We start from the raw sequence: 42,115 nt of genomic DNA on the forward strand, positions 1-42,115 counted from the left end.
CCCCAGCGGCCTGCTTGAGCCGTGCTGCGGGGAAATCTCGCATGGCCGGTTCTGAGGGGGCGGGAACGCAGTAATGCGTTCCCGCTACCCGACCAACCAGCCTACGACCGGCCCATACCCCGCCGTACCGGTTCGCACGGCCCCGGGCTCAAGCCTCGTCGGCCGGGCATCGCGGGAGTCGTCCGAGCCCTACATCGACCCCGCGACGCCCTGTACTGCGGCCGTGCAAAACGGCGTGGTGTTGGTGTCACGAGCAGGGACGTGGAGCGGATAGTGTGCCTACCAGCCAAAAGTTCCTAAGCGTTGCCGTCGCGATAGGAGGAGACCCGTAGTGGGAGTTCATGGTCGTGCACTAGGTGGGATGTTGGTAACAGTGATGGTGTGCGCGGGGCTGTGGTGTGGCGGGGGGACAGCTGCCGCGCAAGATATTGACTGGCAGAGCGACAGCACGCTGCAGTGCGCCAAGACGCACTGGGCGGAGATCAAGAACGACGTAGACCCTCTGCTGCCGACCGCGCCGCTGATTCTGTCGTCTGATCAACAAACCAAACTGAATTCGCTGTTGAACGGTGCCAAGGTCATGCCGTCACAACCGAGCGATGACTGGCTCCGAGCGCTGCCCGACGCTGTTCCCACGGAGCTTCTCGACCAGATCGCCGGAAAGATCATTCGATCCTGTCTCGCAGAGTCCTAGCCCCATCAACGCACAACACAGCTGAATGGACTACTCGGTCCCGCCCCTGAGTGGGCGGGACCACTGCTGTCGGTACCCGAAGAAGCCCGCCGGGCACGCAGCCTGAAGAGACCTCGGGGCGAGATCACAGCGTCAGACGTCCGATGTCAGTGAGGTTGGCGCACCGCTGAGTCGGTGATCTGCGGTGGGCCATCTTCGATGGCAGGCGCTTCGCGGGATATGCCACCGAGGTTGGCCTATTTTGTCGTGGTCCGATCAGTGTCGGCAGCGACGAGTTTGGCGACATCGCGCGGTTGCAGGTCGGTGGCCGCGCTCCACACTTGGGTTGCTCAGCTTGCTGAGTTGTCCAGGAGCGCAGCACGTTACGAAAACCGACGACCCCTTTCGCAATGAGATCGGCCCTGTTCACCTGTGGTTTTACACCGGTTAGACCTCAATGACCGGTTGCCGACGGTCGCGGGTGATCGTGAACCGATATCACTGCTGGCACAGTGTTCGATAGGCTCCGGCGGTGCCGGGGTACTCGCCTCGTGGTCGACCTCCACGGCCTCGCTTGTAAAATTGGTTAAAATTAGTCGAGACTATGCTTGATCTGCGTTTGTACGCAGCCAGTGGATAAATCCGCTCGAAAACATCTGATGAATCGCTCACCCTCTCTGTGAGAGGACCGTCCGATGGGTTTTGCAGAGATGCGCCGGTTCCGGCGTGATCCGTTGGGTTTCCTCGAGAATCTGCGCCGGACCAGCCCGGTAGAGGTGTTCGGGCTGCCGTGGGGCGGGTGGTGTGTCGGCGATACGGGTCTGGCGCTGACGGTGTTGAGTGACCGCGCTTTCAATGCGGGGAAGTCCGGGTTCTTCGGTTCTATGCTGCCTTCGCGGTCTGCTCAGGTCGATTTCGGCCGCGCGGTGCGCGCGTTTCTGCGGACGCATACGCCCGAGTATCGCGAGTCCCTGGCTGCGGCGGTGATCGAAATGCCCTCCGTCACCCGCTGGCCCGCAGCGGGGGTCGAGCTGGTGTATCGGTGCATCGCGGACATGCTGCTGCACCCCGATGGTTCTCCCGAGTTGCGGCAGTTACTGGAGCGAAATGCACGCGTGGGCGCGCTTCGCCCGGCCCGAATGGCGCAGCGGGCGCGGGCGCAGCTGCTGCGCGCCAAGCTGTCCACCGCGCTGAACGAGCAGATCCGGGACCGGCGCAGCGCCACCGGCCGCACTGCGGAAGCCGAACCACGGGATCTGCTCGATGCCGTGATCGGTGCCTGTCCCGACGGCGTCGCCGATACAACGGTGGCGCAGCTGTATGTGCTGATGTTCCGGTCCATTGTGGGACCGGTGGGCTACTCGCTCGCGTGGTCGGTGCTGCTGGGCAGTCTCCACTCTCCCGGCTCACCATGGCCTTGGCCCGTCGACTGGGTGGTACGTGAGGCTCTGCGGCACCGGCCGGTCTCCTGGATGGTCAGCCGTCCCGTCCCCTATCCTGCCGAGTTCGGGGGGATCGCCTTCCAGACCGGCGACCTGCTGTCCGTCAGCCCCTATCTGCTCCATCACGACAACGAACACTGGACCAGACCAGGGGCATTCCAACCCGACCGCTGGATTCGGCCGAGCGAACACGGCCCATTTGTGCCCTTTAGTTCCGGCCCCTTCACCTGCGCCGGCGCCGCGGTCGCCCACGATCTGGTCATCGATGCAGCCACCACCCTCATCGAGAACACCTCTCTGCGCGTCATCGGCGGCGGTGATACCCGCCCGATCGTGACCAATGCCGCGACCCCCAGGCCGTTCACCCTGCGGCGTACCCCACAAGCCCTGTCCGCGCCCGACCGAGCTCCAGGAAGGAGGTGACATCATGATCAAGGCATTGCGGTTCATCATCACCAACAAGCCGACCCGTACCTGGGACCCCGCTCAATACGGATGATTCTGCTATCGGCTGGATGGCTCGACCAACGCCAACCAGCTCTCGGTCATCGGTGGCGCCCCGATGACATCGCGTTTCCACCCGGGTCTTTGGGTGGATGAAACGTCCCGAGATCCCCAACCTGTATGGCGGGGATTCGGGGACACCATCGTGGTGGGACAAGATCGTCGACTACGTCGAGGGCGAGGTGTGCCCGACGCCAAGACCGACGCCGCGTATCGAGCGGTTTTCAGCTGCTCGCAGCCGTGAAGGCTGAGCTGGGTACCGGGTCGTCGATGGCCTGGTGTGGCATGATCATTTCGTCGCGTAGTCGATGACCGCGCAGATCCACCAGACGCCGCTGGTTTCGAATTCGCTGAAATCGGTTTGCCAGACTCGATTGCGTTGTGTCGGTGGATCGTGGAACACCTGCGCCGCAGCATCGCCCACGACTTACGGTCCGCCGGATAGCCCTGCGGCAGCGACAGTCCGCGCCGCCGTCCTCGTGGAGGATCGGAAACGATGCGTCCGGCCGCAGGCCGCGCAAGGAGGGGCGTCGAAGCCGGCCCTCCGCGGTCCATTCCATAGCCGCGATATGGGCCGTTGTCGGGTACAAGAGCAGCGACGAACGCGGGATCTCGAGGCAGTCCGGTTTCAGCGTTCGAGAGGACGGAGCCCGATCATTGTCCGGGCACTGGCGTAGGTGTAGCGCCCCTTCCCGTGTGCGGCGAGTTGACCGGGTTCGGTGAGGGCATCGAGATCGGCGTTCACGGCGAGGAACGGAATGTCCCACGCAATGGCGCCGGTTCGCGGGTCGACCGCCCAGAGTCCAGTGTGGTCGGAAAGGATAACGGTGTGTCCGTCCCATCCCTGGATCGTGCCGAAGCGGGTGGTCTCGGTCCGCCACAGCCGATGTCCGGTGCGTAAGTCCAGGCCGGTTGTGGTGTGCGCGTAGATGTCTCGCAGTAGTGCGGTGTCGCCGAGAATTGCCGCAGCGGTGCCGGTCGTGGCATTGATGTTGTATTCGTTGGTCTCCCGGGGTGCGGAAATCAGGTCGGGGCTGCGCCATATCGGGCTGCCGGTGCGGCGGTCATGGGCGCTGTCGCCGAGCAGGACGGGGATGGTTTCGTCGGTGGGGAGGTCGATCGAAAGAGTTTGGGCGACTTCGCGATCGGTGGCGGCAATGGTGCGGCCCGTGCGGTCGAGGATGGTGCTGCCGGTGATCCTGTGGCCGCGGCATTCGGTTCGGGTGTGCACGACCAATGCGCCGCTGGTTGCGCCGGCGTCGGAGCATCCGTCCTGGGTCGCGCTCCAGGTCGGCTTCCCGCTAGTGAGGTCGAACCCGGCGAGATCGATGCCGAGGGTGAATACACCCTGGCCGTGGGACACGTCCAAGGCGTCGGCGGGCAGATCTTCCCACGCGGTACCCATGCTGAACGCCTGGGACCAGTACGCATCCGGATCGGCGAGCGTTCCGGCATGGACGCGCACGTCATCGGATTCGACGTCACCCTCGGCGACATACACGCGATCGTCGAGGGTCGCGATGGCGAAGGGAAGCCAATCCGTCGGCGTGCGCGTGACCTCGCCGGTGGCAACGTCGTATCCGATCATTGCTTGGTCGGAAGTGAAGCATACGACCTGGTCGTCGACGGGGGTCGGCCCGCAACCGCGCAGGTCCGCGGCGGGGGTCCGCCAGCGCTGTGCACCGGTGCCGGCGTCGATGCCGACCAGCACAGGATCCCGTAGGTACATGCCATCGTCCGGCACACCGACCACCGTCACCAGCGTGTCCCCCGCGTCAACAAATCCTGGTCCGCCGGTATCGAATTCGGTGCCCGCCCTAGGGTCGCGGAACTCCGCGCCTGCTCGCCCGTAGGCGGCGGCGCTTGTCGACCACGCGAGGCCCGGAGCGGAGTCCGTGGTGCCGGTGATCTTGCGCGTGCTGTCCTCGGGTTGTGAGAGGACCACCACCGCACCGGCGCTGGTGATCACGGCCGCCGTGGCGGCGAGCATGAGGTTGCGAAGTCCGGGGATCGTTCTCATCGCGACACCTCGAGGCCCGGATTCAGGGCGATCTCCTCGAGTAGCGCGAACGGCAGAGGCTCGGCGGGGGCGTCGGCGGAGGTGACCTGGATCCGTGTCCCGGACTGGCGGGTGACGCTGACAGTGACGCTGATGGAGCCGTCGCCCTCGCCGCGAACGACCCGCTTCGCCATTCGCCGGTCTCGACCACCGCCCCGTCCGGCAGCCGCCGAACCGCCGAGTCCCTCATCCTCTGTGGGATCGCCGAGGATCGGCTGGAACACCAGCGAGCGATCCACCGATGCGAAGGCGATCTCGACATCACCGGGGAGCGCATCCTGCAGCGCCTGCGTCATCGCGACTGCCTTGGGGCCGGAGAACCACGGATAAGACGGATTGTCGTATCCGTACGTGTCGAAGTAAGCCATCCCGATCGATTGCCCTCGCTGTGGGGGCTCGACGACATCACAACCCGGGATCTGCACCGGAAACGTGACCGGCGGAGTGACATAGGAGTATTCGGCCGGATCCGGCGGCTCTGACGTGATGGGGGTGACCGGTGCGGTCGTCAACTCCGGCTCCGGCTCGTGCAGCAGCCCGGCGATGAGAAAACCGGTCGCCACGATCGCTACGCAGGTCAGACCCACCGTCCATCGGGTGACAGCGGGGGAAGGCGCGGTCGAGTCCTTGTCATCACCGGTTTCCATGTCCTGCATTGTGTCTGCCCTTACCGACATGTCCCGCTCGCAGAGGGGTATCGGATGACAGCGATCCCAACCGACGACCGCGCGCTCGCGGGTGATGGTGCATTCGGCCGGTACTCGGCCGGGCCCAGATGACCACAGCCCGTTGACCTTCGGGCGCGGCGCGTGGCCGGTTCTCTCAGCGCTCAACGTGGACCCGATCGACATCGGGATCGGGAGCACGGTCTCTGCAGCTGCGCGAATGCCGCAATCACGGTGCACTACTCCCCCTCCGGACACAACTCGACACGAAAGCCGTTGCAATGCAACGGCTTTCGTGTCTTTCTGGACTATCATCGAATCGATCAGCACATTTGCCAGATCTGGTGCTTGCGAACAGACCGTCCCGGCGTGTCATGGTGCGGTCACGACCCACACGGGAAGCGCGCTCGGTGCTGCACTCACCGACTTTCGCCGATGCCGCGCCCTGGCCGAGACGTGCACTCTGATGGACCGGGCGGCGTTCACCATCCTCACTGCGCAGTTTCAGACGTGCCGGCGTCGATCCACCGGTCATGTCGGGGTTTTGGGTGCTTCTCAGCGGCCGTGATTCTGGTGATGAGCCGGGCGCACGCGTTCGCGATCCAGTGGTCCCCGCTCGACCCGACTACCGGTAGCAGTAGGAGTCGGAGGAGGCGTCGCCGCCCTGGAGGCGCACCTGGTGCACACGCAGGCCTCGAAAGTCCTCGTCGTGCGGGAAGAACGACTCGTCGATGGTCATTCCGCCGTTGGGATCGGCGTGCATCACGGCCATCCAGGCGCCAACTCCATCCGGGTAGAACTGGTCGTCCCACGCGCCATAGAGCGAGTTGGTGAGGTAGACCCGCCGACCGTTACGGCTGATCTCGACCATCTGGGGGCCGCCGGCAAGCGGCTGGTTCGGGGCGGCCGGGTGGGCGGTGCGGCCCACGATCCCGCCGAGCCGGACCGACCCGGTCTGTTTCGGGTCAGCCGGATCGCGCACGTCGAACTGCTTGAGCTCTCCGGTGCCCCAGCACGAGACGTAGAGGTATGCGTCGTCGACCGACAGGTCGATGTCGCTGACCAGCGGAGGCACCGCGCCGAACGGTTTCAGTGCCGGCGGGAGTAGGTCGGGATCAGCTGGCTCGGCCGGGATGGTGATCACCTTGTCGACCGCCCACACGCCACCATCGCGGTGCCAACGCCACACGGAGGCCGACAAATCCTCGGTCGAGATCACCACGCCGACGAACCCCCACGCGGCGTCCGGATCGTGCGAAGGGCGGAGCTCGAGTGGCATCTGGTGTTGCTCGCCGAGATCGATCCGCTGCTGGTGCCGACCGGTGGTGAGGTCCCAGAAGTGGATCGCGTGGCCGTACTTGTTGGCCAGCAGCAATTCCGGCTTCAGCCCGTCCTCGATCATGGATGGGGTGCCCCACTCGCTGCTGATCAGCGTGTTCTGGTTGAGATGCCACCAAGCGTCGTACGCGAGGTATTGCGGCCCACGGTCGGTTTCCCATTGCCGCAGCACATCGAACGTACCGTGATCGAGCAGCGCGATACCGCCCGGCCCGTCCGATCCGTCTGCCCCGCCAAGGCAGGTCATGAACACACCGTCCGGCCCGCAGTGCAGCGTGTGTGGACGGGAGTAGCCGGCCTTGGTCGCGAGCTCGGAGCTGTCCACGATCTTGGACAGGGTGGGCTGGCGTGGATCGGGCTGGGTATCGAACACGTACAGGCGCGACGAGCGTAGACCCGGCACGATCAGGTACCGCCGAGCCAGCCCGTCAATGTGGTGGCCCTCATGCTTCAGCGCGCTGCTGCAGGCGTTCCAGCCGAAATGGTGCAGCTCGTTGCCCAGGTGGGGTACCTCGGTCCAGCCCACGACCCGGCCGTAGGTGGCCGAGCCCGGATCCACATCGACTACTGACAGCGCGTCTGGCTTCTGTGCCGCGCGGTCGAACGCAACAACGTATGCGAGCCGCTCCGGTGGCGCGGCGGCCGCCTCCGTTGCGCTCCGATAGAAGGTCGGGTCCATGTCTGAGTGATCCATTTCCAGCCTCCTTCATGTCGATAGGCGGAGACAAACGCACCTTGCCCGATCTGGCGGTTCCGTGGTGGGCGCGACCCGTGTGGTCGCGTGCCGTAATGGCGCGGGCAGGCAGTAACCAGTCTCGGCCTTTCGACGTAGATCCACCAGCTACCGCTGGCGCGGAGGCAGAGTGCGCGGTAGGGCGCAGTCGTTTTCTGGGAAGGCTGGAGGGCGAGTACGTGACGTGAGTCGAACAGCAAGAGAACTACACACACACACCTCCACATCACAGTTCGCACGAGCCGCGCGCATCGACGATTCCCGCCGTCTCGTGCGCTGAGTGGTCTGCGTCGATATCGAGTGCCGAGTTGGTCAGTATTGGGCTCGGACGGCTCTTCGCCATGAACAGCGGTCGAAAGCGCCCAATCAGTGCGGGCGGTTCCGAGGGCACGGGCAGTTCGAAGACATCACTGGCGATACGCCTGCTTCTCGACCGCAATGCGGTGCCCTCGTGGCGTTTCCGACCTTCTCCTACATCTGCGCGGATAAGGTCTTCCCTTCTGCCAGTGCTTCTTCGAGCTGGCCGAGCCGTTGGTCAACCTCGGCCGAAGGTTCGGCCGCCGGGAGCCCGGGAAGCTCAACGGTGTGGATAGATTCGACTACGGCCGGATCGATGGCCAGTGAGATCGCCCGCCTGTCACATTGCCCGCCCTCCCTTTGCGATACCGGGCTCTGGGGCGGGCGCTGACTTCACGAACTTCAGACCGATCACGCTGGCGACGATGCCGCCGAGGAACAGGACCTTCAGTGCGGAAACCGATTCCGCGCTGGTGAGCATCGCGTAGGTGACGGTGAGCGCGGCGCCGACGCCGATCCAGACCGCATAGGCGACGCTGATCGGAAGCTTGCGCAGCGCGATCGCGAGTCCGATCATGCTGAGCGCCAATCCGATCAGGAACACCACTGTCGGGACCGGTTCGGAAAGACCGTGAGAGCTACCGAGTGCGGTCGCCCATACGGCCTCGAACACCGCACTGATCAGCAGAATGATCCACGGCATGTCAGCTCACCACCTTCAGGCCGGCGACACAGCCGATCAGTACGAGTAACAAGAGGGTTCGCGCGGCGGTCGCTTTCTCTCTACCGCTGAAAATCGCCCAGACCGCGGTCAGCACAGCGCCGATACCCACCCAGACCGCGTATGCGGTACCAGTCGGCAGCGAATTCATTGCAATGGCGAGCCCGATCATGCTGACCACCAACGCAACCGCGAAAACAACGGTGGCGCCGACGCGCCGGAAACCGTGGGACGCGGCTAGCGCGGTGGCCCACACCGCCTCCAGTACACCCGACGCAATCAGAATTACCCAAGCCATGACGTGCTGACCTCCATGGTCAGTCTTGTCGCTGTCCGGGTACTGAGCCCTCGTCCGGAGGCCCGATCAGGGCCTTGGCAACCAACGTAGCACACGGCTCATTTCAGATTTCGAAGGTGCGAAAACTTGCTGTGAGCAGGGCGTATGGCAGATTATTCGGGGGACATTCGGCGTTGTCTGCATGCATCGTTACCTGGATTACGTCGACGCCATGGATGTCGGAACGTTCTTGCAGACACTGCTGCCGCCCCTAGGCCCCCGCCACCTGTTCAGGTCTCGATCGCCGGATACCCCAAACCGGACGTAGCCAACTGGGCATTCCCGACGAGATCCGGATTTCTCTCTGGACTTGATATCCGTTACACCGACCACGAGTTCCCGTATTCCCCGGTATCCCACATACCGAGATACCGCACCCGATCACACCGATTCCGCACACCAACACATAACGGTTCCATAAATCACAACCACGGAATTCACCAACGACCGCTTGCCGGCAGCACCGCGAAAGGCCGACATTTCCTCGGGCCGAGTCCCGCTGCCGCATATCGGTCACGAATCAGCATCGCCAACGCGTTCGATTATCCACAATGCAATCGGGGTTTCCTCCAAGCGCGACATCTGAGAAGCTTTCCGCAACTGGAGTTATCTATAACGATCGCTAACGGTTGTGATGCCCGCCCGGACGCCCCGAACGCCTACATCACAACACGAACTCACGCCGACCACGGCCACACGTGAACAACGATGCCCGCAGATCCACCCCCGGCCCACCGGAGCGGCCCGCTTGGAGAACATCATGGTCACCAGAGCTTCCAGCCATTCACTCGATGCCTTCACCGTCATCGGCGGACCGAACCGGCCCAACACCCGCCCGCACCGACCGCCCCCGCAGCGCAGAATCGATGACGACCTCGCACCACTCGGAATACCAGCCCTGACACTGGGAACGATACTGATCCTCACCGGGCTGGCGGCCCTGCCACTGATGAACGGGTGGGCCGGCGACTACGGCCCGCTGATGGTCTACACCGCCTACCTGCTGTATCTGAGCCTCACCGTAGCGCTGAGCGTATGGGGTGTCCGCCGGATCCGCGACCACCGCAGATCCGTGTACTACACAAGCGCAGCCCACAGCGCCCACCACCGGAGATGACAAAGCCCTACCATCACCGGCACCCACCCCCACAGCGCCACAGCAGCGACGGGCAGCCTCCTCGATCGACACTGCCACGCCGCAACAGCATCCGCTGAAAACCACGGGGAACTGCCGTAAGCCGCTGACAGCAGCCAGCTTTCGCATTCAAACTACGGAGCTGCGCGCTCAGTGACCGGCACGAGGTGCACGCTGGGGTCGTTCTGTTCTAGCCCAAAATGACTGCGGTTCACCGTGTTCGACCCTATCTCTCCACCGCTCTGCAATGGCGGCGTTGACCGCGGTTCGACGCGGAACGCAGCCTGCGTGAGGTCACCCCCACCGCCATCGCCGCCGTCGGCATGCACAAATCCGCGATGCTGTGCTTCTTCATCAATGCCATGCTGCTGGCCAGGTCCAGCCACTGCACGTCGTCGACGATCAACAGCAGGCCACCGCTCTCCGCGGCGGCAGCCGTAACACAATTCTCGACGCGAACCGGTGCAGCGAACAGCGGATTGCGCAACCGGCATGCGCTGCAAAACTATTCAGTGGCCTCTCGCTCCGACCAACTGTTGTCCGAATGGCTGTCAGTGTGGCCGACCGGCTTGGGGAGGTGCGTGTGACTGTCCTGCGCTTCGGGCGACGTCGGCACTGTCCTCCGGCTCGACCAGTGTTCATGAATCAGCCCCATCGGTGGGCTCGCCACCTTTAGTGAGCACATGGTTGCCCGACTTCGCATCAGTGACGACAGCAAGCCGCACGGGCGGGCTCATCGCTCACGCACCGAAGATCTCTCGGTCCTGAACCCAGATTAAGCAATCCGGCTGAACATACAGCAGAAGTACGGCGCAACATCAGAATTATCCGCAGCAGTATAGGTATATCGGTGATGAATACTCATACTTGGAAAATCGGTTAACTGGTGATACGCCCAATATTGGCCATCAACCGCGGCGCTGTTGATCGAACCTCGATACGCACGTTCAGGAGCTTTTGCCTGTGAAAATCGGAATCCCTTGTGAAATCAAGAACCTGGAGTACCGCCTAGCGATGGCCCCAGCCGGGGCCCACGAACTGATCTCCCCCGGACACGAGGTGTTCGTCGAATCCGGCACCTGCCGCGAGTCATCGTGCGATGAGGCGGACTACCTGCGGGCGGGCGCGACGATCATGTATTCCGCCGACAACGTGTGGGGCACCGCCGAACTGCTACCCGAGGTCAAGAAACCGATCGCCCAGGATGGCCACGCAGATTTCTGCCCGGTACCCAAGGAGGCTCGAGCCTGACATGGATAGCCAGATGTCTCCGCATCCGAAGGAACCAGACGTGCACCTTGCAGTGCAACTCGGTAATGTGCGCCTCGATTTCACAGCGTGCGTCACTGCGGCTTTATTGTTCATACAAGATTGCCGTAACCGCTGCTCTCCGAAACCTCTCGCAGTGATGCCTGATGACAGCCGTAGGTATCCACGCTTGCCCAATGAACGCCTGTACCTGGAGCCCTGAACCCACCCATGAGCCGACGGTCCAGGTCGGAGGGGGGTTTGCTGTCGCGGCGGCATGTGACGCCTCGTGGTCTCGAGGATCTTCGACTGGCTGGACGAAACCCTCTGAACCGGCATTGCAGATACTCACAATCTCGTGGCTTATGGTCGGACCGAAGTCGCCGCGGGCGGCTGCGTCCGTGTCCGAAGTCCACTCGGTCGTATGATCGAGTTCGTAACAAGCTCGACCCATCGACAGCAGCATATTTGCCACGCTGACAAGAGGGCTCCCCTTACCTTGCTCGAGCGCAACCCCGGATTCCGACTTGTCAGCCATCGCATTCAGAACACTTCTGAGGAAAGCATTATGCGTACTGAAGGCGACACCTGGGACATTGTGAGCAGCGTCGGCATGACCGCCCTCGGCGTCGCGGCCGCGCGCGCGATCGAGACCAAACAACCCGATGCTCTTGTCCATGACGAGTACGCCGCCTTGTTCGTTGTGGCATCCGGCGATTCGGATATGAACCGACTGATCACCGATCCGACGTTGTGGGCGCAGACCCCGCTCACCGCTGGGTTCATCGGATATCGCAGTAAATTCTTCGACGATTTCTTCCTGTCCGCGGCGACGGCCGGGGTAACCCAGGCAGTGATCCTGGCCGCCGGGCTCGATGTCAGGGCCTACCGGCTGGATTGGCCGGCGCACGAGATTGTGTTCGAGATCGACCAGCCCAAAGTGCTCGAGTTCAAACATCAGGTGCTCACCGAATCCGGCACCACGCCGAAGTCGGACCGGCACGAGGTGGCTGTTGATCTGCGCGACGACTGGCCCGCGGCGCTTGTCGAGGCAGGCTTCGATCCGACCTCGCCCACCGCATGGTCGGCAGAAGGGTTGCTGCCATACCTGCCAGGCGCCGCACAGGATGCCCTGTTCGCGCGAATCGGTCAGCTTTCGGCACCCGGTAGCAGGGTGGCGGTGGAGACCATCGGCAATAGCGTCGATATGGGCCGCATCGCCGAGCAGCAGTCGGAATACCTGCAGGGCACCCCGTTCGGCAAGGTCGACCTCGCGTCGCTGTTCTACACCGACGAACGCACTGATCCGGCTGAATGGCTCACCGCCCACGGCTGGACCACCTCGAGCCTGCACCTGCAGGAACTGGCCGCACGCTACGACCGTCCTATGCCAGCGGTCCCCGAGTCGCTGGCGCAAATGTTCGACAGCACGCGATATCTGACAGCTATCAAGCCGTCCTGATTCAGCGCTGTTCAGCGAAACGTGAGCAGCCTCCTGCTGTTCGCTCACCTCGGCACCACGGCGAGACGGATCGCGCACACTCTGCGTTCGACTCGACGGCGATACTACGTGTGCTGCTCGGCATCCTGCCTGGCCATACCGGTGTACGGCCCACCGCAAGTACTTGTAGCTGGACCCTTCGTGCTGGAATACCGAGACCGTCTCGCGCAGCCATACGTCGCGACGAAGATTCGCCACCTCCAATGGTGGTTACCTCCCGGTGACTGCGGCGGCGCATTGCGAGGTCGGGATTGTCCTCCGGCGACAATGCCCGCGGTTAATTTCATTCATGCACGACGGTGCCGAGCTGTGGCGTGATTTCTACCGTTGTCGTCATCCGCTGCACCCCTCTCGAGGACCGCTCATGAATCTTTCGACTCTCCCGGACCGTCGCGCCGCCGCCGCACCGGACGCAGCCGCTGTCTCCGACGACAGCACCGATCTGAACAACACAGGATTCCTGGACGCTGTGCGCCGCGCCGCCGCTACCCTGCGCGCCGCGGGAGTGTCGAGCGGCGACGTGGTTGCGATCATGTTGCCGAACTCTGCCGCCTTTGTCGTATCCCTGTTCGCTACCTGGCGTGTGGGTGCCACGGTCACCCCTATCGACCCAGCGCTGACCGGCGCAGAAGCCAACTGTCAGCTGACCGGCACGGGCGCCAAGGTCCTGATCACCGCACAGCCGCCCGCCTCCGACGCTCCGGTTCACGCCGTCATACTCGCCGACGATCTCACCACAGCAGACCCCGACGCCGCCGAACCCGCACGGCCCCGCGACGACGCACTGGCGCTGCGCATCTGTACCAACGGCACCGCAGGCAAAACCAACAGCGTGACGGTCGACCACGCCAACCTCAACGCCATGTGCGCGATGGTGATCGAGGCATTCGAACTCACCGGAGCCGACCACAGCCTGCTGAACCTGCCGGTGTCCCACGTCAACAGCATCGTGGTCGGCACCTTGTCGCCGCTGCTGGCCGGTGGCCGCGCCACCATGGCCTTCAGCCCGAAGACGTTCTTCGAACGGATAGAGCGCAATCGCGCCACATACATCTCCGCCGTCCCGACCCTGTACGCACTACTGTCGGATCTGCCCGACGAAATCCGGCCGAATACCTCATCGGTACGATTCGCCATCTGCGGCGCGTCCCCGGCGGGCGTCGAACTGCTGACCAAATTCGAACACCGCTACGGAATTCCGATCATCGACGGCTACGTCACCGAAGTTCCCGCGCGAGCGCGCTCGTACTGCTCACCGGCACCCGCACGACGGACATCGTCGGAATATTCTGGCCGGGCGAGCTGATTCGGACCGATCCAGAGGGTCCGGTCACGCGCCGTTGTCGCGGGCTTCGACAGCCTTGACAGTCTTTCCGAGCGCCTGGCTCAAGACGCGCTTACCGACGGTTCCGACCACGACGCCGAGCACCCGTCCCCTGAGGTTCTTGCCCTCCCGCACCACGACAACATCCACATCGGTCATCCCGTCGGGCCGGCGTGTCAGGGTGTACGTGTGGCCCGAGTGGCCGCCCCACACGTTGGAGTCGGTGGTCGTCATGACGACGCGGCCGGGATCCGACCAGTCGTAGTGCAGGCGTTCCCAGATGCCGCGCGAGCCTTCCGTGACATCGGCCTCGCGGGGCCCCCGCGCGTGCACCTCGAGGTATTCGTCGGTGCTGTTGCCGAACAACTCTGAGCGGCCGGGCCCGAAGTCGGTGAGTGCCGCGACGAACTGCTCGGGCGTCGAGTTCGTCGTCTCTTTGAAGTGGATGGTGGACATGTTTGCTCCTTTGCTTCGGCAGGGACGGGGTAGTGTTCCTTCGTCAACGGCATTCCCGCCGCGGAGCGACGGCAGCCGCTGCGATCAGACAGGGAACGTGACTCCGGTCAATTTCTCCGAGATCGTCCACAAGCGTTGCTGAATCGCCGTGTCATGCGATTGTGAACTCGATTCGACGATTTTCGGGTAGCCGCGCGTCTCCAGGAATCCACCCGGTCCGTAGTACTGACCGCCGAGCACGCCGGGGTCGGTGGCCGCGCGGAGAATCGACAAGGCACCCATCGCTGGGCTCTGTGTGGCGATGGGTGCGACAACAGGCACGAGCGCACGCAGTGCGGCCGGCATATTGCGCATCAAGTCGGTGTTCGCGGCACCGGGGTGAGCCGCGACCGCGATCGTCTTGCCAGTGCCGGACAAGCGACGTTGCAGCTCGTAGGTGAACATCAGATTCGCCAGCTTGGACTGGCCGTACGCCGCCACCCGGTTGTAGGACCGTTCCCCCTGCAGATCGTCGAAGTTGATCCGCGCCCGGATGCGATGGCCGACGCTGCTTACCGTGACCACTCGCGAGCCCGGTACCGGCAGCATTCTGTCGAGCAACAACCCGGTGAGCGCGAAGTGTCCCAAATGATTCGTGCCGAATTGCAGCTCGAACCCGTCGCTGGTGATCCGCCTCGGCGTGTACATCACCCCTGCGTTGTTGACCAGCAGATCGATCGACGAATACGCGGACCTCAGCTGTTCCGCAGCATTGCGTACGGATTCCAGCGAGGTCAGATCGAGCTGTTGGACAGTGGTGTCCGCGCCTGGGACCACATCGGCAATACGGTCCACGGCATATTTACCCTTGTCCACATCCCGCACCGCCAACACCACCGACGCGCCGTGCGCCGCGAGTGCCCGAGCAGCCTCGAACCCGAGTCCGCTATTGGCCCCGGTGACGATCGCCAGTCGGCCCTGCTGAACTGGTATGTCTTGCTCCGTCCACCTGTTCGCCATATTTTCCTCCCAAAGATCGGTCGGTCCGACGGTTCATCCGACGAGCCCGGCGGGGGTGAGACTCATCCCACACGAGCTTGTTCCGCACCTCCACTGTGGACGCGGACGGACTCGTCCAGGTCACCGAGATGTGTTACCCGGGCGTCTTCGAGTGCCGAGCCGAAACAACGGGCGCAGCTGGCCTCCGGGGAAACACTGCTGTAGATCACCCATTCGCCGGCCGGGTCTCGATGCCACACCGAGTCGTACCCTTCACCGACCGAGCTGGCCGGGAAATGCCGAAACGCCAAGTAGTGGCCGCTGGCGAACGGCATCCCCATCAATCCGTAGCCGGAAAACCGCTCTTGATCCTCACCCGATGGGAGCGCTCTGTCGATTTCAGCGATCGGCCGTGGGCTGTCGGTCATCTCCAGCCTCCTAGAGGAGTGGACCCCGTACCGGTTATCTTACGTACCTCGCCGAACCGAGGTTGCCTCTCAGCCAGATCGCGGGGCCTGCTCGGCTATGCCGAACAGGGCACCCTCCATCGATCAGGTCGGCGTTGGTTCGGGAAAGCTCCTGAGCAGTGTCGGATCAGAATTGCGTTGCGGTTGACCCTGCGCAGTCAGACCATGAGGACAATGCGGTATCGGGCCCGTCCCTGTTCCATTGCGGCATACGCGTCGGCGACTTGATCCAGTGGCCGTTCCTGGATTCGCGCGCGCACACCCGACTGGACCGCGAATTGCATCGTTTCCTCGATATCGCGCGCAGTGCCGGAGGCATGGCCGGTGACGCTGAGTCCGGGCGTGATCAGCTGCATCGGGCTGATCGGCAATGGGTCGGCGCTGACGCCGATGGCGATGAGTTCACCATGCGGTAGCAGCCCCCCGACCGTTTCGGCCATGGCTGTGGCGCTGCCCACGGTCCCCAGAACGACCGACACACCACCGAGCCCGCGCAACGCGTCGCTGACGTCGCCTGCGGTCGAGTCGATGTAGCCGTGGGCGCCGAGCGCGCGGGCGTCCTCGGATTTGTCCGGGCCGCGGGCGATCGCAATCGTTTCGAAGCCCATCGCGCGCGCGAACTGCACGCCGAGGTGGCCCAGTCCGCCGATTCCCAGAACGGCCACGCGGTCGCCGGGGACCGCCCTGCTTTCGCGAAGCGCGTGGTAGGTGGTCACGCCGGCACAACCCATCGGAGCGGCCTCGGCCAGGGAAAGCTCGTCGGGGATGCGGGCCAGCGCATTGGCCGGTACGGTCACCGACTCGGCGTATCCGCCGGGGTACTGCCAGCTGGGGACCTGGAGGTTCTGGCAGTGGATGAAGTCGCCTTTCCGGCATGGAATGCACTTGCCGCAATGCCCACCGAACCAGCCCACGGCAACACGGTCACCGACGACGTAGTTGTCGACATCGGCGCCGAGTTCGGCGATCGTGCCTGCGATCTCGTGCCCGGGCGTCAGCGGCCACGCCATGTTCGGGAACGCGCCGCTGATGAACGCACGGTCGGTGCCGCAGATCCCGCATGCCGAGACCGCGAGGCGCACGTGGTCGCGAGGCGGTGAGGTCGTTTCGACGTCGACCAGTTTCAACGCCGCACCGGCGGACTGCACGTGAACAGCCTGATGAGTAGACATCCGTATCCTCGCTTTCCTCGGGCAGCGGCGGCGTCGAGGGCCTCACCGCAGCGGGACCGAGGCAGCGGCGCCGGCAATTCTCACTCGGTAATCGGGCACCAGATGGAACATCAGTTCTCACGGTTCAAGTCTGTTTTCTTTGGCATCCCTGGATGCCAAAGACGCTACTATCGCCTTCAACGATGGTGCCGGTGGCACCCTGGTCGTGCCACTGTGCGATGGTCGGCCGACAGGTCGTCATCCATCCTGCGCGGCATCGCACGCTCCAGTGCAAACAGGCACCGGCCCAAAAACTGTGCCACGAGAATCATACGTTCGCCGAGGCGGCACCGGGGTGTAACGCGACGTGTGTGCTTGCTGGTGCCTCGTCGAGCAGCCTTGGGTAGGTAGTCCGGATGTCGGATCTCGAGTCGACTGCGAAGTCACGGACCGGCTTGGTGTGCTGGTTGCGCCAGCGGATGCATGGCGGGCAACAAACTTCTTCGGCGGCCGTTGCCATTGCAGCCCTCCACCGCCCACTCACGATTCTCGAATCGGCTTCCAGCATTGAGTATTTCGGCGTATCCGGTCGTGTCGGTGCCGTACCAGCCGAGGGCAAGTACCTGCCCGACGTCGTCGATGATTTCGATGGTGACCGAGCGTTCATTCCGATGATGGCCGCCCCCGGCGTCCTCCCCGGCCGGCTCAGGTGAGAACCGCCGATGCCAGGGCTTGCATGAACAGGTGCATGTCCGCCAGCGTGTGCGCGGGCATCATGATGTCGCAGTACGGCAGGGCTGCCGCCATCGCACCGGTGGCCGGCTGGAATCGGGGGTCGCCCGCACGGGGATTGAGCCAGATGACGCGCCAAGCCCGGCGTCGGATCCGGGCTATCGCGCGGGCGAGGACATCGGGGGTGTCGCTGTCCCAGCCATCCGATGCGATGACGACGACGGCACCGCGCACCGCGTTGCCGGACGGAGTTGCGAGCAGCGCGCCGAGGCATCGACCGATGTATGTGCCGCCGTAGCGGTCGACCACCTTGTCGTTGGCCCGGGCCAGCGCGACATCCGGCGAACGGTGCGCCAGCACCGAGGTCAGCCTGGTCAGCGAGGTTGAGAAGGCGAATACCTCGGGGCGATCGGGTGAACGGCGCTGCATCGCGGCCCGCATCAGGTGCAGATAGATCGTCGAATATGGCTGCATCGAGCGGCTGACGTCGCAGATCATGACGATTCGGCGCGGGCGGCTACGGGGACGGGTGCGCACCAGCACCGCCGACTCCCAGCCGGTGCGGCGGGAGTTGTTCATCGTCGCCCGGAAATCGATCCGCTTGCCATGCGGATGCTTCTCGTAGCGCCTGCTGCTGCGCTGCGGCCAGTGCGCCGACGCCTGCTCCAGCCAGGCCCCGACCGTTCGCAGATCGTCCGGATCGAAGTGGTCGAACGGTTCCTGGGCCCGTGCCGCGAACCGGCTCGGCAGCACGTCCGGCAGCGCCACACCCTGGTCTGTCGATCGTTCGGCAACGGTCGCCGATCGCATTGTCGCCCAGGGGACTTCACCGCTTTGTCCAGACTGTCCCCGACCGCTCACGCGCGGTGCCGACGCGCGTTCGGTCGGCAGTCTGCGCGTCCGGCTCGGCGGGTCCACGCCCAACACCGCGTCGGCGAACACTGTCGCGAAGACCGCGTCGAAGGCAGCGAGATCCTGTACGCGATCGACAAGCGTGAGCCGCGCAGCCCAGTAGAACTCGGTGCGCGACCGCGGCGCCATGCGGCGCAAGGCTTGCACGAACAGCGCGGGCCCGCTCGGCGCCACCGCGACGCCACCACGCCGCAGCCGCGCAACCACCGCGACGGCGAATGCGGCGAGATCGACACCCCGTAGCAGAACCGCCCGCGTCATCGCTTCCCGCGCATCAGCTTGCGTACCAGGACAATGACGAGCGCGGCAGCCAGCCCTGACGCGATTGCCGGTGCATACCTCTTGATCATCGCGGGCCCGACCAGATCGACCAGGTCGAGCGGTGCCGGCTCCGATTGTGCAACCGGTTGTGGCCGCTTCCCCCGGCTGTCCGGCTCGACAGCCGGTTCCGCGGCGGCCGAATCGCCCGCCGCGAGTTTCGCTTCCAGGGAGGCCACGAACTGGCCGACCAGTTTCTCGGACACCTGCTGCAGCATCCCGCTGCCGAATTGGGCGAGCTTGCCGACGATCTTGAGGTCGGTGTCCACGGTGACCCTGGTCTTGTCGCCGTCCTCGCGCAGTTGCGTGGTGATGGTCGCCGCGGCGTTTCCGGATCCGCGTGAATCCCTGCCGCTGCCGTTGATAACGGCGCGGTGGTCGTGTTCGTCGCGCTCGACGAAATTCGCCTTCCCTGTGAATTCGCTGGTCACCGGGCCGACTTTGACCTTCAGTTTGCCGAGGAAGTCGTCTCCCTCCCAGCCGACCATCTGTGCGCCGGGCATCAGCGGGACCACCTGTTCGAGGTCGGTCAGCACCTCCCATGCCTGCTCGACGGGTGCGTTGACGGTGAACTCGTTGGCGATCTTCATCGCAGTATCCCTCTCATCCAGTAGCCAGGCCTTGGGTGTACTCGACGAATGCCGCGTGCACGGTGGCGCGGTCGTCGGGTGTCTTCGCCAGTGCGCTGAGCGCAGCGACCGCCTCCGGCGCGGTGAGGTCGGCGACATCGAGCGTCGCCAGCGCGGCGATCCAGTCGATGGTCTCGGTGACGCCGGGCGGCTTGTCGAGATCGAGATCGCGGGCGCGGGCGACGAATCGGGTGGCGTGCTCGATCAGCGCGTCGGTCGCCCCGGGCACGGTGCGTCGCACGATCGCCACCGCGCGGGCCGGCTCCGGGTAGTCGATCCAGTGGTAGAGGCAGCGCCGCCGCAGCGCGTCGTGCAGATCGCGACTGCGGTTCGAGGTCAGCACCGCCAGCGGCGGCTGTTCTGCGACGAAGGTTCCGAGTTCGGGCACGGTCACCGTGGCTTCACCGAGGAATTCGAGCAGCAGCGCTTCGAATTCGTCATCGGCACGGTCGATTTCGTCGATCAACAGCACCGGGGGCGTCGGACCGCGATATCGCACACAGCGCAGGATAGGGCGGTCGACCAGGAATGCCTCGGTGAACAGGTCGGCTTCGGTGAGGTCGGTGCCGCGCGCCTCGGCGAGCCGGATGCTGAGCAACTGACGCTGGTAATTCCAGTCGTACAGCGCTTCGCTCACGGTGAGGCCCTCGTAACACTGCAGGCGGATCAGCGGTGCACCGAGGACGGTGGCCAGGGTCTTCGCCGCGGTAGTCTTGCCCACTCCCGGTTCGCCTTCCAGCAGCAGCGGCCGACCCAACGTGGTGGCCAGGTAGAAGGCGGCGGCGGTCCCGGTATCGAGCAGGTAGTCGTCGGCGTCGAATCGTCGCACCACGTCCTCGACGTCGTCGAACGGCGACATCATGGCGACGTCGCGGCGCGCAGGCGCTCGTAGTCGTCCCAGGTGTCCACGTCCAAAGGCATCGGTGCGTCGACGTCGAGTCGTGACACCGTGATGCGGCCCGACTCGATGATCCCCCACACGGCCTTGTCGCCGTGCAATCGAGCCAACTCGCCGAATACGCTGCGGCTCAGCCAGAACGGATGCCCGATACCGTCGTGGTAGCGACAGACCGTGATAGCGGAGCGCGTCCCCGCGACGATCAGTCGGTCGACGGTCGCCGCCGACAGACCCGGCTGATCACCGAGCATCAGCACGATTCCGGCGGCACGGGGGTCCACCGCTCTCAGAGCTGAACGCAACGACGACGCACAGCCCGAACCGAAGTCGTCGGCTACGGCCACCTCCAGTCCGGCGAGATCGACCTGCTGCCGGACGGCCGCCGCCGCGCCGCCGAGGGTGACGATGATCTGATCGAAAGCGCAGGTGCGCACCGTGTCCAGGGTGGCGCCGAGAACTGTCGTATTCCGGTATGGAAGAAGCTGTTTCGCACGGCCGAGACGTCGCGAGCTTCCCGCGGCGAGTACGACTCCGGTGACGAACCCGATTTTCATCGGCCCGTCCCGGCCGCGGCGAAGGAGGTGCGGCAGCCGGAGCTGCAGAACCAGTGGTCGACATCGTCGACAGTGAGATGCGGCGTGTCCGGCCCGACTGTCACGGTCATGCCGCACACGGGATCGAGCGCCTCGACCGCGACATTCGCCGGGCGGGACGTGACGGCCAAGCCACCTTTGCGGATCGCCTGGATCACTTGCGCGACAATCGAGACGGCGATTTCCGCCGAGGTCTTGGCGCCGATCGGCAAACCCACCGGGGTGCGCACACGTGCTCGCTCGGCGTCGGTCAACTCGAGTTCGTCGAGAATCGACGCACCCCGAATCCTGCTGGCCACCAACCCGATATACCCCACACCGGCGTCGAGTGCGGCGCGGATCAGCTCGGCTTCCGGTCCACCGTGACTGGCGATCACTACCGCCGTCGTGTCCGCCGGCGAATCCAGCGAGTCGGCTCCGGCAATACTGCGCTGCACCCCGAATCCCACCAGTTCGCACACTTCGGCCAGCGCGTCGGCGATGGGTGTCGCGCCACAGATGTGCACCAGCGGCGCCGGGATCTGCGGCTCGAGGAATATCTCCAGCGCTCCGCCGGACAGGCAGGGGTTCACCACCACCGCCGCACCGGGCGCTTCGGGAAACTGCAGATCGCCGTCGGGCAGCACGCGCAGCAGCACACTTTCGTGCGATTGCAGGGCACCCAGCGCCGCCTTGCGGACCGAGTTCTGGGCGCACTGGCCGCCGACGAATCCTTCGATCGTCCCGTCCTGCAACAGGATCGCCTCGTCCCCGGCATGCGCCGAGGTCGGCTGCTGCGCGCGCACGACGGTCGCGTGCACGAAGGGAGTCCGGGTGCGGACCAGTTGCAGTGCACGCTCGGTGAGCTTCATCGGTGATCCCATCGCTCGCACCCACTCAGATGGGCGGTGTGGCCCGCCCCTGCATCGCTTCCCACACCCGCGACGGCGTCAACGGCATGTCGGCGTGCCGAACTCCGAACGGCGCCAACGCATCCACCACCGCATTGACCACCGCCGGCGGCGATCCGACCGTGGCCGATTCGCCGATGCCTTTCGCGCCGATCGGGTGGTGCGGCGAAGGGGTGACCGTGTACCCGGTCTCGAAATGCGGAACCTCGAGCGCCGTCGGGATGAGGTAATCCATCAGGGATCCGCCGAGGCAGTTACCGTCCTCGTCGAAGGCCATGATCTCCATCAGCGCCATGCCGATACCGTCGGTGAGACCGCCGTGCACCTGGCCCTCGATGATCATCGGATTGATCCGGGTGCCGCAGTCGTCGACGGCGAGGAAGCGCCGGACCTTTACCACGGCTGTCCCCGGGTCGATGTCGACGACGCAGAAGTACGCACCATACGGGTAGGTGAGATTCTCCGGGTTGTAACAGATCTGCGCGTCGAGTCCGCCCTCGATGCCCTCGGGCAGGTCACCGGTGCCGTGCGCGCGCATCGCGATCTGCTGGATCGTCACGGCCGCGGACGGATCGCCCTTGACGTGGAACGAGCCCTTCTCCCACTCGAGGTCCGCGACGGAGACCTCGAGCATGCCGGAGGCGATGATCCGCGCCTTGTCGCGCACCTTGCGCGCCACCAGCGCGGCAGCGGCGCCCGAGACCGGTGTCGACCGGGTGCCGTAGGTGCCCAGGCCGAACGGAGTCTGATCGGTGTCGCCGTGCACCACGTCGATGTCGTCCGGTGGTATGCCGAGTTCCTCGGCGACGATCTGGGCGAACGTCGTCTCGTGCCCTTGCCCCTGGGTCTGAACCGAGAGGCGCACAACGGCCTTGCCGGTCGGATGGACACGCAGCTCGCACCCGTCGGCCATCCCGAGTCCGAGGATGTCCATATCCTTGCGCGGACCCGCGCCGACCGCCTCGGTGAAGAAGGACATCCCGATGCCCATCAACTCGCCGCGGGCGCGCTTGTCCTGCTGTTCTTTTCGCAAGGCGTCGTAACCGATCATGTCCATCGCCAGGCGCATGGTCTTCTCGTAGTCGCCCGAGTCGTAGGTCCAGCCCGTCTTGCTGGTGTACGGGAACTGTTCGGGGCGAAGAAGATTCCGCAGCCGTAGTTCGGCCGGATCCATCTTCAGTTCATACGCGAGGCAATCCACCAACCGCTCGACGAAGTACACGGCCTCGGTGATCCGGAACGAGCACGCGTAGGCAACGCCGCCGGGGGCCTTGTTCGTGTAGACCGCGGTCATCTTGCAGTAGGCGGCCTCGATGTCGTAGCTACCGGTGAAGACGCCGAAGAAGCCGGCCGGATACTTCAACGGCGCGGCCTGGCCATTGAAGGCGCCGTGATCGGCGAGCACGGTCGACCGGATGGCGAGGATCTTGCCGTCGGCGTCGGCGGCGATCTCGCCGAGCATGATGTAGTCGCGGGCGAACCCCGTGCTGGTGAGATTTTCGCTGCGATCCTCCATCCACTTCACCGGTTTGCCCAGCAACAGTGACCCGACGATGGCGCAGACGTATCCCGGATAGATGGGCACCTTGTTGCCGAACCCGCCGCCGATATCGGGTGAGATCACCCGGATCTTGTGCTCGGGCAGTCCTGCCACCAACGCGTAGAGCGTGCGGTGGGCATGCGGCGCCTGGCTCGTCGACCACAGAGTGAGTTTCCCCGTCACAGGATCGAGATCCGCGACGGCACCGCAAGTCTCCATCGGGGCGGGATGCACTCGCGGATAGACGATCTCCTGCTCGACGACGACGTCGGCGCGCGCGAACACCGCCTCGGTCGCGGCGGCGTCGCCGGTCTCCCAGTCGAAGCACCGGTTGTCCCGCTTGTCCTCGAGATCATCGCGGATCACCGGCATATCGGGCGCGAGTGCGGTCCGGGCGTTGATCACCGGATCGAGCATCTCGTACTCGACGTTGATGAGCTCCAACGCATCACGCGCGGAGTAGCGATCCTCGGCGACGACGAAGGCCACCTCCTGGCCCTGGAAACGGACCTTGTCCGTCGCCAGCACCGCCTGCACATCGTTGGAGAGCGTCGGCATCCAGGCCAGTCCCTTCGCCGCCAGATCCGCACCTGTGACAACTGCCTTGACCTTCGGATGTGCCTGTGCTGCGGAGACATCGACGCTCACGATCCGCGCGTGCGCAAACGGGGAGCGCAGGATCGCCAAATGCAGCATGCCGGGCAGCGACACGTCGTCGACGTAATTGCCGCGTCCGCGGATGAACCGCGGATCCTCCTTGCGGAGCATCCTGCCGTGACCGCACGGCTTGTGGTCGTTGTCGACGCGGTCTTCGGGCCGGGACTCGACGGCGGTCATGTCGCGCTCCCTACCGGCGCCTGCGTGGCGGCAGGTTCGGGCTCCGCCGCTTCGCCTCGTTGCTTCGCTGCGGCCCACTGGATCGACCGCACGATGGTGGTATATCCGGTACAGCGGCAGATCTGGCCCGAGATCGCCTCTCGGATGGTCTGCTCGTCGGGATTCGGGTTGCGGTCGAGCAGGGCGCGGGCGGTGATCATCATTCCGGGCGTGCAGAATCCGCACTGCAACCCGTGACACTGCATGAAGCCCTCCTGCACCGGATCGAGTTGGCCGTCCACCTCGAGCCCCTCGACGGTGCGCACCGCACGACCGCCGGCCATGACGGCCAACATCGTGCACGACTTCACCGGTTCGCCGTCGACCTCCACCACGCAGGTGCCGCAGTTGCTGGTGTCACAGCCCCAGTGGGTTCCGGTGAGCCGCAACTGGTCTCGCAGGAAATGCACGAGCAGGGTACGTGGCTCGACCTCCGCGGTCACCGGCTCGCCGTTGACGGTCATGGTTACCTGCATGGCTAATTCCCTTCCAGCGCAGGATCATTCAGTACTCGCTCGACTGCGGTACGCAGCACGCGAATGGTCAGTTCGGACGCGAGATGGCGCTTGTACTCCGCGCTGCCGCGCGCATCGGAGGCAGGTGAGCACGCGGCGCTCGCCCGGCGGCCCGCCTCCGAGAAGACCTCCTCGGTGGGCGGCTCACCGAGAAGCGCGTCTACCGAGGAGGCGAGCGCCACTGGATCGGGATTGACCGCCGTGAGACCGATCCGCGCGGCCGCGATCGTCCCGCCCTGCAGTGTCACCGTCGCGCCGGCCGCCGCGATCGCCCAGTCGCCGACCCGGCGCTCCACCTTCGCGTAGGCGCTCGATGTCCGATGCCGCACGGGAATTCGGATCTCGATCAGAAGTTCGTTGTGCGACATGGCGGTTTCGTACGGACCGACCAGGAAGTCGTCCATCGCGATCTCCCGGTCGCCGGACGGTCCGCGCACCAGGCAGTTGGCACCGAGGACCGTGCAGACCGTGGTGAGATCTTCGGCGGGATCGGCCTGGCACAGCGAGCCGCCGATCGTGCCGCGGTTGCGCACGACCGGATCGGCGATCACGCGCTCGGCGTCACGGAAGATCGGGCATACCGCGGCGAGATCGGCGGACTCGAGCACATGCCGATGCCGGACCATCGCACCGATTCGCACCAGGGTCGGATCGGTGACGATGTATCCCAGTTCGGCAGCCAGGTCGTTGATATCGATGAGATATTCCGGATTGGCCAGCCGCAGCTTCATCATCGGCAGCAAGCTGTGCCCGCCCGCGACTATGCGCGCCTCCTCCCCCAGCCGGTCCAGTAGTCCAATGGCGTGATCCACGCCCGTTGCGCGCTCGTATTCGAATGGCCCAGGAACTTGCATGTGATCGACCTCACATCGACGGGAATGAGCCCAGACTCTGCCCCGCCGATGCACTCGTCAAGACCGAGTTAAGGAATCACTTAATTCGCTGGTCGCGCCCGGTGTGTGGTGAATCCGGCCGCCGGTTTGAGCCAGTGAGCCGCCGTGTCCGCCCCAGCGGCGCGCGATGATCTCGGCCGCGATGGACACCGCCGTCTCTTCCGGTGTCCGGCCGCCCAGATCCAGCCCGATCGGACTGGCAAGCCGGGCGAGTTGCTCGTCGGTGAGGCCGGCCTGTCGCAGCCGGGACAGCCGCTCGTCGTGCGTGCGGCGCGACCCCATCGCGCCGACATAGCCGATCTCCGGTGCCCGCAGCGCCACCTCGAGCAGTGGAACGTCGAACTTGGGGTCGTGGGTCAGCACGCAGACGACGGTCCGCGAATCGACCGCGCCTGCCGCGATCTGCGCGGCCAGATAGCGGTGCGGCCAGTCGACGACGACCTCGTCGGCGGTCGGAAACCGGGCGGAGGTGGCGAATACCTGCCGTGCGTCGCACACCGTCACCCGGTACCCGAGGAACGATCCTTGCTGAGCGACGGCAGCGGCGAAATCGATCGCCCCGAACACCAGCATCCGCGGCTGTCGGGCATAGCTGGCGACGAAAACCGCCATGCCCTCACCACGACGCTGCCCATCCGGACCGTAGGACAGCACCTCACTGCGGCCCGCCGCGAGCAGCCCGCCTCCGTCATCGGTCACCGCATCGTCGGCGCGCGCCGACCCCAGCGTGCCGTGCGCACTGCTCGGCCGGATCAGCAGCCGTCGCCCGACCCAGCCTGCGTCGGGATGCTCGATGACGGTCGCGATCGCGACCGGCCGATGGTCGGCAATGTCCGCGGCGACCTCGCCGAGTTCCGGAAACGTCTCCCGCGAGATCGCTTCGACAAAGATGTCGATGATGCCGCCACAGGTGAGACCGACGGCGAACGCGTCGTCGTCGGAGAAGCCGTAGCGCTGCAGCACCGGGCGACCGGTCCGGACGACATCGGTGGCGAGCTCGTAGACCGCGCCCTCGACGCAGCCACCGGAGACCGAACCGCCGACTGTCCCGTCCGGGGCGACGACCATGGCCGCACCGGGCGGTCGCGGTGACGAACGGAAGGTCCGCACGACCGTCGCTACCCCGGCCGTGCCCCCGGCGTTCCAGGTTGTCATCAGATCCGAGAGCACGTCCTGCATGATGTGTCCTCCAGGCACGACGCGACGGTAAACGCTGCGTCCACCTCCAAAGTAGACTCGAATTGTGACGCCCGCCCAGCTTCGGGCCTACTCGACCGTGGTGCGGCTCGGCTCCGTCCATGCGGCGGCCAGAGAGCTGGGGATGTCCGACGCCGGTGTCTCGACGCACATCGCCCAGCTGCGCAAAGAGCTCGACGACCCGCTGTTCACCCGCACGGCGGCGGGTCTGGTTTTCACGCCCGGCGGGCTGCGCCTGGCCGGCCGGGCGATCGAGATTCTCGGACTGCAGCGCCAGACCGCCATCGAGGTGAGCGAGGCGGCGCACGGCCGACGGCTGCTCCACATCGCGGCATCGAGCGCGTTCGCCGAACATGCCGCGCCCGGCCTTATCGACCTGTTCGCGGCGCGGGCGAAGGATCTGTCGGTCGAGCTGAGTGTGCATCCCACCAGCCAGTTCCGCAGCCTGATCGAGACTCGTGCGGTGGACATCGCGCTGGGGCCGGGGCAGGGCGGCGCCGACACGACTCTCACCACCCGGCCGTTCCTGAAGTATCAGATCATTTCGGTCGCGCGCCCCGACAGCCCGCTGGCTGACGTCGCACCGCATCCGGCGCTGCTGCGGGAGCAGCAGTGGATGCTGGGCCCCAGCGCAGGCAGTGTCGACGGGCACATCGCGACGATGCTGCGCGAGTTGGCCATTCCTGAATCACACCAGCGGATCTTCCAGAGCGATGCCGCCGCCCTCGAAGAGGTCCGCCGTGTCGGAGGCATCACCCTGACGATCGGCTTCGCCGTCTCCTCCGACCTCGCGGCCGGTCGGTTGAGCCATATCAAGGGACCCGGACTTCAGGTATCCGATGAGTGGTGCGCGACCACGTTGCCGCCTGACACCCGCCAGCCCGCGGTGTCGGAACTGCTGCGGTTCATCACCACCCCGCGCTGCATTCAGGCGATGATCCGCGGGTCCGGTGTGGGCGTCACACGGTTCCGCCCGAAAGTTCATGTGACGCTGTGGAGTTGAACGCGGCACCGGGGGTGCGCATTGGCTCGTCCCGGGGCCGTGATCACCCGGATCTGCTGCTGGTCCTCGGGTGTGTCGCGAGCCGGGTCGAGTCCGCCGAACATCGACGGCCGGTTCGCCGCGGCGTCGAGCAAGCCGAAGACCTCGACTACCGGATCGCACTGCGTTCCAGCGGCTTTCGCCGGCGCGGCGCGGATCCGGTGTCAATGGGATGCCATGGACCCCAGCGGATGCAACGACCAAGGCATCGCCTCGATCGGGACTGCCAGAGCAGATCTGTCCATCCGGCTCGTCTTGGATCCGGTCGTGAAATCGGGATCGGTCCCCATAATGACGCGGCCTTCGCCGTTGACCAGCACTACCCGCTGACCGGATGCCAGGAATAGCGGGAGCAAGACTTCCTCGATCGCGGCCACCGGCACATCGGCACCGGCGATGCCGAGGAATGTTCCCGATGTGGTCGTGACCGGTATCGAGAATGTGCACACGTACTGATCGCCGCACGCGTAGTCGAGGTGCGGCCCCTGCACCCATCGCCGACCCTGCTCGCGCGGAATCGTGAACCAGTCCATTTGGGTGTAGTCGTAGAAGTACTCATTATCGGGATTCAATTCCAGCATCAGGCGTTGCGCGTCGGGAAGCCACCATTCCAGGTGTCGAGGGCGATCAGCGAGAACGCCGTCGGCCATCACTACGCCTGCGCCGGTGAACAGCTTTCCGCGCCGCTCGAGCTCGCCGGCGATGGTCTCGCGCAACAGTGCCAGGTCAGTCGACTGGGGAGCGGACCGCAGCTTCTCGGTGAGGCCATCCCACAGGGTTGTCAGCGCGGTTCCGATAGTTGCCAGCGACAGGTAGATCTCGTCGGCCAGTTTCGCGACGGAATCAGCGAGCGACTCGACGGTCGCCCGGGCCGGAAAGCTATCGGTGTCGCTCATCGATCACTGAGCTCCAAGCGTAGGGCGACGAGGCGGCGGATGCGTGATTCTGTATGCGATTCTGCCAGTTCTCTCGCCTGGGCATCGTCTTCTCGTTCGATCGCGTCCACCAGCTCACGATGGGCGGCCGCCTCGGCCGCCGGGTCCAGTTTCAGCCGCGGCAGCCAGAGCAAGGCGGACAGCTCGGCCTGCAGACCGACCTCGGCGCGGGTCAGACGGGTGGACTGCGCGCACACCGCCATCTCGATATGAAAGCGGCTATCGGCCCGGCGTGCCGAGACGATTTCGGTGCTGTCCTTCAGCCGGTCGGCCAGGGTGCGGAGCCGGACTACATCGGCCCGCACCCCGCGGCGCGCGGCAAACACAGCAACCGCTCCAGTGACGGCGAAGTGCTCATCTCCCAGATCGCGCAGCTCCTGGATGCTCATCTGTTGCAACCGCGCCAGCGCGGTGTTCGCGAAGACCTCCGCCGAAGCGCTGATGAAGCTGCCGCCCCCGCGTCCGCGCTTGGTGTGGACGATGCCCTGCTGCCGAAGTACGACCAGCGCCTCCCGCAGGGTCATCGTCGATACACCCAACTGGTTGGCGAGATCGGTCTCACTCGGCAACTGCTGGCCGTCGGCCATCACGCCGAGGCTGATCGCAGCAGACAACCGCTGCACCACGGCCTCGGTTTTCGGACCACCGCCCTCGAGCGGTGACAGCACGGCGCTGAGCGCGGTCAATCCGGCCCTCTCCTGGTAGGACAACGCGACTCCTCGGGTGGCGGGTACGTGACACGATTCTAGCTACTAACACTTGAACTATGAACTATAAAGTTAGAGGTAAATCTCACCCTGGCGGTATTCGCAGTCGTCAGGCGACCAGGGCGGTGGCCACAGAGAATGAAGCGCTGCCCTCCCGCCGCAGGCGTGGCGACACGCATGTAGAGGTCACGACGCGGATGTTGTCGCAGCGTTCGACCGCATCGACTCTCGACCGGGACCGCCTGTCCGAGCGTGGGCGGACTTCGCGGCCAGCCGGTCAGGCGCGTGCGGCAGATGGGCGGGACTTAATGCGATTTTTACGGCGAACCCATTGAACTATGAAATCTAATGTCTTATGTTAAGTCCTATGTGAACTGCCCCACCCGGACACCTTGACGCACCGGCGTCACGACCGAAGCAGGAATACCCCATGTCCGAGAACCCGACCTGTCCCAGTGGCCACCCTCGGTGGCGCATCCGTGACGGTGCCGAGCTGCCAGCCGAGATGGTGGCACATCCTCGAGTGCGGCCGGTTGATAGTGGTCGCCACATGCACAAGGTAAGCGTGCAGCGACGGGGTATCGAAGATGGATGATATGCGCCGAACGGAAGTCGACGGACTGCGTGTGACGTGGCGCTTGGTTCAGCATCACCTGATTGCGATTGTCGCCGTGGACAACGCATGCGACGCTTCGCCAATAGCATCCTTCTGCCCCAGCAACTACCCGGATCTCGCCCTGGCGCGAGAACTCCTGCCGGAACTGGCCAGGCTGTGGGATGCGGTCCGCCACGAATTCTGGACGAGACTCTTTCCGCCGATGCCTCTGGCGACCAGCGAGCGGGTATTGGCATAACGTCGCCGAACTGCGGGAAATGCCCTGCCCGCATCGAGCAGTCGGGGTTGATGACGTCGCAATCCATGACCTCGTCGCGCCAGGGGTGAGTGACGCCCGCGCCCGCCAACAACTGGATGCCGCCAACTCGTAGCCCAGGTTCCCCCGGGCCCCATTCCTTTTTCGGCGACGAGTGATCGTTCGCCCCTCTCGGCGGCGCAAAAGTTCGCCGTGCACAACCCTCTGTCATTCAGCGACGGGTCTTGCGCCAGTGGCCGCGAGTTGTATCGGGCCCGCGCAGCCTGTCGTGCTCAGGGTCGACCACGCTCATCACGTCGCGGCGCACACCGGGCTTGCCGATAGGGCCTACAAGGTGGTGGGCTGGTTGGAAACGCCCCACAACTCCAGTCCCGATCCGCTCGCAGTCCGGTCGAGAAAGAAGGCGGTTCACCAGGCAATCGCATGGAACACGCCAGCCACGCATCAGCGCCGAGATGACGATGGAGCACCAGATGGACGACGAGGTTGAACGCACGCCGCAGCCTACAGCGTTCCCGCACATCGACGACTACGGTTTCATCTCCGACTGCGAGGTCACTGCGCTGATCGCCCCCAGCGGAGCTATCGAGTGGATGTGTCTGCCCCGTATGGACTCCCCTAGTGTCTTCGCGGCCATACTCGATCGTTCGGCCGGTTCGTTTCGGTTCGCCCCTGCCGACTTCATGGTGCCCACCGATCGTCGCTACGTCCCTGGCACGATGGTCATGGAGACGACTTGGCGCAGTGGCGAAGGGTGGGCGACGGTTCGCGATGTGCTGCTGGTCGGGCCCTGGCGGCATCAGACACCCGGTCGTAGCGCCCATCGGCGAACCCCCACCGACTACGACGCCGAGCACATTCTGCTGCGGACGGTGCACTGTGAGACCGGACAGATCCAGTTCGTGCTCGACTGCCAGCCGTCCTTCGACTACGGCAGGCATCACGCTCATTGGGAGTACCTCGACAGCTACCACCTCGCGCAGGCCAGCGCGGACGGGATCGATCTGCAGCTGACGCTGAACACCGACATCCGCTTGGGGCTCGAAGGTACGCACGCGCTTGCTCGCACCCTGCTGAAGGCGGGCGACTCACGCTTCTGCGCGCTCTCCTGGGGTAGTCGCGACGCTCCCCGCACCGTGGACGAGGCCGATGAACGGCTGCTGCGGACGATCCACCATTGGCGGCACTGGCTGGCCGGCGGGAGCTTTCCGGACCATCCGTGGACTGCCCAGCTCACCCGCAGCGCGCTGACCCTCAAGGGCCTGACCTTCGCACCCACCGGCGCGATCAGCGCCGCCGCCACCACGTCACTACCCGAAACGCCAGGCGGACAACGCAATTGGGACTACCGCTACTCGTGGATACGCGACTCCGCCTTTGCGCTATGGGGCCTGTACACACTGGGCTTCAGCTGGGAGGCGAACGACTTCTTCTCGTACATCATCAACCTGACCGAAAACGTCCGGGACATGCAGATTGTCTACGGCATCGGTGGCGAAACCGACCTCACCGAGCAGACCCTCACCCACCTGCGCGGCTACGAAAATGCCGGCCCCGTGCGTATCGGCAACGGCGCGTACCAGCAACGCCAGCACGATGTGTGGGGCGCCGCGCTGGACGCGGTCTATCTCTACGCGCGCAACCAAGACCAAATCGACGCCCGCGCCTGGCCGCTGCTGGGCCGGGCGGTCAAAAGCGCCCTCACCTACTGGCGCGAGCCCGACCATGGCATCTGGGAAGTGCGCGGGGAGCCCCAACACTTCACCTCCAGCAAAGTCATGTGCTGGGTCGCCGCCGATCGCGGCGCCCGACTGGCCCGCATCCACCAGGACTTCGAACGCGCGCATCGCTGGCAGCAGGCCGCAAACGAAATCCACGCCGATATATGCACCCATGCGCTCGACTCCCGGCAGGTGTTCACTCAGCACTACGGCAGCACGGCGCTGGATGCTTCGACCCTGCTCATTCCGCTGGTTCGGTTCCTGCCCCCCGACGACCAGCGGGTACGCAACACGGTGTTGGCCATCGCCGACGAACTGACCGAGGACGGCCTCGTATTGCGGTACCGCGTCAGTGAAACCGACGATGGTTGCGCAGGGGAAGAAGGCGCTTTCACGATCTGCTCGTTCTGGCTGGTCTCGGCACTGTCGGAGATCGGCGAAAAGAAGCGAGCCAAACAGCTGTGCGAGAAACTGCTTGCCTACGCCAGCCCCCTGGGCCTCTACGCCGAGGAGATCGACCCCCGAACCGGCCGGCACTGGGGCAACTTTCCCCAGGCGTTCACCCACCTCGCCCTGATCAACGCCGTAATGCACGTCATCCAGGACGAACAAGCCATCCTGCGGCAGGCACTCGGCGGGGAGTCGATCGCCCCGCGACTCGACGATGCATCGTTCACGCCGGGGTACATGCACCGTCAATCCTGACTCTTCGGGATTACCGCGACAGCTCAACCACCGGACGCGAGCACCTGCGGTTCGCCGATGAGTAGTGCCACCGCCGCAGCGGCTTTCGCGATCCAGGCGCAAATGTAGGTGGTTCTACCGCGTAGGGGTGGTTGTGGTGGAAGGCGTCGCGTGCGCGGTGGATCGGGAATGCCGAGCTCAACCTTGACAGAGGGCTTCAGCAGGGTCGCCCACGCGGACCGCATTCTGTTGTATTCGTCGACGCATCCGGCGGCACCACGCGCCTGCCAGATCCGCGAACTGCAGGATCTCGACGGTCCCGCGGCCGGGAACGGCGGGAAAGGCGTCGCAGATACTCACCAAGATTGTCGCGGAAGCGCCGGTTGGCTCAGTGATGCGGACGTACTGGTTGATTCCGGTTGTGCGCCTTCAGCGCTCGGCGGTCGAATATATATGCAACTCGGGATCGAGCTGCTGGATCAGCTCCCGGCCCGTCGAACGCCTTTCTTACGCACACAGTTTCGGAGTCGAATCTCCTCGCAGGCCGACTCGAGTCTTCGACCTCCAGCCAGCAGAACTGTCGCAACCTCTCCTCTTGGAGTGATCCGGGTGCACGGCGCATTCGCCTGTCCCCGCGGACTTCCGCCTACCGTGGAGTGCTGGTGTTCAAGGTCTCGCAACGCTGAGATGGCGGCGGAACCAGTCGAGGGCCAGATCCGCCACCTGCTCGAGTGCGCCGGGCTCCTCGAACAGGTGCGTCGCGTGGGGGACAACGTCGATCTCGCTCGGACACGGCATCCGCAGCCGGGCCTCCTGATTGAGCTCCAGCACGTGCTGGTCGTTCCCGCCGACGATTAGCAGGGTCGGTGTGCGGACCAGCGCCAGCCGCGGACCGGCAAGGTCGGGGCGGCCGCCGCGAGAGACGACGGCCGCGATCTCGATACCGGGTTCGGTGGCCGCCCACAGGGCGGCGCCGGCTCCGGTGCTCGCCCCGAAATATCCGGTGGGTAGGCGGCTCAGGGCCGACCGTGCGCGCAGCCAACGGGTGACGTCGACGAGCCGGTGGGCGAGCATCTCGATATCGAAAACGCGGGCACGATCTCCCTCCTCGTCGGGGGTCAACAGATCGACCAGCATCGTCGCGAGTCCCGCACGATTGAGCACGTCGGCGACCAACCGATTCCTCGGGCTGTGCCGACCGCTACCGCTCCCATGCGCGAAGACGATCAGAGCAGTGGCGTTCTGCGGGACGGCGAGTAGCCCCGTCAGCCGGATGGGCTCCGACGGTACGGTGACCTCGTCGGTCCGCGTCATAGGATCGGATGCAGAGGGCGGCATCGAACACCTCCTGTATCCGGAGTACTCGACCAGTCGGTCATGTGCAAGAGGTATGGCTTTTCCGGTAAGGCCCGAGATTGCAGTCCGCGAGGTCGAGCAACGCATTGAACTGTCGCACCTGTTCTAGCGCTAGACCGAGGTAGGCGCCGGGTCGCGGCTGACGAGGCCTGCGGCAACGAACGTACAGACACCGAGCACTCGCGTGGCAAACGTCCACACTCAGGCGATGGAGGTGTTTGCCGCGAGCATTCCCGCCGCATCGCACCAGAACTGCGGCACAGCGAGCGAACTGAAGCACAGGCACTATCGGCCCTCTCGGGTGGGTGACCAGGCACCACAGAGCCGGAGCGGTATCCACGAGAGCGCAAAAGCGCGCTGGCATGGTCGAACCGGGGCCCCACGTGGCGGAACTCACCACCGCACCGATCAGCCGATCAGGTCGATCGACAGGTCGCATAACAGCTGGAAGATGAACGCGCCGTAGGGACCCCGCAGTTGGTTACTCGCGTCATACCCCGGCGCCGGTCAGCGACGCGGCCGGTCCATCACGTGACGGCGCGGTAGCATCACGAATGAGTATGACTCGTCATCAATTCGAGCCATAACGACAACCGGGTCGCACAACTGCGGTGATGGTTGCAGGGCCCCTGCGGGGCAAGGCATTTGCGGTGAGGAGCTCAGTTCCATGACTGATATTTTGGCCATGGCATGGCGAGAAGCCGCGCAGCGCGTCCATGTAACGCTCAGCGATCGGACTCCCTTTGTGCTCGCGCACATCTACCATACAAACGGCGCGAAGCTGGAGTTCATGGTCTCGAAAGTCGAGCAACTGGACCTCGAAACCGCGAAGCGCATCATGAAGGCGGCGGAGGGTGGAGTGCAGAGTCGCCTCCCGGTGGGCGCAATCGCACGAAATGTGGAGCATATCCGAAGCACGCGTAGCGCCGGCCTTGCCGCCAAAAACCGGATAAAGATCCAACTGCCGCAGACTCGGCAAGCTTTGGACGATCTGAAAGCGCCGCCCGCCACCGTGCGTCCGGATGCCGAATCGCAGGAGGGATCCTCCACCTACAGTCGCCCGACCGGCTACCGCAAAGGTGTGCGGCAAAAGGTGTGGGATATGAACAAGGACACCGACGGTCTCGTTCGTGACAAGCTGACCGGCCAGGTGCTCGACCCCACCAAGCCCTGGCACATGGGACACAAGCCAGGCCTGGAGTTCTGGAAACATCAACGCGATGCCGCGCTGCGCGGGATTACGCGAGAACAGTTTCTCGACGAGCACAACGACGTCCGGCGATATCGACCCGAACTACCGAGTTCTAATCTGAGCCATGAGGGTGAAGACAAAACTGACAACTACCGAGGGGATGTCCTGTGAAAGTCAGTGCGGACAATCGGCGGATCGCGGACAAAGCCAGGGCCGTGTTCGGTGGTGCTCCCCGCGTCGTGCAGTATCTCGACGCGGACGAAAAGTCCGAGATCGCTGTGCTCAGCAGCGTCGATCGGCCAGGGCCCGGGTTGATTTCGTTCTGCACCATCGGACTGTCCGATCGCTCCATTCCCGGCCGGGTCCGGCCGCCGCTCGGAGTCGAGATCGTCGCCGTCAGTCCCCTGCCGGTATTCGCGGCTGTGCTGTCGACAGCGGCCTTCTGCGTCATCAACAGTGGTTGGCTCGTCGAGCCGGGACGGGTCTTTCCCGATGTCGTCGGGGCGCACATATCCGACACCACCGTCCCCCACCTGATGTTCGTCAGCCCTTTTCTCTGGGACGATTCGGACTTCGAGGCCCAGGCGATGACCGGCAAGACCGTGGCGTGGGTGCAAGGTGTCGCGATCAGCGAGGCCGAGATGGAGTACGTCCGGGAGCATGATTCGGATGCTTTGGAGGACTTGTTCGTGTCCGCCCAGCCGGACTTGCTCGATCTCCATCGGCCCTCCGTGGTGTGAGCCACCCAAAAGCCGGGCGGCGCTTGGGTCGAGCTGCGGACCGTTAGCGACGTTCTGCGGATCACCGTCCGCCGGACAGCGCACCTATGGCACGTCGCGCGAAGTCGGACCCGATTCCTTGGGCATGTTCCTCGAGTACTCGACCGATCTCGGAAAGCGCCTCGGGCGTGGTCATCTCGTCGTGCGTGACGTCGAGCGGGTAGGTGGCGACAGTTCCCGCGACGTGCCTGCGCCAACGCCGCGACGCCGCGTTCGGATCCACCTTCACGGCGCCTTCGTGGTCCCGTGCCGCGGCGAAGAAGACCAGATCGCCGTCGTATCGCCGCGGGCGGTGGCAGCCGACCATGCGCACCGACGCGTTGTAGGAGGCAGTCCACCGCTCGAGGTCGGCGCCGGTGACATCGAGCGTGCCCGCCGGACTGTACCGCAGCGCCGAGGCGGCCGCCGCGGCACTCAGTTCGGTCGATTCGACGTGCAGGCCGAGCATCGGACCGAACTGGTGGACGAATTGACCGGGGGTGAGCAGATCCGGTGGCTCGAGGTGTCGCGCCGCCAGATCGGTGTCGAGCAGCACCAGCCGCACATGCTCACCGGCACGTCGCAGCCGTGCCGCGATCTCGTGCGCGACGAAGCCGCCGAACGACCAGCCCAGTAGTTCGTACGGGCCGCGCGGCGCGATCGTGCGGATCTCGTGTACATAGCGGTCGGCGTACTGGCCGATGGTCGCCGGACCGCGGTCGCCGGGTTCGGCTGTCAATGTCGGCGACTGCAGCCCGTAGATCGGGCGGCGCGGGTCGATATACGCGCCGAGCCCGGAATAGCACCAGGCCACACCCGAGGTGGGTGCCACACAGAACAGCGGTGGCAGGTCAAGACTTCCGGTCTTGGCTCGGATCGGCAGCAGCACCTGCAGTGCCGCTCGAAGCGCGGCGGCCGGTTTCTTCGCTCCCGCCCCGCCCTTGTCGATGCATTCGGCCAAGCCGGCGACGGTCGGATCGGCGAACACGGCCGGAGCCGCGACCTCGGTGTGCAAGGCCGCCCCGAGCAGCCGGGCTGTCCGCACCGCGCTGAGCGAATTGCCGCCCAGATCGAAGAAGGAATCGTCGATGCCGATGCCTTCGATGTCGAGCACCTTCTCGAATACGTCGATGATGGTCCGCTCACGGTCGGTACGCGGCGCTCGGTAGGCGTGGCGCGGCCCGGCATGCAGGTCCGGTGCAGGCAGGGCGGCGCGGTCGAGTTTGCCGACCGGTGTGATCGGAATGCTGTCCAGCGGGACGATGACGGCGGGCACCATGTAAGAGGGCAAAACCAGGGCGATCCGGCTGCGTACCTCATCGATATCCAGCGGTATCCCATCGGTGGGCAGCACGTAGGAGACCAGCTCTGTGGCGCCTGCCGGACCTTCTTGCCCAGTGGTGATCGCGAACTCGATATCCGGCAGTCCAGTGAGCGCGCTGTCGATCTCGCCGAGCTCGACGCGCAAGCCTCGAATCTTCACCTGGAAATCGGTGCGGCCCACATATTCCAACGTGCGGGCGTCCGCGCTCCAGCGCACCAGGTCCCCGGTGCGATACATCCGCCCGCCCGCGTCGCCGAACGGATTCGCGACGAACCGCGTGGCAGTCAGGCCGTACCGGTCCAGATAGCCACTCGCCAAGGCGGGACCGGCCAAGCACAGTTCGCCGACGATGCCCACGGGCACCGGGCACAGCCAGGAATCCAGCACCAGCGCCGCCGCGCCGCAGATCGGAGCGCCGATGGTGACCGGCTCGTCCGCAGCCAATTGATCGCTTCCGGTTGCCCAGATCGTGAATTCGCTCGGGCCGTACACATTCACCATGCGCAGGCCCGGCGCCCACTTGGTCACCAGTTCCGGACCGCATGCCTCGCCCCCGACAACGAGCACCCGCAGGTCGGGTAGATTCGCCGGTTCCATGGTGGACAGCACCGATGGGGTGATCGCCATGTGGCTGACGTGTTCCTCACGCAACAGATCTTCCAGTGCCCCACCGGCATACACATCCGGACGCGCCACCACGACGCGCCCACCGGAGCCGTGTGCCATCAGCAGCTCGAACACTGAAGCGTCGAAACTCGGTGAGGCCACATGCAGCACGCTCGCGGAGGGATCGACCAGCAGCGATTCCTGTTGGGCGGCAACAACACCTGCGATGCCACGGTGTCCGATCTGCACCGCCTTCGGCGTGCCGGTGGAACCGGAGGTGTAGATCAGGTAGGCGGCCTGATCCGGGTGTATCACCCCGCCACGCTCGCTGTCGGTGATCGGCGCGGTCGAGCGGGTCACCGAGGCGGCCACCGTGGCGACATCATCGAGTAGCAGCCAATCCACCGAGTTCGGCAGGTTCGCTCGGCGGCCGGTGGTGGTGAGGCCGAGATCGGCCCTGGTATCGGCGACCACGTCGGCTATCCGGTCGGCCGGATAGCCGGGATCGAGCGGGACGAACGCGGCGCCAGTCTTGGTGACGGCCCACACGGACACCACCGATTCGACCGAGCGGACCAGGGCGAGCAGTACCCGGCTGTCCGGACCTGCGCCGCGCTCCAGCAGCAACCGGGCCAGCTGATTCGATCGCACGTCCAGTTCGCGGTAGGTCAGGTCGATGCCATTGCACGACAGCGCGATCGCTTCGGGGGCGCTGGTGACGACCGCGTCGAGGATCGCGGGCAGTGTCCGAGGCTCGGGCGCCGGGGGTCCTGAGACCACCGTCACGGCAGCGGCTGGACCAAGAGCGGCCAGCTTGGTCTCGGTGGCAGTTGCGAGTTGTGCCAGCAGCCCCTCGAAACGGTCGAGCAGCCCGGCTGCTTCAGTGGTATCCATGACGCCCCCGCGATACTTCAACGTCACCCGCAGCGTTTCGGTCCGCTCGCCGTCGGCGTCGCGCCTGCGGCCGGGCACTACTTGCAGGCACAGCGGATAGGGCGTGTTGTCGGTGGCGGTGACATCGAGCACCCGCATACCCGCGATGTCCGGCGTCTCGGCCAGTGCCGCTCGATCGAGCGGGTAGGACTCGAACACGGTTGCGGTGTCGAACAATTCGCGGTGGCCGATGTCATGCTGGATGTCGGCCAAACCGGCGTGATGATGGTCGAGCAGCACGGCCTGCTCGGATTGCATGCGGCGCAACAGTTCCGCGACGGTCAGGCCCGGCTCCAGCCGCACCCGGACCGGAACCGTGTTGATGAACAGGCCGATGGTCGATTCCACGTCGGCAAGCTGCGGTGGGCGACCGGAAACGGTGACGCCGAAGACGACGTCGTCGCGGCCGGTGCGAGCGTGCAGGATCAGCGCCCATGCGGCCTGCACAGCGGTGTTCACGGTGACGTCGAGGGCCCGGGATAGCTCCTGCAACCCCGCCGATGTTCGCACGTCGATCTCGCGCGACAGCTGCCCGGCCGCCGCTGCGGCAGGACCCGCCGCAGCGGCCAGGGTCGGCGCGTCGATCCCCGCAAGGGCGTTGGCCCACGCGTTTCTGGTCACCTCCGCGTCCTGTGCCGCGAGCCAGGCAAGGAAATCCCGGTATGACGGCGCGGCAGGCAGTCCGCGCGCATCGCCGTTGGTCGCGTACAGGGTCAGCAGCTCCCGCACCAGCAGCGGGGTCGACCACCCGTCCAGCAGGATGTGGTGGTTGGTCAACAGCAACCGATAGGTCTGGGCGCCGAGCCGGATCAGGTGCAGTCGCAACAGCGGCGGATGTGCCAGATCGAAGCGAATTGCCTTGTCCTCGGCGATAATTCGCTGGTATTCCGCGTGTGCCGAGACCTCCGGTAGCCACGCAAGGTCAGTGGTGCGCCAGTCGACCTCGGTCGACCCCACGACAAGCTGCCGAGGCCCGTCGTCGGTGGCGACGAACGCCGTCCGAAGACTGTCGTGGCGGGCCAGCAACGCGGCCGCGGCGCGACGTAGCCGATCGCCGTCGACGTTCCCCGCCAGCGACAGCACGGTCTGCACCACGTAGTCGTCGACACCGTTGTCGAACGACGCATGGAAGTGCATTCCGAACTGCAATGGCGAGAGCGGCCACACATCGGTCAACGCCGAGTAGCGCCGCTCCCAGCCGTCGATATCCCGCTGCGTGGTGGCGGCGAGCGAGAAGTCCGACGGGGTGTGTCCGCCCGCCTCGTCCGTTTCGGCATGGCGAGCCAGTGCGCCGAGCGCCTCGACCCAGAGGTGCGCCAGGGCCTCGACCTCGTCCGTGCCGAGGATTTCGGCGGCGAAGGTCCAGGTGGCGGCGATCTCTTCGCCGTCGGACAGCGCATTGACATCGACCACCGCGGGCAGCGGCATCGCATCGTCTTGGGTGACCGCGAACGGTGCACCAGAACCGGACATCGCCTGACGTGGCAGCCACGGCCCCGACAGCCCGCCGGTGGGAACCCGGCCGACATAGTTGAACCCGATCTGCGGTGCAGGCCGCTCGGCCAGCGCGATCGCTGTGTCGGGGTTGAGGTGGCGCAGCAAGCCGTAACCGATGCCGTTGTCCGGCACTGCGCGCAGTTGCTCCTTGATTCGCTTGATCGCCAGACCGGCATGCGAGCCACCCGCGAAGGCGTCGTCGATATCGATCCCGCTGAGATCGAGGCCGACAGGGAACACAGTGGTGAACCAGCCGACGGTGCGTGCGAGATCCGCCCTCGCCGCAGGTGTATCCCGTGGTGCGACAGCGCGACTCGCGGCGGCAGCCTCTGGGTCGGCGCTCGCCCCAGACGCGGAACCGGTACCGCCGCTGCACGCAGCGTTGCGGATGGCGTCCTCCTCGCGGCCGTGGCCTTCCAGCGCCACCAGCGTGCGTGCGGTATCCGCCGCGCCACGTTCGGCCCGCCAGCGCGACACCGCCAGCGCGAGCGCGGTCAACAGCACATCGTTGGCGCCACCATGGAAGCGTTCCACAGCAGTGCCGAGCACGGCCGCCGTGATGTCCGCAGGCACCCGAATGTCGATACGACCCATGGCCGCCGCAGTGTCACGCGCCGGATCCAGCTGCCGCACATCGAGATCGGCGTTCGGCAGATCGAGCATCTCCTGCCAGAACGGCAGTTCGGCGACCCGCGCCCGGTGGACCGCCTCGTCGGCCAGCGCCCACGCCCAGCGGCGCAGCGAGGTGCCGACCGGTTCCAGCGCCGGCGACTGCCCTCCTACCAGCTGCGCCCATGCGTTGGCCAGGTCCGGCACGATGATCCGCCACGACACCACGTCGACCACCAGGTGATGCAGCACCAGCCACAATGAATCGGGCCGAGCCCCATTGCGTTCCAGCCACACGGCCCGCAACATCTCGCCCGCGGACGGATCCAACTCGTCGGCGGCGATCTGCAGCTCATGCTCGGTCCAGTTGCCGTTACCGGCAACAATGTCCTGGCTCGCATGCTCGCTGTTGTCATCACCCGATCGACCCGACATGCCGAGGCCAGAAGCCACTTCTCGACTGACAAGCACTTCGCGAGCGGCAACCCCATCCGGTGCGGCGGCGTCATGCCCGTGGTCGGACTCGGCGCGCTCGATGACGGCGTCGATGCGGCTTCGCCGCAACACGGATTCGGCGCGCACCGCGCCGACCGGCTGAGTGACCAGCGTCCAGGTTTCGCCGGTCCGGTCGAGCCGGGACCGGAGCATGTCGTGATGATCGATGACCGTTTGCAGGGTGGCGGTCAGGGTGGCGTGGTCGATACCCGGTGGGAGTTCGACGAGCACGGCCTGGGCGAAACGGTCGAAGTTGCCGTGCGCCAGCACCTCGTGGGGGGGGGGGGGGCGGCGGGGTTTAACACAACCGCCCCCCCCCCCCCCCCCCAACCGAGGCGGGGGCCGCGGCGCCCCCCGCGGGG

At 65.3% G+C, this 42,115-nt stretch carries 34 protein-coding genes, 1 pseudogene and 1 riboswitch; of the genes and pseudogenes, 12 read left to right on the plus strand and 23 right to left on the minus strand.

Annotated features, from left to right (window positions below; all coding sequences use genetic code 11):
- The first annotated feature begins 361 nt into the window (after window positions 1-361).
- A complete protein-coding gene (locus tag ACFU4Z_RS28040) occupies window positions 362-694 on the plus strand; it encodes a hypothetical protein (RefSeq protein ID WP_379068445.1) in 333 nt (110 codons plus the stop codon).
- Between the two features lie 674 nt (window positions 695-1,368).
- On the plus strand, window positions 1,369-2,538 hold the full coding sequence (locus ACFU4Z_RS28045) for a cytochrome P450 (RefSeq protein WP_379068448.1): 1,170 nt from the start codon (window positions 1,369-1,371) through the stop codon (window positions 2,536-2,538).
- Window positions 2,539-2,908: 370 nt separating this feature from the next.
- Here the strand turns inward: ACFU4Z_RS28045 and ACFU4Z_RS28050 are convergent, their stop codons facing one another.
- The 6 genes from ACFU4Z_RS28050 to ACFU4Z_RS28075 all read right to left on the minus strand — a co-directional run bounded on the left by ACFU4Z_RS28050 (window position 2,909) and on the right by ACFU4Z_RS28075 (window position 8,730).
- A complete protein-coding gene (locus ACFU4Z_RS28050; RefSeq protein WP_379068451.1) occupies window positions 2,909-3,043 on the minus strand; it encodes a hypothetical protein in 135 nt (44 codons plus the stop codon).
- A gap of 204 nt (window positions 3,044-3,247) precedes the next feature.
- Window positions 3,248-4,639, minus strand: coding sequence for a PQQ-binding-like beta-propeller repeat protein (locus ACFU4Z_RS28055; RefSeq protein ID WP_379068455.1), 1,392 nt, complete (start codon window positions 4,637-4,639; stop codon window positions 3,248-3,250).
- Complete coding sequence (locus tag ACFU4Z_RS28060) at window positions 4,636-5,325, minus strand: hypothetical protein (protein ID WP_379068456.1); 690 nt, start codon at window positions 5,323-5,325, stop codon at window positions 4,636-4,638. Before ACFU4Z_RS28060 ends, ACFU4Z_RS28055 begins: the two co-directional genes overlap by 4 nt.
- A gap of 643 nt (window positions 5,326-5,968) precedes the next feature.
- Window positions 5,969-7,375, minus strand: coding sequence for a selenium-binding protein SBP56-related protein (locus tag ACFU4Z_RS28065; protein ID WP_379068458.1), 1,407 nt, complete (start codon window positions 7,373-7,375; stop codon window positions 5,969-5,971).
- Window positions 7,376-8,051: 676 nt separating this feature from the next.
- Complete coding sequence (locus tag ACFU4Z_RS28070; RefSeq protein ID WP_379068460.1) at window positions 8,052-8,414, minus strand: DMT family transporter; 363 nt, start codon at window positions 8,412-8,414, stop codon at window positions 8,052-8,054.
- A 1-nt stretch (window position 8,415) separates the two neighbouring features.
- Window positions 8,416-8,730 (minus strand): DMT family transporter, encoded by a 315-nt coding sequence (locus ACFU4Z_RS28075; RefSeq protein ID WP_379068463.1) that lies wholly within the window; start codon window positions 8,728-8,730, stop codon window positions 8,416-8,418.
- 14 nt (window positions 8,731-8,744) lie between these two features.
- Window positions 8,745-8,809, minus strand: a riboswitch (guanidine-III (ykkC-III) riboswitch).
- A 720-nt stretch (window positions 8,810-9,529) separates the two neighbouring features.
- Here ACFU4Z_RS28075 and ACFU4Z_RS28080 point away from each other — a divergent pair.
- Complete coding sequence (locus tag ACFU4Z_RS28080) at window positions 9,530-9,886, plus strand: hypothetical protein (RefSeq protein ID WP_379068466.1); 357 nt, start codon at window positions 9,530-9,532, stop codon at window positions 9,884-9,886.
- Between the two features lie 244 nt (window positions 9,887-10,130).
- Here the strand turns inward: ACFU4Z_RS28080 and ACFU4Z_RS28085 are convergent, their stop codons facing one another.
- Complete coding sequence (locus tag ACFU4Z_RS28085; protein WP_379068468.1) at window positions 10,131-10,310, minus strand: hypothetical protein; 180 nt, start codon at window positions 10,308-10,310, stop codon at window positions 10,131-10,133.
- Window positions 10,311-10,867: 557 nt separating this feature from the next.
- On the opposite strand from ACFU4Z_RS28085, the gene ACFU4Z_RS28090 reads away from it, so the two are divergent.
- The 3 genes from ACFU4Z_RS28090 (at window position 10,868) to ACFU4Z_RS28100 (ending at window position 13,959) form a co-directional block, all read left to right on the plus strand.
- Entirely contained in the window at window positions 10,868-11,155 is a 288-nt protein-coding gene (locus tag ACFU4Z_RS28090; protein WP_379068470.1) for a hypothetical protein, read from the plus strand.
- A 538-nt stretch (window positions 11,156-11,693) separates the two neighbouring features.
- On the plus strand, window positions 11,694-12,614 hold the full coding sequence (locus tag ACFU4Z_RS28095; protein ID WP_379068852.1) for a class I SAM-dependent methyltransferase: 921 nt from the start codon (window positions 11,694-11,696) through the stop codon (window positions 12,612-12,614).
- 403 nt (window positions 12,615-13,017) lie between these two features.
- Window positions 13,018-13,959: a class I adenylate-forming enzyme family protein gene (locus tag ACFU4Z_RS28100; protein ID WP_379068473.1), complete on the plus strand. Its 942-nt coding sequence runs from the start codon at window positions 13,018-13,020 to the stop codon at window positions 13,957-13,959.
- Between the two features lie 24 nt (window positions 13,960-13,983).
- Here ACFU4Z_RS28100 and ACFU4Z_RS28105 read toward each other — a convergent pair whose 3' ends face one another.
- From ACFU4Z_RS28105 to ACFU4Z_RS28115, 3 genes are all read right to left on the minus strand, one after another.
- Window positions 13,984-14,433, minus strand: a complete 450-nt coding sequence (locus ACFU4Z_RS28105) for a hypothetical protein (protein WP_379068475.1) — start codon at window positions 14,431-14,433, stop codon at window positions 13,984-13,986.
- An 84-nt stretch (window positions 14,434-14,517) separates the two neighbouring features.
- Window positions 14,518-15,432, minus strand: coding sequence for an SDR family NAD(P)-dependent oxidoreductase (locus ACFU4Z_RS28110; RefSeq protein WP_379068478.1), 915 nt, complete (start codon window positions 15,430-15,432; stop codon window positions 14,518-14,520).
- Between the two features lie 604 nt (window positions 15,433-16,036).
- Window positions 16,037-17,050, minus strand: a complete 1,014-nt coding sequence (locus ACFU4Z_RS28115; protein WP_379068481.1) for an alcohol dehydrogenase catalytic domain-containing protein — start codon at window positions 17,048-17,050, stop codon at window positions 16,037-16,039.
- Window positions 17,051-17,445: 395 nt separating this feature from the next.
- Here ACFU4Z_RS28115 and ACFU4Z_RS28120 point away from each other — a divergent pair, with 395 nt between their 5' ends.
- Entirely contained in the window at window positions 17,446-17,742 is a 297-nt protein-coding gene (locus ACFU4Z_RS28120) for a hypothetical protein (protein WP_379068483.1), read from the plus strand.
- On the opposite strand, the gene ACFU4Z_RS28125 is transcribed toward ACFU4Z_RS28120, so the two are convergent.
- Genes ACFU4Z_RS28125 through ACFU4Z_RS28165 form a run of 9 tightly spaced genes read right to left on the minus strand, consistent with a single transcriptional unit; the run spans window position 17,735 to window position 27,004 of the window.
- Complete coding sequence (locus ACFU4Z_RS28125; RefSeq protein ID WP_379068486.1) at window positions 17,735-18,934, minus strand: VWA domain-containing protein; 1,200 nt, start codon at window positions 18,932-18,934, stop codon at window positions 17,735-17,737. The two genes, ACFU4Z_RS28120 and ACFU4Z_RS28125, sit on opposite strands and share 8 nt — an antisense overlap.
- Window positions 18,931-19,581, minus strand: coding sequence for an SRPBCC family protein (locus ACFU4Z_RS28130; protein WP_379068489.1), 651 nt, complete (start codon window positions 19,579-19,581; stop codon window positions 18,931-18,933). The genes ACFU4Z_RS28125 and ACFU4Z_RS28130 overlap by 4 nt, the downstream gene beginning before the upstream one ends.
- A gap of 13 nt (window positions 19,582-19,594) precedes the next feature.
- On the minus strand, window positions 19,595-20,482 hold the full coding sequence (locus tag ACFU4Z_RS28135; RefSeq protein WP_379068491.1) for an AAA family ATPase: 888 nt from the start codon (window positions 20,480-20,482) through the stop codon (window positions 19,595-19,597).
- On the minus strand, window positions 20,479-21,072 hold the full coding sequence (locus ACFU4Z_RS28140) for an NTP transferase domain-containing protein (RefSeq protein ID WP_379068494.1): 594 nt from the start codon (window positions 21,070-21,072) through the stop codon (window positions 20,479-20,481). Before ACFU4Z_RS28140 ends, ACFU4Z_RS28135 begins: the two co-directional genes overlap by 4 nt.
- Window positions 21,069-21,962, minus strand: coding sequence for an XdhC family protein (locus ACFU4Z_RS28145; RefSeq protein ID WP_379068855.1), 894 nt, complete (start codon window positions 21,960-21,962; stop codon window positions 21,069-21,071). Before ACFU4Z_RS28145 ends, ACFU4Z_RS28140 begins: the two co-directional genes overlap by 4 nt.
- 25 nt (window positions 21,963-21,987) lie before the next feature.
- Window positions 21,988-24,378, minus strand: a complete 2,391-nt coding sequence (locus tag ACFU4Z_RS28150) for an aerobic carbon-monoxide dehydrogenase large subunit (protein WP_379068497.1) — start codon at window positions 24,376-24,378, stop codon at window positions 21,988-21,990.
- Window positions 24,375-24,893, minus strand: coding sequence for a (2Fe-2S)-binding protein (locus ACFU4Z_RS28155; RefSeq protein ID WP_379068500.1), 519 nt, complete (start codon window positions 24,891-24,893; stop codon window positions 24,375-24,377). Before ACFU4Z_RS28155 ends, ACFU4Z_RS28150 begins: the two co-directional genes overlap by 4 nt.
- A 2-nt stretch (window positions 24,894-24,895) precedes the next feature.
- Window positions 24,896-25,786 carry an FAD binding domain-containing protein gene (locus ACFU4Z_RS28160; RefSeq protein ID WP_379068503.1) on the minus strand — a complete coding sequence of 297 codons (891 nt, stop codon included), beginning with the start codon at window positions 25,784-25,786 and terminating at the stop codon, window positions 24,896-24,898.
- Between the two features lie 57 nt (window positions 25,787-25,843).
- Complete coding sequence (locus ACFU4Z_RS28165) at window positions 25,844-27,004, minus strand: XdhC family protein (RefSeq protein ID WP_379068858.1); 1,161 nt, start codon at window positions 27,002-27,004, stop codon at window positions 25,844-25,846.
- Between the two features lie 64 nt (window positions 27,005-27,068).
- Between ACFU4Z_RS28165 and ACFU4Z_RS28170 the strand changes: the two genes are divergently transcribed.
- Window positions 27,069-28,025: a LysR family transcriptional regulator gene (locus ACFU4Z_RS28170; protein WP_379068506.1), complete on the plus strand. Its 957-nt coding sequence runs from the start codon at window positions 27,069-27,071 to the stop codon at window positions 28,023-28,025.
- A gap of 203 nt (window positions 28,026-28,228) precedes the next feature.
- Here the strand turns inward: ACFU4Z_RS28170 and ACFU4Z_RS28175 are convergent, their stop codons facing one another.
- The gene (locus tag ACFU4Z_RS28175; protein ID WP_379068509.1) at window positions 28,229-28,960 is read right to left on the minus strand and encodes a cache domain-containing protein; all 732 of its coding nucleotides are present in this window, start codon (window positions 28,958-28,960) and stop codon (window positions 28,229-28,231) included.
- Window positions 28,957-29,625, minus strand: coding sequence for a FadR/GntR family transcriptional regulator (locus ACFU4Z_RS28180; protein WP_379068512.1), 669 nt, complete (start codon window positions 29,623-29,625; stop codon window positions 28,957-28,959). The genes ACFU4Z_RS28175 and ACFU4Z_RS28180 overlap by 4 nt, the downstream gene beginning before the upstream one ends.
- Window positions 29,626-30,293: 668 nt before the next feature.
- On the opposite strand from ACFU4Z_RS28180, the gene ACFU4Z_RS28185 reads away from it, so the two are divergent.
- Together ACFU4Z_RS28185 and ACFU4Z_RS28190 are read left to right on the plus strand one after the other, a co-directional pair.
- Window positions 30,294-30,560: a hypothetical protein gene (locus ACFU4Z_RS28185; RefSeq protein ID WP_379068515.1), complete on the plus strand. Its 267-nt coding sequence runs from the start codon at window positions 30,294-30,296 to the stop codon at window positions 30,558-30,560.
- Window positions 30,561-31,051: 491 nt separating this feature from the next.
- Entirely contained in the window at window positions 31,052-33,004 is a 1,953-nt protein-coding gene (locus tag ACFU4Z_RS28190) for a glycoside hydrolase family 15 protein (RefSeq protein WP_379068518.1), read from the plus strand.
- 645 nt (window positions 33,005-33,649) lie between these two features.
- Here ACFU4Z_RS28190 and ACFU4Z_RS28195 read toward each other — a convergent pair.
- Window positions 33,650-34,306: pseudogene (locus ACFU4Z_RS28195) on the minus strand (dienelactone hydrolase family protein); the annotation flags it as partial.
- Window positions 34,307-35,006: 700 nt separating this feature from the next.
- Between ACFU4Z_RS28195 and ACFU4Z_RS28200 the strand changes: the two are divergent.
- Window positions 35,007-35,702 (plus strand): HNH/ENDO VII family nuclease, encoded by a 696-nt coding sequence (locus ACFU4Z_RS28200; RefSeq protein ID WP_379068521.1) that lies wholly within the window; start codon window positions 35,007-35,009, stop codon window positions 35,700-35,702.
- The gene (locus tag ACFU4Z_RS28205; protein ID WP_379068523.1) at window positions 35,699-36,271 is read left to right on the plus strand and encodes a suppressor of fused domain protein; all 573 of its coding nucleotides are present in this window, start codon (window positions 35,699-35,701) and stop codon (window positions 36,269-36,271) included. The genes ACFU4Z_RS28200 and ACFU4Z_RS28205 overlap by 4 nt, the downstream gene beginning before the upstream one ends.
- Before the next feature lie 61 nt (window positions 36,272-36,332).
- Here ACFU4Z_RS28205 and ACFU4Z_RS28210 read toward each other — a convergent pair whose 3' ends face one another.
- On the minus strand, window positions 36,333-42,023 hold the full coding sequence (locus tag ACFU4Z_RS28210; protein ID WP_379068526.1) for an amino acid adenylation domain-containing protein: 5,691 nt from the start codon (window positions 42,021-42,023) through the stop codon (window positions 36,333-36,335).
- Between the last annotated feature and the right edge of the window lie 92 nt (window positions 42,024-42,115).

The organism is Nocardia sp. NPDC057440, from assembly GCF_042802915.1.
In the GTDB taxonomy this organism is placed as follows: domain Bacteria; phylum Actinomycetota; class Actinomycetes; order Mycobacteriales; family Mycobacteriaceae; genus Nocardia.

What these genes read in the sequence shown, in the direction of transcription:
- ACFU4Z_RS28070 (WP_379068460.1), bottom strand. Translation starts at nt 8,414, where the DNA reads ATGCCGTGGATCATTCTGCTGATCAGTGCGGTGTTCGAGGCCGTATGG.
- ACFU4Z_RS28080 (WP_379068466.1), top strand. Translation starts at nt 9,530, where the DNA reads ATGGTCACCAGAGCTTCCAGCCATTCACTCGATGCCTTCACCGTCATC.
- ACFU4Z_RS28110 (WP_379068478.1), bottom strand. Translation starts at nt 15,432, where the DNA reads ATGGCGAACAGGTGGACGGAGCAAGACATACCAGTTCAGCAGGGCCGA.
- ACFU4Z_RS28200 (WP_379068521.1), top strand. Translation starts at nt 35,007, where the DNA reads ATGACTGATATTTTGGCCATGGCATGGCGAGAAGCCGCGCAGCGCGTC.
- ACFU4Z_RS28150 (WP_379068497.1), bottom strand. Translation starts at nt 24,378, where the DNA reads ATGACCGCCGTCGAGTCCCGGCCCGAAGACCGCGTCGACAACGACCAC.
- ACFU4Z_RS28160 (WP_379068503.1), bottom strand. Translation starts at nt 25,786, where the DNA reads ATGCAAGTTCCTGGGCCATTCGAATACGAGCGCGCAACGGGCGTGGAT.
- ACFU4Z_RS28175 (WP_379068509.1), bottom strand. Translation starts at nt 28,960, where the DNA reads ATGAGCGACACCGATAGCTTTCCGGCCCGGGCGACCGTCGAGTCGCTC.
- ACFU4Z_RS28100 (WP_379068473.1), top strand. Translation starts at nt 13,018, where the DNA reads ATGAATCTTTCGACTCTCCCGGACCGTCGCGCCGCCGCCGCACCGGAC.
- ACFU4Z_RS28060 (WP_379068456.1), bottom strand. Translation starts at nt 5,325, where the DNA reads ATGGAAACCGGTGATGACAAGGACTCGACCGCGCCTTCCCCCGCTGTC.
- ACFU4Z_RS28135 (WP_379068491.1), bottom strand. Translation starts at nt 20,482, where the DNA reads ATGATGTCGCCGTTCGACGACGTCGAGGACGTGGTGCGACGATTCGAC.
- ACFU4Z_RS28130 (WP_379068489.1), bottom strand. Translation starts at nt 19,581, where the DNA reads ATGAAGATCGCCAACGAGTTCACCGTCAACGCACCCGTCGAGCAGGCA.
- ACFU4Z_RS28120 (WP_379068483.1), top strand. Translation starts at nt 17,446, where the DNA reads ATGTCGGATCTCGAGTCGACTGCGAAGTCACGGACCGGCTTGGTGTGC.
- ACFU4Z_RS28185 (WP_379068515.1), top strand. Translation starts at nt 30,294, where the DNA reads ATGGATGATATGCGCCGAACGGAAGTCGACGGACTGCGTGTGACGTGG.
- ACFU4Z_RS28125 (WP_379068486.1), bottom strand. Translation starts at nt 18,934, where the DNA reads ATGACGCGGGCGGTTCTGCTACGGGGTGTCGATCTCGCCGCATTCGCC.
- ACFU4Z_RS28055 (WP_379068455.1), bottom strand. Translation starts at nt 4,639, where the DNA reads ATGAGAACGATCCCCGGACTTCGCAACCTCATGCTCGCCGCCACGGCG.
- ACFU4Z_RS28040 (WP_379068445.1), top strand. Translation starts at nt 362, where the DNA reads ATGTTGGTAACAGTGATGGTGTGCGCGGGGCTGTGGTGTGGCGGGGGG.
- ACFU4Z_RS28065 (WP_379068458.1), bottom strand. Translation starts at nt 7,375, where the DNA reads ATGGATCACTCAGACATGGACCCGACCTTCTATCGGAGCGCAACGGAG.
- ACFU4Z_RS28115 (WP_379068481.1), bottom strand. Translation starts at nt 17,050, where the DNA reads ATGTCTACTCATCAGGCTGTTCACGTGCAGTCCGCCGGTGCGGCGTTG.
- ACFU4Z_RS28145 (WP_379068855.1), bottom strand. Translation starts at nt 21,962, where the DNA reads ATGAAGCTCACCGAGCGTGCACTGCAACTGGTCCGCACCCGGACTCCC.
- ACFU4Z_RS28105 (WP_379068475.1), bottom strand. Translation starts at nt 14,433, where the DNA reads ATGTCCACCATCCACTTCAAAGAGACGACGAACTCGACGCCCGAGCAG.
- ACFU4Z_RS28155 (WP_379068500.1), bottom strand. Translation starts at nt 24,893, where the DNA reads ATGCAGGTAACCATGACCGTCAACGGCGAGCCGGTGACCGCGGAGGTC.
- ACFU4Z_RS28075 (WP_379068463.1), bottom strand. Translation starts at nt 8,730, where the DNA reads ATGGCTTGGGTAATTCTGATTGCGTCGGGTGTACTGGAGGCGGTGTGG.
- ACFU4Z_RS28190 (WP_379068518.1), top strand. Translation starts at nt 31,052, where the DNA reads ATGGACGACGAGGTTGAACGCACGCCGCAGCCTACAGCGTTCCCGCAC.
- ACFU4Z_RS28045 (WP_379068448.1), top strand. Translation starts at nt 1,369, where the DNA reads ATGGGTTTTGCAGAGATGCGCCGGTTCCGGCGTGATCCGTTGGGTTTC.
- ACFU4Z_RS28165 (WP_379068858.1), bottom strand. Translation starts at nt 27,004, where the DNA reads ATGCAGGACGTGCTCTCGGATCTGATGACAACCTGGAACGCCGGGGGC.
- ACFU4Z_RS28140 (WP_379068494.1), bottom strand. Translation starts at nt 21,072, where the DNA reads ATGAAAATCGGGTTCGTCACCGGAGTCGTACTCGCCGCGGGAAGCTCG.